Origin of the sequence: Pedobacter westerhofensis (genome assembly GCF_900182595.1) — a bacterium.
GTDB classification, from domain to species: Bacteria; Bacteroidota; Bacteroidia; order Sphingobacteriales; family Sphingobacteriaceae; genus Pedobacter; species Pedobacter westerhofensis.
Window position 1 is genome coordinate 173,015 of record NZ_FXTN01000009.1, and the last position, 57,671, is coordinate 230,685.

A 57,671-nucleotide genomic window follows, 5' to 3' on the forward strand; every position below is an offset into this window, starting at 1 on the left:
TTTCTGCCTATGATGCGATTATCACGGGTGTACGTTTGTATAACATCAGCGACCAGATATCTGCCATGCAGCCAAAGTTGATGGAATATGTGAAAAATGGTGGCACGATGCTGGTTCAGTACAATGTAAACGGAACACTGAAATTTAATGATATTGGCCCGTATCCATTCAGGCTGACACGCGACAGGGTAACGGATGAAGATGCGAAAGTGAGCTTCCTTGCACCAAATGATGCTGCACTGAATTTCCCCAATAAGATTACGGCGAAAGATTTTGATGGCTGGATACAGGAACGCGGTTTATACTTTGCCGGTGATATCGATAGTCACTATGTGCCTGTACTGGGTATGAATGATATTGGAGAGCCGAGTGGTAACGGATCTTTGCTGGTTGCGCCTTTTGGCAAAGGGAAATTTGTATATACCTCACTGGCTTTCTTCAGGGAACTGCCTGCGGGCGTGCCGGGAGCATACCGCCTGTTTGTCAACCTGATTTCTAAAAACTAATTTATGCAGGACCAGCAGCAGCATAATGAAAACGAAGGGCAGGATTTACCCCCATTTGTAAAGACCTGGAAACAGTTTTACCTGCTGCTGATCGGCTGGCTGATATTTCTGATTGTAGCTTTTTACATTTTTACAAGGCTTACGCAATGAGTGGCTTAGACTGGGGCGTTTTAATTTTTACACTGGTGGTTATTGTGTCCTACGGGATGTACAAAAGCCGCGGTGCGCAAAATATACAGGGTTATCTGCTGGCCAGCCAGTCTTCGCCCTGGTATAGCGTGTGCCTGTCGGTAATGGCTACGCAGGCCAGTGCAATTACTTTTCTTGCGGCTCCCGGACTGGCTTTTTCTTCGGGAATGAGTTTTGTACAGTTCTATTTCGGACTGCCGCTGGCCATGATCGTTTTGTGTATCACCTTTGTGCCTATCTTTCACCGCCTTAAGGTTTACACCGCCTATGAGTATCTGGAACAGCGATTTGATTTAAATACGCGGGCACTCACTGCCTTTTTATTCCTGATCCAGAGAGGGCTGTCTACAGGTATTACTATTTATGCGCCGTCCATCATTTTATCCACCATCCTGGATATCAATACTGCCTATACTACTTTGTGTATCGGCGGGATCGTTGTTGCCTATACCGTTTACGGAGGCAGCAAAGCAGTTTCCTATACACAGATGCTGCAGATGAGCATTATCTTCCTGGGATTGTTTGCCGCGGGGATTATGGTGGTTCACCTGTTGCCGGCTGATATCGGTTTTGGCAGGGCGATCAGTATTGCCGGGAAAATGGGCAGGACCAACGCGATCGATCTGAAGTTCGACTGGAACAATCAGTATAATGTATGGAGCGGGTTGATCGGTGGGTTTTTTCTGCAGCTGTCCTATTTTGGTACAGACCAGAGCCAGGTTGGCCGGTATCTGACAGGTGCTTCGGTAAGCCAGAGCAGGTTGGGATTGCTGATGAACGGACTGGTGAAAATACCGATGCAGTTCCTGATCCTCCTTATTGGCGTATTGGTTTTTACTTTTTACCAATATAACCGCCCGCCTGTTTTCTTTAACAGCTTTGAGTTAAACAAACTTGAAAAAAGCAGTTATCAACCGCAGCTTGGTGTGCTCAAGGCAGAATACGAGAAAACCTTTCAGGCAAAACAGCTGGCAGTCAACAAGCTCAGTAAGGCACTGGAGAGTGACAACCAGCATGTGATAGACCAGCAACGCACAGTCCTGCAACAGGCCGATGAACATACAAAAGCGGTACGTAAACAGGTTACTGACCTGATGCTGAAAAATGATAAGGGTGCTGATATCAATGATAACAATTATGTTTTTCTCAGCTTTGTGACCCGCTATTTGCCAAAAGGGCTGATTGGCTTGCTGATCGCGATTATTTTTCTGGCATCGATGGGCTCTACGGCCAGCGCGCTGAACTCACTGGCATCAACCAGTGTAATTGATATTTATAAAAGATTAATCAATAAGGAAGCCGGTGATGAAAAATACCTGGCTGCTTCCCGATGGTCTACTGTGCTGTGGGGAGCCGTTTGTATTGCAATGGCCCTGTATGCCAGTAAAATCGGTAACCTGCTCGAAGCGGTGAACATTCTGGGTTCCTATATCTATGGAACAATCCTGGGAGTATTTCTGGTAGCTTTTTATATCAGGCATGTAAATGGCAAAGCTGTTTTTTATGCAGCTGTGATTACTGAGGTGATTGTTTGTATCTGCGGATGGCAAAAGGTCGTTGCGTATTTGTGGCTCAATCTGATCGGCTGCCTGCTGGTGGTACTGATTGCAATGCTGCTGCAGCTGGTATTCAAAAACCCTAAAAAAACCTTTTCTCAGATTTGATGTTTATGGTTTATACAAAACATAAACCTATGAAAGCATTAAATCTATTTGGAATATTAGCAATTGGAGCCTGTACATTTCAGGCTTGCCATAGTCCTGAAACCCGTGGTGGCCAGGGTGATTCTTCCATGAGTGATTCAGGTAAAACCGATACAGCAGGTGGCGCAGTACCAATGGGCTCGGGGCCTGCCGGTGACAGTTCTAAAACGGATAACATGGCGGGCAAAACCGGTGATGTAACCAACCAGTCTAAAGTTGATGATGATGAGGCTACGTTTATGAAAAAAGCCGCAATTGGTGGAATGATGGAGGTTGATGCAGGTAAAGTTGCAATGAAATCAACCAATCCAAAAGTAAAAGCATTTGCTGCTCAAATGGTGGCAGACCATTCTAAAGCCAATGCAGAATTGAAAGCTTTGGCAATGAAAAAGGAGATTATCCTGCCCGCTGAATATCCGTCAGAAGAAAAAGCACATATGGATATGATGAAGAAAATGACGGGTGCTGATTTTGACAAGCATTATATTGATATGATGGTTACTGACCATGATAAAACAATTGCCTTGTTTAAAACCGGTGCAATGGCACAGGATAAAGAGGTAAAAGATTTTGCGAATAAAACTATCCCTGTAATTACAGGTCATTTTGAAAAAGCAAAAGCTATTCAGGCTGGGATGAAATAGATCCGGGCAGCCTGAAATTTTATGATAAGCGGGGAGGTCATCATTTGGCCTCCCCGCTTGTTTTAGATTCAGATCTCGAATGCATAAGAATAAGGCTGAAAGCAAATAACTATTATGAGCATGATTTGATCGACAACCTTTTAACATAATTTAGTGGACATATCAGAACTTTCGTTCGCGTATTGTATCTCATATTTTTGGATGCCGAAATCATAGATAGGCTTTGGAATGAACACATATTTAGTTATTTTTGATTTATATCTTATTAGATTGCGTTTATGCATACAGTCGATCTTATTTCCAGAAGGATAAATACACTCGTTAAACTTGCTGAGAGGGAAAATGGAGTTTTTATAACTGATCTCAGGAAAGAATATCGTGCAGATCTTCAAAATTTTATTGTGGGCGAAACTTTAGGCGTAAGTGACGGAAAAGTAATTATAGGTAAAAATACTTATAAAAGATGGTTACAAAAGATCAAAACCAGTGGTTTTGATTATGATGTAAAGTTTATCTAAATGGCAATTGAAGATCAATTTAGAAAAATAAACGCGCTTCAAAAACAAATCCTCAAACTGGAACCAGCTCCTGTAAAATGGAACCAGGATTATCTGGAAAAAGTAAAAGTTGATTTTACGTATGCATCCAATAAGCTTGAAGGTAATAAGATATCACACGGACAGACAATACAAATATTAAAGGATTTCGTTAGCCCAAAGGATACTTCAATTTCTGATTATCTCGATATCCTCAATCATAAAAAGGTCCTTGATTTGGTTTTCGAAAACTATCAATCAGAACGTATTACTGAAAGTAACATCAGGAAACTCCACAAAGAGTTGATGAAAAATCCTGCGCAATGGGCAGATGATACATATTGCGACCCAGGCAAATACAAAATTTTTGAAAACCGTACATACAGATCTGACGGTAAAGAACATCTATATGCAGAGCCAGAGAAAGTCCAACCGGCTATGGAATTATTAATTAAGGAAACAAATGAAGCTTTAAATTCTAATTCTACTGATATTGAATTTAACCCCTTATCCATAGCTACTCGTTTCCACTTCGTATTTCTTAATCATATACATCCATTTGGTGACGGAAATGGCAGAATAGCACGTATTTTTATGAATCTTATTTTATTACAGAAAGGGCTTCCCCCTATTTTTATAAAAGAAGTTGACAAAAGAGATTACCTGGACTGTTTTACAAAGGAAGAAAAACAGCCCGGAGCAATGCTTGAATTTATGGCAGCACGATTAATTGAGAGTCTAAAATCAAAGAGAAAGTATCTCCTTGCAAGTTTGAATAAATAGAAATACCATTCTTAGCAAAAATAACTATGGAAGGATAATTATTACATCAATAAAAGCCTGTTTGATTTTCTAGCAAACGTAAGTGCTAAATAATTATCATGCATAGGAAAATGCCATTTTCTATACATGACGATGATCTCATATGTAGAAAATGGCACTTTCCTATACATGAGACCAGCATCATGTATAGAATTTATGAGATTATGAAACAGCAAAAAATGGCCTCCAAGATAATCTCAGAGGCCTGTGTGGAGCTGAGGAGGGTTTAAATGAACCCTTTGTGCGGCTTTTAATGCTGGTTAGGGCGGTTAATGAGGAAAATTAATTGGAAATTGGGGAATTGGGTTTTGAAGTGGTATGAGAGGCAAGAGGGCAGCCATCGAACACCTAATCAAGAGATTTGTTACTTCAACCGGAGCCTCCCCTCAGAGGTAAAAGACAGCTTACGGCTATGGCGGTTGACCAGTTATGTAGTGAGAGAAATCCAGCTAGGCTGAAGAGGGCAAGAATGAAATTAGCTACGCTCATAACATACATGCTCAAAAAAACTAATGTTTATTGGCTTATAACGACCTGACCAAAGTTTTGGAATCGATGGTATTTGTCAAACGACAATTATCATCATAATCTTTCGCCGGGTTCAGGCCAAAAGCACTCAAAAGTTCTTCTCGGACTACTTTATTAGCTGGATTACGTAGGTCAAAATGAGTGCTGTAATTAGGATTTTTACTGTAGTCAAACTTTCCTTTATTGGCAATGGCGTTTTTAATTTCTAATAAACCAAAATATTTAGGGTAAAAACCAATGCTATAGAAACCATAAGGGTTGGAAACTTCTCTTGAGTAACTATTCTCTGCGACGAATGGATTTTCTGCAACGAAATATTTGTTAAATGTGGTGATAGAAAGTTCCTGATGAATAAGGCCCCATTGTAAAAATGATGTATGTTTTTGCATATTGATATGTCGGCCATATGATATTGGAAAATCCAATTCTTCTGGCTTTAATTCCTTGTGTCCTATCACTTCAAATTGCCCGTAAAGCAACAAGTTATCCATCATATAATCGGATGGTAAAGAACCTGCGTGCTCTAAAATTGTTAGATCGATATTTTTAGTTTCAGACAAATAAGCATAAACCTTGACCAGTACTGGTTTGGTCATTATCAGATTCAAGCCGTGGTCACCAGATAGGATGCTCTTTTTTTTAATCTGGTCTATACTGGCCAGTACCCGTCCAAAGCCATATTGGGTTCTACTAACTTTAAAGACAAGGAAATCACCAGATTTAAACTTAGAGAGTTTGCGTTGGGCTTCCTTAAATTGATTAATTTCGACTAAATGCTTTGGTGGAGCGCTATTGACAAAGTCTGTTGCAATAATGCTTATTTCTAATGTTGCAGCATCTTTTACAAATTTCTTTTCCCAGCGAGTATCGTAAAAAGTGGTTTGGGTATTGTAATTGCCAATAGAAACACGTCCAAGATAATCTATGCCACAATATACACCAGTCGGTTGACGCGACTCCAATACTGAAAGGGTGAGTTTCTTTTCTTTCCCTTTACCCGTTTTAGGTAGTAGTATTGTTCTGCCACGAGTTAACTCATTGTACTGCTTTTCCTGATATTGCTCTTTAGTAGAGAGAATATGCCTTTTAATCACTTCTCCTTCAAAATAAAGAGTGCTATCCGGGCGATAGGTATCTCCCTTGAAAATCGTTCTTTCCCAATGTGGCTCTATCGGGTTTAAGCCAAAATATAGGCGTTGTTCATTTGTTAATTCAAATTTCATTAGCGCTATTTTACGCAGTTTAAGTTCTAAATAATTATCAATTATAATAAATGGCGCTTTTCCAGATATGAGCTTTGACCACTTACGCTACATAGGATCTTCATATAATATAAATGTAGATCCGTGTTCTATAGCATTATCGTAATAATCCTTTTTGTCCCCATGTCCTATTCTATCGGGACTAACCTTTCCCACTCTGGAAAATTCGATATTGCTAAATCCAAGTTCTGCAATAACCTCTTCTGCTTGTATTGGGGCATATTCAGAATTTTTATCTTGTTTCAAATAAAATAAAAAGGCATGTTTTTCTCCGACTGGATACTTGTGCTTCGATTTTTCTGTTATGCATGCAGATCCTAAATATATGTGTATTTCAAAACTCATTTATAAATATATAAGATTTAGTCTAACTGACAAACTTAGCGATTAAAACAACATAACAAAAGGGCCTCAGTGGAGCCGAAGGGGTTCGAACCCTTATCCACTTCAGTGGCCCATTACCAGGATGGATGTCAGCAAATGCTGGCAAGATCCAAGCCTCAAACAAAAATATTTCAAATTATTTTTGACGATAATTAATTTCTTTAATACATTTGTTTATTAATAAAACATTATTGTAATCTATTAGGATAAATAATGTTTTAAAAATTTTATAGAGTCTTGCGGCTAGCAATCTCAGGCCGTGACGTAAGACAGCAGTTTACCCATTATCTATGTGTAGATGTACTATATTTGTACCTCGAGATAGATTTGGGGTCTGCTGTAATTCCGTGTTTACGTAAGGCCTGAGAAACTTTTGCTAGCCACGGTTGGCGGACCCCAAATTTATCATTCCAACCCCAGGACTCATTGTAGTGAAACCGACTAAAATGAGATATATGGAAATGCATACCACCACAGCAATCAACCACCAGACAAACCATTTTAAGAAATTCGTTAACCGTCTGGTAGAGAGATTTCAGCCACTGCAGCTTTTCTGCTTCGCCAAAACCAACCTTATTGCAGAGACGAATGGTTGTTTTACAGCAACTGAAAGCAGCTACAATTGTAATTACTGTTTACTGATGGTGACAGAGAAGGCTACACGCATTGATCATGAAGTACAGGAATTTTCAAATATCTACTATCATCACGGCACAATTTCGGTGATCAGCCACAGTCAGCAGACAGTATCGGAAGCACTCAGGGCCAACAGCAGGTTTTTTATCCGGATATACACTACTGGACAGCTGTTATACAGCCGTGACGGAATGAGCAATTTCGATTTTACCGACAGGTTTATTCCAACGCTGGCCGCAAAAAAAGCGCAAAAACATTTTGATCATCATATCCCCCTGGCAGAGGGCTTTCTGCACGGTGCGGCTGAATGTCTAGCCAGAAAGGACTTCAATGTCTCCACCTTTATGCTCCATCAGGTAGTAGAGCAATGCTCAATTGTTCTGCTCAGGGTACACCTGGCTTACCGTTCTGATATTCACAATTTACTTCGCATGTTGCGCTTATGCTGTTCGTTTTCAGACCGGCCGATCCAAACATTTTTATCAGGAAGCCCTGAAGATGAACGCTTATTCAACCTTTTACTCAAAAGCTATTGTGACTCCCGGTATGCAGGTGATTTTTCAGTCTGCGCAAATGATGCACAAATCCTTTTGGATCGTGTATCATTATTCTTAATGCTCACAAAGGAAATGTGTATTGCCAAAATTGAAGAATTAGCACATCAAGCATCAGTATATCAGGAACTAATGGGAGAAAATGAAGTTGCGCTTAAGAAAGTTTTGCATTAAGCTGACCAGCAATTACCCTTAACTTTTCTTCTGCGTTTTGCAATTGCTGCTGTAGTTCCTGTGCTGCTAAAGCAGTGCTTAATTTAAGCTCAGGAATCATATTTTTGTAGTAATTAATCCCATTTTGCAGCTGTGTTGTAAAATTTTCAAAGTACTTCTGTTTTTTCGTATTCAGATCATCCAGCTGTGCATTCAGGTCTTTTTTCAGATACTCAACATACAGGTTAAGCTCATTGATGAACAGGTTTGGCCGGCTGATCTTAAAGCTAATGGCTTCCTTTCCATAAATATGGTTAACCATTTCTCTGAGTGTATACGTTTTTGAAAAATAAGCCAGGTTTGGGCCGGGGCAAATGCTTACTGCTTTGTTTTCACGCGGTTTCAGCATCCCATTTTTGAGGTACGTTGAAGCACATAATCCTTCACACAGACAGATTTTCTCCGTAACTGCATCCAGTTTTTCTTTCAAAACATCAGGTTCTGTCTCGGTTAACATCAATTCTTTGATCTTTAGGTGCTGATATTCCCTTGAAGCTGTACAAATCGGCAATGCTGTAAATTCTGTATTGGTAGATAGCAACTTTTTTTTGCATGGGCTGCCCGGCCTGCCCTTTTCAATACGTTGTAGCCGCTGTTCTTCCATCGTACTTTGTTTAAAGTTATTGAACAGTACGCCTAATGGAGAAGAATTGCTGATGTAGTAATCTTCACTTGTTGCCCCAGCCAGTGCAGCCAGGGTATTGTTATCTACGTTGGTCACTTCAGGAACCAGCAGAAAGGGGCTTCCCCATCCGGCGGCATCCAGCTGGTAATAATTGATCAGGAAGCTATGTTCTTCGGCGGTGCCGATCCCACCCTGTGCGGTAATTTTTAAGCCCGGTTTTGTGGATACCCTGATGTCTTTGGCTTGCAGTGCAGAATGGTATATCCCATAAAGTTCATTGCTTAGTTCTGTCCTTTTCTGTTTAAACTCTTCGAGGATCGGGCCCAGTAAAAAACCTTCGGTAGCAAAAGCATGGCCGCCGCAGTTCAGTCCTGATTCTACCCTGAACTCGTTTACCCAAAGGCCTTTTTTAGCCAGCATCTTTGCCTGGATCAGGGCAGACCGGAAATCGCTCACTTTAAGGATGATCTTTTTCCTGATCAATCCTGCTTTATCAGGGAAGAAATCTTTGCAGGTTTCCATATAGGCATACAGCCTTGGGTTTAAACCTGCTGAAATAACTACAGAGGAGTATAGGGTACTGTTGGCAAAACCCCGCATGGCCGCTACGGCATCAGTAAAATCATTGCCCAGGTTTTCATGAGCGGCATTGTAATTCGCTTTGTCTACTTTAGACATAATATTTACATCGATCCCGCCTGCCGTCATCTGCCACCGCAATTCTTTCTGCAGCACGTCTTTTTCTTCGCCTTTTTCCATCTGCATCATATGTCTGTAGATCATCTTTGGACGTGAATGCTGCGGCAGCAATTCAAAATAGTTATGGATATCATTTCCCGGAGCAAAACTTTGCAGCCTGAGCAGCCTGAACTGCTCATTCACCAGCCTGTGCAACAGGTTGAGATAGGCCGTGATTCTCCTGGCCCTTCCATCTTCGTCCTCTTTGGCTATCGCAACGTATTCCAGCTGATTTTCTGCACAATGAAACTTGCGCATGCGCTCACAGAGCTCGTCGTCTGTGATAGAAACAACGGAGGATATGCCATATCTGGCTACTTTTAATGGAGTGTCTATCGAATAGCCTAATCCTAGAACGGGAATATGAAAAGTATGGGTCATGCGCTGTTGTTTTATCTGTAGGGTAGCAAAAGAGCACAGAAAAATTAAGGTAAAATATGACAGCGGTCATTATTTTCGATGACCAGTATTAATCCTTATCATGATGCGGATCATGAAAACAGATGCTCCCTGCAATGATATTTGTGGTAATCAAAACATATATATTATGGCAACTTTAGCACTAACACATCAACCAACCATCTCATTATGGGCAAAGTTTATCACTTTTGCTGATAGTCAGAAAGAAAACAGATTAGCATGGTTCCTTGTATCACTTATTTTGCACGCCACGATGCTTGTACCCATCACATTTATCCTGGTCTATTCTCTTGACGGACATGTGATTCCCTGTCTGGCAGTCAGCATGATTATCTTTTTTGCAAATATTGTAGCTAATATGAGCGGCGCCAACACCAGGTCTACCATCTTTCTCTTTGGCTTAAGCCTGTTAATTCATAGCGTAATACTGATCATCACCGTAGCCGGTATTTAGCTATATTTGTAAAAACACCCTATGGAAAATGCGAGGCTTTTACATTCAATTATTGAAACAGCAATAGATGGAATTATCACTATCGACAGCAAGGGGATAATGGAAAGCCTCAATCCTTCGGCGCTCAGGCTCTTTGGATACAATATTGACGAAGTTGTGGGTGAAAATATCTCGATGCTGATGCCCGAGCCGGATCATTCTGCTCATGATGAGTACATCGGTCATTATCACCGTACCCATGAAAAGCATATTATTGGCAAAGGAAGGGAAGTGAGGGGCCTGCGCAAAGATGGCTCTACCTTTCCCTTTCGCCTGGCCGTAAGCGAGGTGAAATATGAAGACCGGACGATCTTTACGGGTTTTATCCATGACCTTTCAAAGGAAAAGGAAGCAGAGGAGCGGCTGAGGGAATATGCTACTGAACTGGAGGGACTGGTAGAAGAACGCACAAAATCGCTCAAGAAAACAGTAACTGCCTTGAGGGAAGCCAAAGAAGAAGTAAGTTTATCCCTTGAAAAAGAGAAAGAACTGAACCAGATGAAAAGCCGTTTTGTGTCTATGGCTTCGCACGAGTTCCGCACACCGCTCAGTTCGGTGCAGCTTTCAGCTTCGCTGATTGAAAAGTATGCTCAGCCTTACGAGAACCCGCAGATTGCAAAACATGTACATAAAATAAAAAACGCCGTTGGCAACCTCACCACCATTCTGAATGATTTTCTGTCGCTCGAAAAATTGGAAGCCGGGAGAGTGGAACCCACCTTTCAGCAATTTGATCTGGTCAAACTTGCCGAGGAGATCACTGAAGAAATGCAGATGATTGCCAAGCAGGACCAGAATATTATCTATCAGCATACGGGACTGGAAAGCATGGTGATGCTGGACCAGAACTTACTGAAAAATTGTATGATCAACCTGATCAACAATGCGATCAAGTACTCCGGTGAAAATACCTTTATCGAATTTAATACGGAGATCAGCGACCAGCAGTGCATCGTGACGATCAAGGATAACGGGATCGGAATTCCTGATTCGGACCAGGTCCACCTGTTCCAGCCTTTTTTCAGGGCACACAATACAGGGAGCATTCCCGGAACGGGACTGGGACTTAATATCGTGCTGCGGTATGCCGGCCTGATGAATGGTGAAGTTCAGTTTGAAAGCAAAATTAACCAGGGAACCACTTTCGTTCTCTCTTTTAATAAATAGACCGTCATGAGTAAAATAAAGATACTGGTTATCGAAGATAATGATGATATCAGGGAAAGCATTGTGGAAATACTTGAACTCGCCGGATACGAAGTTACGGAGGCAGGTAATGGAAAGGAAGGCGTAGAAATGGCCAATGCAAATTTGCCTGATCTGATCTTGTGTGATATTATGATGCCGGAACTGGATGGCTACGGTGTGTTATACCTGCTGAACAAAAATCCGCTGACGTCGGCTACGCCCTTTATATTCCTCACAGCCAAAGCTGAGCGTATGGATATGCGCAAAGGGATGGAAATGGGCGCCGACGATTATCTGGTAAAGCCTTTTGATGATGTTGAACTGCTGAACGCGATTGAAAGCCGTCTGAGCAAAAAAGAGAAACAGGAGGTTTTCTACAGCAAATCGATGACGCAGCTCACGCATCTGGCTGCTGGGAATGCAGGCGTTAAAGAACTCGATAAGATGATCACGGAACGAAAGGTGCGGAGCATCAGGAAGAAACAGATCATTTATTATGAGGGCGACCAGGTGTCAGGAATCTACTTGGTGCTGACCGGTAAAGTAAAAACTATAAAACTGAGCGAGGACGGAAGAGAATTGCTCACCGGTATGTATGGGCCCGATGAATACTTTGGAATTCCGGCATTGCTGCTCAACGAACCTTATGCCGAAACAGCGGAAGCCCTGGAGGATACAACGATCTGCCAGTTGCCCAAAGATATGCTTGAAGAATTGCTGAACCGCTATCCTGATGTTGCAAGGCAATTTATCCATATCCTTTCCAATAACCTGCTGGACAAGGAAGAACAGTTACTGCAACTGGCCTATCATTCTGTGCGTAAACGCATGGCCGAAGTGCTGATCAGGCTTTGTAAGCTGGAAAAGCAGGAGGGACAGATCAGCCTGCGTATTTCAAGGGACAATCTTGCTGCAATGGCAGGTATGGCTACAGAAACCGTGAGCAGGATCCTGAGCGACTTTAAAGACGAGGGGATCATTGAAAGAAAAGGCAGCCAGATTGGTATTCTTGACTATCTGAAGCTGCAGCAGATGAAAAACTGACAAGGATCATATTTATGGCTGATTCATCTCATTCTGTAAAAGCGTTTATCCACCTAATTTTGGTTATTAACAAATCAATTTGGGATGAGAGTAGTAGCTTACAGCATAAAATCTTTTGAAAAAGAGCCACTGGCGATAGCCAACCACAAGAAGCATGAGATTACACTCATATCAAATTCACTGAGTTCAGGCACGGCAAGTTATGCTGAAGGCAAAGAGGCCGTGATTGTATTTACAGACGATGAGGTCAGTGCTGAAGTCATCAATAAACTGGCCGATCTGGGCGTCAAGTATATCGCTACCAGATCCAGCGTTACGCTGCACATCGATCAGGATGCTGCTGCCAGCCGCAATATTAAAATCGCAAACGTACCTGCATCGGCCCTGATGGCCATTACGGATGAAGAACTACCTCATGCTCTTGCCAGGGAAACAATACTGAACCTTGATAAATGGCAGGAAAACCGCTGTTTAGGCTCATCCTGTATTTGTTCAAGATCCTGCGACCAGGTAAAACCTAAATTTCCAGGCCATGAGTAATCCGCATCTGATCAACAGATACCACGTTCCTGCACCACGCTATACCAGCTATCCAACAGTTCCGTACTGGGACAAGCAGGGCTTTGAAGAAGAACGCTGGATTGCTGCGGTGCAAAGCGCATTTAAACACAGCAACGCCACAGATGGCATTAGCCTGTATATTCATTTACCTTTCTGCGAAAGCCTCTGTACTTACTGCGGCTGCAATACACGCATTACCAGAAATCACGGGGTAGAACTGCCTTACATTCAGGCGCTGCTTAAGGAATGGGCCATGTATCAGCAGATTTTTACAGACAAACCTGTGATCAGAGAGCTGCACCTGGGCGGTGGTACGCCTACATTTTTTACTCCTCAAAACCTGAAAATGCTGATCGAAGGCATCCTTGCACCGGCAAAGGTACATCCAGAAGCAGAGTTCAGTTTTGAAGCACATCCGGGGAACACGACAGAAGCGCACCTTCGCACCTTATATGACCTTGGTTTCAAGCGTTTAAGCCTGGGTATACAGGATTTTGATCCCAAGGTGCAGCTGGTGATCAACAGGATTCAAAGTGTGGGAGAAGTTGCTCAGGTCACTGATCTGGCGCGCCTGACGGGATACACCTCTGTGAATTATGATCTGATCTACGGCTTGCCATTACAGGATGCTGAAGGACTGGCCTCAACGATTAACGCTGTACTTGAACTTATACCAGACCGTATTGCTTTCTATAGTTACGCACATGTGCCATGGGTAAAGCCCGGACAGCGCAGATATACCGAAAAGGATCTCCCTGATGCAGCTGAAAAGCAAAAGCTCTATGAACTGGGGCGTGATATGCTGAAACAGGGTGGTTATCATGAGATTGGAATGGATCATTTTACCCTTGAACTGGATCCGCTGTATGCGGCAGAGCAGGACGGAAGCCTGCATCGCAACTTTATGGGATATACCCATCAGTACAGTGAACTGATGATTGGCCTGGGGGTATCTTCGATCAGCGACAGCTGGACGGCTTTTGCACAGAACGTAAAAAATGTTGAGGAGTATCTTGAATTGGTTACTGCCGGCCGGCTTCCCCTTTTTAAAGGACATATCCTCACGGCTGAAGATCTGGTGATCAGGAAACATATCCTGAATCTGATGTGCAAAGGCAAGACATCATGGGCACAGCCGCAGGAACAGCATTCTGCCTTTACAGAGGGCCTGGCGCGAATGAAAATTTTGGCTGAGGACGGACTGGTTGTAATGGATGGGCAGCAGCTGGAAGTTACTGTAACGGGCAAAAGATTTTTACGCAACATCTGTATGGCACTGGATGCCCGTTTATGGGCTAACCTGCCACAAACACAATTGTTCAGTATGGCCGGTTAGGATAGTCACATTTCTTTTTTTTACTGGCCCTCTCAACAAAGTAAAATAAGCCCTTAAAACAAAGCTTCCCCTTTCTGACTAAGCTATCTTTGAATATACTAAAAAATTAGCATTCATGATAGATCACGTAATCATAACAGTAAACAGTTTCGAGCGTTCAGTAGAATTTTATACCCGGGCTTTTGAGCCACTTGGAATCAAAATGAATATGGATTTTGAAGGGGAGAACGGGCATCCGGCACTTAAAGGCTTCGGTAATGGCAAAACTGTATTCTTCTGGCTCAAAGAAGGTAAGTCCAGTCCGGCCGGAGTGCATATTGGGTTGATTGCAGAAGGCCATAAGCAGGTTGATACCTTTTACGAAGCTGCAATGGAGGCGGGCGCCAAAACAATACATGCACCAAGGATTTTCACTGAATACTATCCGGGGTATTATGCTGCATGGGTAACTGATCCCGACGGGTATGAATTGGAGCTGGTACACAAAAGCTAAGCGGAACGAAATTAATTAACGGTCAGCTGCCGCTCTTTTTGCGTACTTTTAGATTTTAACGACCCATGGCTGGAAGAGAGCAAAACAGATATGCTGAGATTCTTTTATCGTGTATAGAGGAAAAATATTTTAAGGATGAGATTGCCTTGGAACACCATTCCTTTGCCAGAATCATATCTGGTGAAATGAAGGTGGTGCAAGCTGACCGCTCCTATCTCTTTGGGCCAGGTGATACGCTACTTTTCCCCGGTAACCAGTTGTCCACATTAATCAAAAATCCTAAAAATGGTCTGCCCTACAAGGCAATCGTCATTTTTTTCAGGACAGAAAGATTAAAAGAGTTTTATGCAGGCAATCCGCCTCATTTTACTCAGGTGAATAACGATCGGATAAAGACCTATGAAAAACATCCGATGCTGGAAAGTTTTTTCACTTCGCTGGTTCCTTACTTTGATTTGGAAAGCGAACTTCCCGAAAAAATTATCTCGGTAAAAATTGAGGAAGCTATCGCGATATTAAGAGCCCTTGATCCGAATATAGACAACGTACTCGCCGATTTTTCACAGGCCGAGAAGATCAATCTGGTTGAATTCATGGAACGGAACTATATGTTCAACATGAATATGGAAAAATTTGGACACCTGACAGGGCGCAGTCTCACCACCTTTAAACGTGATTTCAAAAAGGCCTTCAATACTACTCCTCAGAAATGGCTGGTCCAAAAAAGGTTGGAGCTTGCCCATCGCCAATTGTCTGATGAGGGAAGAAAGCCAATAGAGGTGTATCTTGAAACCGGCTTCGAGAACCTTTCACATTTTTCCTTTGCATTTAAAAAACATTTTGGGTATTCGCCTGCAGTACTAGGTTTTAAAGCATAGATTGTCAATGGTTTATCTGCAAACTGCAGTGACGCCGGCTGGAGCAGGACTCACATAGGGAATGTTTAATTCCAGGCCCCGGAGGATAAACCAAAGCCCCAGGCAAACCATAAAATAGGGTACAATCTTATTGATCTTCCTTCTCAGGATCTGGGTAGTAAAGCCCGCACTGATCCCTGCGATAAACATCAGGGGCAGTGTGCCCAGCCCGTACCAAAACATATAACCTGCAGCAGAACTTACGGTTCCGGTATTGAGTGCCCCGGCCATTGCGAGGTAGACAAAGCCACAGGGCAGAAAACCATTGATGATGCCAATGATCAGGTGGTTTGCCTGATGCTTAAGCGCATAGCCGAAGACTTTGTTAAAAGGTTTGATGAATATGGACTCTGGGTTGCCCACCGAAAATCTGAACAGTCTGGACGCAGCTGCGGTAAGAATCAGTAAACCGCTCAGGATACTTACGCCCTGTTGTAGACCGGCCAGCCAGATTTGTTTGCCGGCGAGGCCAATTAATATTCCCAGCAGGCAGTACGACATGATCCTGCCTGCCTGATAGCTGAGTTTATTGAAGATTAGATATCCCCAGCCGCTTTTCAGCGAAGGAACAGCAAATGCCAGCGGACCGCACATGCCTACGCAGTGTATACTGCCGAGAAGTCCGATCATAAAGGCAAGATTTTGATAACTCATCGCATTTGGATTAAATGATGCATGGCAATTGGTAGTATAATTACTTTATCCTAATTTTTGTGGAATCCTGCCGTACTACCCAGCGAAAATACTGCCGAGGCCCATCGAATGATTACAGTATGATTTCCTGTTCGTACAGATAACTTTTTTCGTTGCTGATCCACTCAATGATCAATCTCCATGAGCCTTTCTTTAGTTGGCTGGCGGGAATAATCACCTGGTTGTTCATATTACTTTCGAAAGTCACAGCTTTGTCCAGCGCCTTGTCTGATGTTCGCATCAGGCCGGCGGTTCCTTTTGCATGTTCTCTGAACCGGATAACAATCACATCCCGATTTGCCTGTACCTCTGGAGTGGCATGATCTGTTTTGGTCTGCTCTTTCCTATTGTATACTTTGTTGTAATTGATCCCTTTTTCATAATAATCCGTGTCCACCAGCGCATCTTTTTTGCTGTTGAACATGATCAGTACCATTGCTGCAATGAAGAGCATAAAGCTGGCCATGCCTAAGATGAGTTTTGTTCCCCAGTTCATAATTTAATCGTTAGGAGGTGCAATAAATGTGGTTTCAAAATGATCAACCTGTTTTCCGCCGGAGAGCAGCTTAAAGCCTATGGGTGATTTATACTGCCGGATGGATGACTGTGGCAGGATCACAAAAAATGTAATCTTTATACTCAGGCCAACAGCCAGATGATCTTCTTTCTGGATATACTGGATCTTTGCAGCCCGGTCATCCGGTACAATCTCGAATTTCAGCGGATGCGCAGTCTTGTTTACCAGTTCGGCATTGTACAGGTTGCTTACCGACTGCTCTTTGTCGCGCAGCTGATAGAGTGTTCCGCCCGCCCTGAGGATGGTAGTTTCTACATCACTTCTTTTGATCAGCAGGTAACTTAGTGTGCCCAGCAGCACGAAAAGTACCACCGCATATCCGTAGATCCTTTTGTTCAGTGTGAAAGACTTCTTTTGGAGGATCTCATCCTCAGATTTGAAACCGATCAGCCGGGCTGGCCGCCCGATTTTTTCCATTACCATATCACAGGCATCGATACAGGCAGTACAATTAACGCATTCCATCTGGGTGCCATTCCTGATATCGATGCCTGTAGGACAAACCTGAACACACAATCCGCAGTCAATACAATCGCCCTTCTGCTGTTCTTCTTCTTTAAACCTTTTCCCCCGGGGTTCCCCGCGATGGTAATCATAGGCAACAATGATGCTTTGGTTATCCAGTAGTACGCTTTGCAGACGTCCATAGGGACAAACTACGGTGCACACCAGTTCCCTCATCCGTGAAAATACCAGGTAGAAGACCACCGTAAACACACTGATGGAAATGAAACCCGATAAATGCGCTGATATGGGTTCCCTGATAATGCTCAGCAATGTAGGGCTGCCGATCAGGTAAGACAAAAAGATGTTGGCAATCAGGAAAGATATCAGCAGGTACAGGCCGTGTTTCAGGGTTTTTTTACTCAACTTTTCTGTTGTCAATGGCCCTTCATCCAGTTTTTTCCGCTGTGCCGGATTACCTTCTACCCAGCTTTCAATCCTTCGGAATACCATCTCCAGGAAAATCGTCTGAGGGCAGATCCATCCACAGAAAACCCTGCCAAAAACAACCGTAAACAGTACAATGAAGATCATGAAAGAGATCAGCGCCAGCATAAAAAGATAAAAATCCTGCGGCCAGAAGATCAGTCCAAAAAACACAAATTTGCGTTCCAGCACATTCAGCAGCACCAGCTGTTCGCCGTTGAGCCGGATGAAGGGCGCAGCGAACAGCAGGATGATAAAGAAATAACTGACGATGGCCCGGTAACGGAAAAGCCTGCCCTTAATAAGTTTAGGGTAAAGCCATTTCCTTTGCTTTCCATCGTCTGTAACCGTACTGATCTGGTCTCTGAATTGTGCCGGGCTTTGTGACATTTTATGTTTTGTTTATTCTTTGTTGCCCTGCGGTGCTTTTGGGCCGGCAGGTTTTGTTCCCTGTAAGGATAAGACGTAATTGGCGATGTCCGAAATCTGCTGGGCACTCATTGATTTCTCCCAGGCGATCATTCCTTTTTCCGGAACGCCATATTTGATGGTCTTAAATACGTCTTTTATTTTTCCGCCGTGCAGCCAGTATTCATCGGTCAGGTTTGGGCCAACCAATCCCTGGGCATGGTCGCCATGACATGGCGGGCAGCGGGTGGCAAACAAGGCCTGTCCGTTCTTCAGCACTGCTGCATCTTTACTGAGTACAATGTTGTTTTCATTTACTGCGCTGGCTGCATTTTCCGGACTGGCCAGGAAAGCAATCTTGTCATCTGCTGCCTTTTGTACCTCTGCTACATATTCTTCCTCCTGCGATTTGCCATAATGAAACACATGGTAGTTAAGCAGATAGCCGATCCCAAAGATGATTGTTCCATAAAACAAAGCCATAAACCAGGCGGGTGTAGGGTTGTTTAATTCGGAGATCCCATCAAATTGATGGTCCATCACCAGTTCAGCTTCATCTTCTATAGGTTTCAGCTGCATCAGTTTAGACCATATTGTTGGTTTATTTTTCTCCAGGGCCCTTCTGGCTTCTTCTTCCAGACGCCTTTGTTCCTTTTCTTCTGCTGTGGCAAAGGGAGTAGGGTTAATACTCTCTTTTACATAAAACCGGACAACCCTGAGCAGGAGGACAGAAACCCATAATACGATCAGTGCGGCGATCACCATCACGCTGATTACAATGTCTGCGGATGTAATACTGTCTGTCCAGCTGTGGTTAACTGCCTCTTTCATCGTCTTCGTCTTTTAATGGGAGTTCGCTCATATATTTAATTTCTTCTTTTTTCATGGTCAGCACAAATACGCCCACGAGGATAAAGAATATAAGGAAGATGGCTAACGAGCTGAGCAGATACCCCTGGTTTCCCTCAGCATTTTCTAAAAATTGCTTGAACATGTTTTGGTTGTATTGATGTTACTTTGCTTTGATATCTGTCCCGAGGCGCTGCAGGTAAGCTACAATGGCGATGATCTCCCTGTCACTTTTCACTTTGATATTGTTCTGCCTGAGGTCGTCGGCAATACTTTTTGCCTGTTTTTCCAGGGCTGCATTGGCCATCGCTTCGTAGCCGGTTTCGTAAGGCACACCCAGTGAACGCATTGCCGTGATTTTGGCCCTTGTTGTAGTTGTATCCAGTTGCTGATCGATCAGCCATTCATATGGAGGCATAATACTGCCCGGTGACATGGTCTGCGGATCAAAAAGGTGATCGTAATGCCAGGCGTTTCCGTATTTGCCGCCTTCACGCTGCAGGTCGGGCCCGGTACGTTTGGATCCCCACAGAAATGGGTGATCATACACGAATTCCCCGGCCTTGCTGTATTCACCATAGCGTTCCGTTTCCGAGCGGAAAGGGCGGATCATCTGAGAGTGACAGTTTACACAGCCTTCCCTGATATAAAGATCGCGCCCCTGCAGTTCCAGCGGACTGTAAGGCTTTACACTGGTGATGGTAGGGATATTGGATTTGATGGTAAAGGTAGGCATCATCTCCACCATCCCGCCGATCAGGATCACTACCAGTGAAAGCACCAGGAACAGCAGTGGTTTGCGTTCAAGGAAGCGGTGCCATTTTTTGTCGGTCCCCTGCGCAACGAATACCGATGGCAGAGGGCTTGCCTCAGCGGCTTCATTGGCTACGAGGCTGCCTGCGGCCATTGTTTTGATCAGGTTGTAACTCATCACGATAACGCCCGTAAGGTAAAGTGTGCCGCCCAGGGCACGCATCATATACATCGGCAGGATCTGTCTGAGGGTTTCCAGGAAATTCGGATATTTAAGTAAACCTTCCGGTGTAAATTCCTTCCACATCAGGCCTTGTGTAAATCCGGCAAAATAGAGCGGTACGGCATAAAATATAATTCCCAGCGTACCGATCCAGAAATGGAATGAAGCCAGTTTTACTGAATATAGCGTGGTATTGTAAATTCTTGGAATAATCCAGTACAGCACGGCAAAAGTTAAGAATCCGTTCCATCCCAGGGCGCCTACGTGCACGTGTGCCACTATCCAGTCGGTATAATGTGCAATAGCATTGATCTGTTTCAGGGCAAGCATTGGACCTTCAAAAGTTGCCATACCATAGCAGGTGATGCCTACCACCATAAACTTTAAGCGCGGATCTTCACGCACTTTATCCCATGCACCGCGCAGTGTAAGCAGGCCGTTGATCATCCCGCCCCAGCTTGGTGCAATTAGCATAACGGAGAACACTGTACTTAAAGATTGTACCCATGTAGGCAATGAGGTATAGAGCAGGTGATGCGGGCCGGCCCAGATATAGATGAAGATGAGCGACCAAAAGTGGAGTATACTTAGTTTATATGAATACACCGGGCGGTTGGCCATCTTTGGCAGGTAATAGTACATCATCCCCAGGTAGGGGGTAGTCAGGAAAAATGCTACGGCATTGTGCCCGTACCACCATTGTACCAGTGCGTCCTGTACGCCTGCATAAACATAATAGCTTTTAAAAAAGGATATCGGGAGCTCTACTGAATTTACGATATGCAATACAGCTACAGTAACGAAGGTGGCAATGTAGAACCAGATCGCGACATACATATGTTTTTCTCGCCTTTTAAATATTGTACCGAACATATTAATCCCAAAAACCACCCAGATCAGCGTAATACCGATGTCTATCGGCCATTCCATTTCTGCATATTCATGCGAGGTAGTCAGGCCCAGGGGAAGTGTGATGGCAGTGGCGACAATGATCAGCTGCCAGCCCCAAAAGTGTATAGCACTGAGGATATCGCTGAACATCCTGGCTTTCAGCAACCGCTGCAAAGAATAATATACCCCCATAAAGATGGCATTGCCTACAAATGCAAAGATCACTGCATTCGTATGGAGCGGCCTGATGCGCCCGAAGGTGGTGTACTGCGTACCTAAGTTCATTGCAGGCTTAAAGAGTTGCATAGCGGCCAGAAGCCCTACCGTCATCCCCACTATGCCCCATACAACGGTGGCAATAGCAAAGTTCCTGACGGTTTTGTTGTCATAGTAAAACTTTTCGGTCATGATAAAAAACGTGTGATGATTATGTGGGTAAAATTATGTCTTGCACAAGGGTTGGGGAGTGACCTCAGTTATGTTTGGATATGATCTTCATCACTTTGTTCCTTGCCGGGCTGCTTTGGCTCATCATCGAAGAGCATCCTAACGGAAGGTGTGTAGAGATCGTCATTTTGTCCCGATTTATTGGCCCAGAAAAATGCCGTCAGAAAGAGTACGGCAATCACAATACTGAGGCCGAGCAATAGATAGATAATGTTCATGATAAGTTGTTTTTGCCTGCGTAAAACCTTGCTGCGAGGGTAGTAAAAAGAATAATCGTTACTGTGCTGAGCGGCATAAGAATGGCCGCGATCAGTGGCGACAGGAGGCCCTGTACAGCAAAGAAAAGCCCGGCCATATTATACAGGATGGAGATCACAAAACTCATGCGGATGACCTTCACTGCATCTTTGGCCTGGCGGATAAACTGAGGGAGCTTCTCAAAGGCAGTGCCGTCCAGAATGCCGTCACAGCCTGGAGAGAAGTTATTGATGTCGTCTGTTACGGCTATGCCCAGGTTACTTTGGCGGAGGGCGCCGGCGTCGTTTAAACCATCGCCGAGCATCATTACCCTAGCCCCTTTATTCTGCAGGGCAAGGATGTAGTCCAGTTTGTCCTGCGGACTTTGTTTAAAATGCAGCTGCTGCATCCTGGAAAAGAAAGGCGTTAAAAGCTCCCTGTCATGGTCCTGATCTCCGGAGAGCAGGTGCAGGTCATTATCCTGGCCCAGTTTTAACGCCAGCTCTTTAAATCCCGGGCGCCATCGTTGTTCTGAAACGAAGTAACCGCAGTAATGATTGTCGGCCAGCACATGAACCACACTGCCTTTGTGGACAATGCTGATACCTAAAAATGCCGCACTGCCTATTTTTAGCTGATGCCCGTTTACAATACCGCTGATTCCCCGGCCTACCATTTCACGGTACTCGTCTACCGGATAAACTGCATCCAGGTTGAGCCATTTTACCAGCTCCCGGCTGAGCGGATGACCTGAATTCCTGGCAAGATCGCTTACCAGCTGTTTTTCTGGTGTACTGAGCGTGCCCGTAAATTGAAAGCCATTTGCTGCCGGATTGGTGATGGTACCCGTTTTGTCGAAGACGATGGTATCGATCCTGGCAAGTTCCTCAATCACGGCAGTACTTTTTAAGTAGAATTTATTTTTATCAAATACGCTCAGTACAGCTGCGAGGGTAAAAGGCGAGCTAAGTGCGAGGGCACAAGGGCAGGCGATGATCAGGACTGCCGTGAAAGAAGCCACCGCCCTGTTGATGTCAGTATTGATCCAGAACAGGCCGGCAGCAGTAGCAACCAGCAGCAGGCCAATGCTGAAATATTTGCTGACGGTATGGCTAAATGTCTGAATCGGATCTTTCTTCCCTACAAAGGTTTCATTGTTCCATAGTTTGGTGAGGTAACTTTGCGAAACGGCTTTAACTACTTCGAGCTCTATAGCACCCATGAGTTGCCGTCCTCCGGCATAGATCACCTCACCCAGCACTTTCTCTACAGGCTGAGATTCGCCCGTTACAAAACTAAAATCCAGCTTTGCCTCACCTTTGAGCAGGATTGCGTCGGCGGGTATAATCTCATTGCTGCGGATCAGGATGCGCTGGCCGGTTTTTAGTTCATTCAAGGGAACAGATTGTTCTTTACCCTCTTTTATACAGGTTACCGCCACCGGAAAATAGGAACGGTAGTCGCGCTCAAATGACAGATAGTGATAAGTACGGTGCTGCATCCATTTACCGATCAGGATAAAGAAAACCAGTGAACACAGCGTATCAATAAAGCCCGAACCGGTATGGCTTACGATCTCTGCGGCAGACCGCAGGAACATCACGGCAATTCCAAGGGCAAGCGGAAAATCCAGGTTCAGCACTCCATTCCTGAGATTTGTCCAGGCGGATATAAAATAATCCCGGGCGCTGTAAAGCATAACCGGTACTGCCAGGGCAAGGTTTATCCAGTTAAAAAACGTCTGGAAGTTTTTTTCGAAAGCGCTGAAGCCAAAATATTCGGGAAAACTGAGCATCATGACATTGGAAAAGCAGAAACCTGCAACTGCAATTTTGGTAACCAGATTGCGCTCTGAATGGTCTGACTGCTGCTTTTTTACCATATCCTGCAAACTGATCAGCGGTTCGTAACCAACAGATGTCAGCAGCTCTGCCGTGCCACGCAATGAAATCAACTGGTTTTTAAAGGTGATACTCACTTGTTTTTTCGGGAAATCAATACGTGAATTTGAAATACCGGGATTGATCTTGTAAAGGTTTTCCAGCAGCCAGATACATGAACTGCAATGGATAGCAGGGATAAAAAGGGTGATGACGGTGGTTTGGTCATCTGTATAATCAATCAGATCTGCAGCAATGCCCGGTTCATCAAGGTAGTCGAAATGCGTTTCGGTTTTCTTTTGTGTGGCACCAGGAACGGCATTGTATGTATAATAGTTTGTTAACCGGTGACTGGAAAGGATCAGGTACACACTTTTACAGCCGGCACAGCAGAATTGCTTGTCGCCTGAAGAAAATGGTGTATGTGGAAGGCTGTCGCCACAGTGATAACATTGCGTATCAACAGATAGAATTATCGTCTCTTTCATCCTGTAGTATTATCCCGCAAAAATGCTTGGTATAACGCAGGAGTAAAATGACAACAGAAACCTTAAAACATGATAGAGGTCACTATATATCTACGGTGTTTGATTAAAATTTCGTATTATTATATAATATTTATTGAATAATACTATTTTTGTTAACATGTATAAGTGTTATTTTTCTACTAAATAGCATCTTAATCCCAAGTGACCACTCTTCTATGATTACAAAAAACCGCATCAAATCCAACTGGACCGCGCTGACCGGCAGTCCTGAAACGCATACCCTTGAAGCACGAATTTTTCATGTCACCTGTATCTTTACCATCCTTCTTTTCAGCTGCAGTATTTTCTTCAATTATTTTATTGGCCTGTACAATCTGAGCATTTTACTTACTCCTTCGGTATTTGCAGCATGTGGGCTGTACTATCTGTCTAAATTTAAGTTTAAGCACAGTTTGGCCGTAATGGTATTCTGTATCCTTGGCAATATTGTATTCGTTATTTTTTTTCTGAATAACTCCGGGATCAATGGGCCCAGTCTGGTCATCTATCTCCTGTTTTTTTTCCTGGTAATGAGTATTGTACCAGCTAAACAGCGCTTTTTGTGGGTGGGGATCAATATCATTGTCGCGCTGCTGTTGATTGTTTATCAGTATAAGTTTCCTGAAAGCGTGCCCCTGAAACACAGTGATGAACTGAGAAGGTCGCTGGATTTTGCCTATGTTTATTTCTTTACCCTGCTTATCGTATATTTTATCATTACAAGTATTATTGACAGCCACAACAGGGAAAAGACCTTGGCCGAGAACCGTGCGGAGCTGCTTGAATTGTCTAACCAGTCAAAAAATAAACTGTTCTCTATCCTGGCGCATGACCTGAGATCACCATTAAATTCCATCCAGAATTTTTTGGAGATGTCCTTAGACGAGCATATCAACGAAAGCGAGAAAAAGATTATTCATTCCAGCCTGCTGCGCGAAACCAGGTATACCCGGCAGATGCTGATCAACCTGCTTTCCTGGAGCAAGACGCAAATGGATGGGGTATCGGTTAACCTGGTCAGGCTAGACCTGCAGGAAACTCTTGAATCTACAATATTGATGCAGGCAAGCCTGGCAGAAGAAAAGAATATTACGATTACCAATGAGATACCAGAGGGGATGCAGGTAATTGCAGATCATGACATGCTGGAGCTGGTGATCCGTAACCTGATCAACAATGCCATCAAGTTTACGCCATATGACGGAGAGATCAATATCTCCTCCGAAGCGCATGGTACAGAGTGCTGGATCAGTGTAAAGGATAACGGCGTTGGAATTGCTAAAACGAATGAGCAAAATATTTTTTCGCTGCAGTCGGCAAGCACTTACGGCACGAACAACGAGAAAGGGGTGGGACTGGGCCTCGTTCTATGTAAAGAATTTATATTGTTACAGCATGGTAAAATATGGCTGGAAAGTGAGCCTGATGTAGGTACCACCTTTTTTATTAGCCTGAAAATGGCGGTATAGATCTATTTGTGGATTGAATTTGAATTGAGCCGTTAATTATACACCTTTGCACCATCAAAGACAAGAATTTAAGTATGGAAGACCAAAATGAGCTGTCGCGCTTTGGAAAAGATTTTAAGGAAAGAGTTGAAAATGCGCTGAGCTGTCTCAAGGATGGTAAGGGTGTATTGGTGGTTGATGACGAAAGCAGGGAAAATGAGGGTGACCTGATCTTTCCCGCAGCTACAATGAGTGCTGAGGATATGGCCTTAATGATCAGGACCTGCAGCGGGATCGTTTGCCTTTGCCTGACACCAGACCGTGCAGACCTGCTTGAACTGCCACCAATGGTACATGTAAACACCAGTAAATATCATACTCCTTTTACTGTAACTATCGAAGCAAAAGAGGGCGTAACTACGGGGGTTTCTGCGGCCGACAGGATCCATACGATCAGGACTGCCGTTGCCGATAAAGCTAAACCCGAAGACCTTTCCAGGCCAGGGCATGTTTTTCCGTTACGTGCAAATGCTGATGGCGTTTTCGGCAGAAGGGGACATACAGAGGGCAGTATTGACCTGATGATCCTTGCTGGTTTAAAGCCTGTTGCGGTATTATGCGAGCTGACGAACGAAGACGGTACCATGGCACGTTTACCTGAGATTGCAGTTTTTGCCGAAGACCAGCGTACTACAGTTGTCTCTATTGAGGATATCTTCCAGTACAGATTATCTTTGCAGGATTAGTTCCCCAGCCTGGTGGCGGTGAAGCTTCAGATTGCGCTGGGTCATGACTGATGTATCCTGATATTGCTGACGATGATCATTGAGGCCTGATAAACAAAATTTTTAAATTACCTTCATCAGTTCTTCCATAAACAAAACGGCGGATCTTTTACGGTAAACGCCCTGCTGCCATAGAATGGAAGCCTGCCTGTACAGCTCTCTGCCTGAAATGGGAATGGCAATTAACCCATCCCAGTTGGTAATGGCTTTTTCATTGATAATCGTCACCCAGTTCCCGGCTTCTACCATGGAGAGCAGGGAGTGCACATCGTTCATCTCCAGTTTGATATTGGGAGAGACACGGTTTTTTTTGAATATTTCTGTAAGCATATCCCTGGAGTTGAATCCACTGCCCTGTAGTATAAGATCGGTTTTTGCAAGCTCTTTTAACGTGATCTTGTGAAGTTTGGCCATGGGATTATTTTTCGATACCACCATCATCACCCTTGAGGAAAACAGCGGCTGCATCTCCAGTCCGTCGCTGTCTGTCTGCTCATGAAAGGCAAGGATAATATCCAGGTCGGCCATTCTCAGCTTATTTTCCAGCTGGCCTGCTGCGCCTGATTCTACATGAACAGCAATGCCAGGATATTTTTGGGAAAAGGGAGTCAGGGCCGGAAGGATCAGTGAGCTGAAGGAGTATGTAACCCCAATGTTCAGCTGGCCATTCATCATATTGCCATATTCAAACAAAGCCTGTTTGGACTTTTTAATATCAAGGATAATTTTTTGGGCATGGATCAAAAAAATACTTCCTGCTTCAGTCAGGCGAACCTGTTTGCCAATCCTGTCGAATAAGGGCGTACCTAATTCGCCCTCCAGCTGTTTGATTTGCTGGGAGAGGGTGGATTGTGTAACAAAAGAGGCTGCCGCGGCATCAGTAAAGTGCAGCAGCTCTGCCGCTTTGATAAAATAATTAAGTTGTCTGACTTCCATAATCGATCGTTAAAACTAATCAAAATCATTAAATCTATCAATTTTATAAATAGATAGTGATTGCCGAAATTTGTTGCGTAATACAATACAACAAACCATGACTGTTTTTCGATCACTAAAATCACGTAATTTCAAGCTCTTTTTTTATGGACAATCTATATCCCTGATCGGGACATGGATGCAAAAGACGGCAGTGAGCTGGCTGGTTTATCAGATCACAGGTTCTGCCCTTTTACTTGGAGTAGTGGGTTTTGTGAGCCTGATCCCTTCGCTGGTTTTGTCTCCCTATGCGGGCAGTCTGGTAGACAGGCACGACCGTTACCGCATTATGGTGATTACACAAGTCATCTCTATGGTACAGGCGGGTGTTTTAGCCGGAATGCTTTTTCTGGGATACAACAACATCCTGATGATCATCGGCCTAAGCCTGGTGCAAGGCATTATCAATGCTTTTGATGTGACCTGCAGGCAGTCGCTCATGGTAGAGATGGTAGATGACAAGAATGACCTGCCCAATGCGATCGCCTTAAATTCTACAATGACCAATTTTGCCCGTATTGCGGGACCTGCAGTGGCTGGAATCATCCTCAGCACTTTTGGTACAGACGTATGTTTTATAGGTAACTTTTTAAGCTATATCCCTGTATTGATCTGTTTATTTATGATGAAATTACATACTCCTGTAATTGAAAAACCTGTAAAAAGCATTTGGGCCGAACTTCATGAGGGTTTTAAATATGTTTCGGGGGATAAAGAACTCAGCAGTGTGATTATGATGATTGGTATCAGCAGTCTCTTTGTGATGCCGTTTAATACACTGATGCCCATATTTGCAAAAGATCTCTTTCATGGTGACGCCAAAACATTTAGCTGGTTTGAGAGTGCTGCGGGACTGGGATCCATTGTAAGTGCCATTTACCTGGCAAATCTGAAACACAGTAACACGCTGATGAAACTGATTATGATTGCCGGCGGGATCCTTGGATTTAGCCTGATGCTGCTGTCATATTCGCCTCAGCTGCCAATTGCTTTGCTCTTTATGGTGCTGGCCGGGGTAGGAATGATGGGTCAGAGCTCAGCTATCAACACGTATATCCAGACCCACGCTGTTCCGGAAATGAGGGGCCGCGCAATCAGTTACTATATTATGGCTTACCAGGGACTGATCCCTGTGGGCAGCCTGCTGATCGGCTGGCTCGCCAATATGCTGGGACCAAGACCTGCGGTACTGATAGAAGGAATGATCGGTTTAACTGCCACTGCCTTGTTTGTATATTATAAAACAAGGGAAGTAGCGGTAAAAACGGCATAAATCACAGCGCTTGGTCTCTTGTAAAACCAGCGCTGTAAACGAGATTATACTTTCAGTCCGGCGAACATGCTGAACAGGATGATAAACAGTACAATCGAGGTGATCACAATATAAAGTCTGTCCTTCTCAATGATGAAGGATACCAGGGAAAAGAAGATGCGGACAATGGGGGTGGCGATCAGGATCACTACTCCCAGCTGTATGATCTCAGAGGCGCTTCCCTTTGCCAGCCCGCTCAGAATACCGGTTAGGCTGGTATATCCTGCCGGCTCCCCGTTAAAAGTGCTATAGTGCGGCAGCCCGGATCCCTGCTGGTACAAATACCAGATTCCACCAACAATAGCTACAGAGCCTGAAATCAGCACTCCTAATCTTAATACCTGGCCGATCAGTTGCTCCATGTCATAATCGGTCATTTTTTTATTTTCTTTAGTCGTCATCTTGCTTAGAATTTGTGGTTAAAACCATTATAAATCATATTTAGTGCGATCAGCGTAATGGCGATGCTAAAGATGAGTTTGAGTGAATTCACATTGATTTTCATCAATAATTTTGAACCGGTGAAAGCACCTGCCAGCACACCAATAATCACGGGAAATGCAATGCCCGGATCAATATAGCCTCTTTGCAGATAAACTACTGCACTTGCAGCAGCTGTTACACCTACCATAAAATTACTGGTGGTAGTGCTTACGCGAAAGGGAACTTTCATAGCAGTGTCCATTGCCAGCACTTTAAGTGCACCTGATCCAATGCCCAGCAAACCCGAAAGCATACCCGCGAGGGTCATGATTGAAAATCCGGCGCCTACATTGTTAAGTTTGTAATCTACAGGGCCATCCTTTGTAGGATAGCTGCCATTTAGTTTAAATTTGTAAGACCATTTACTGCCGGTTATGAGGGCTGCTTCGCTCTTCTTCCTCAGGGTCATGGCTGCAGAAAAAATAAGCATTACGCCAAACAGGATGGCAACAATATTAACAGGGGTATAGATTGCGAGGATAGCTCCGATTACCGCCCCGGCCGTGGTTGCAATTTCGAGGAACATCCCCAGGCGGACGTTGGTGATTCCCTCCTTGACATAGGCACTTGCAGAACCCGACGAGGTTGCTATTGATGCAACCAGGGCTGCTCCGATGGCATAGCGGATATCTACGTGAAAGTATAGTGTAAGCAATGGAATGATCACTACACCGCCGCCAAGGCCGGTAAGGGAGCCGGCAAGTCCTGCAAGATAGGCGCCAAGTAATAGGATCAGGGTAAAAGTGAAGATAGTCATGATATATTTAGTAATTGTGGTGTAAGATACTTTTTAAAAGTTGTTCTGCCGATTTCTGGTCTTGTTTTGCGATGGCAGCAGCCAGATCTTCGTGTGATTGCTGACTGCGGCTGAAATGCCCTATGTTTTCCTCTCTTTTTTCAAAGAAATCCTGCAGCACCAGGCTGAAATTTTCATAGAGATCTGAAAGTACTTTATTACCAGCGGCTTTAGCTATACTGATATGAAAACCCACATCAGCATCCATACATTTTTTTGGCTGGCTGGCTTCGATGGCTTTCTTTCGCTGTAGCAGCAGCTCCTGCATGTTTTCGATGTCAGCTGCTGTCCGGTTGGTACAGGCCAGGCGTACAATCTCATTTTCAAGCACTGCACGTACGGTATTTACTTCTTCAAAATCTGCCCTGCGCAAGCGCTGGGTAAGTGATTCATCTCTGATTTTTGAGGCTACAAAAGTGCCGGATCCCTGTTGTACTTTGAGGATCCCCGAAATGGCCAGGGTTTTTATAGCTTCTCTTATCGTAGAGCGGCCGACCTGGTAAATTTCCATAAGTTCTGGTTCGGCAGGAATTTTTTCGCCCTTTTTGAGTCGCCCGGAGGCAATATCTTTTTTAATGGCTGCAATAACCTTGTCTGAAAGTTTCATTATATATTGATTATTAAACATCAGATGTATGTGGTGTAAACGTCTGATGTTTTAAAGGTGCGTATTATTATTTAAACATCTGATGTTTGTTGGTGATTTGTGACAATGTGATGAGATGCCTGAAGCGCCGGATTTTTATCAGTTACCACTGGAATGTGTATCAATGTTTATTGATATCACTATATCTAAATGCTTAGATATTTTTTGGAATGCGTTCCAAGGATCGCTTTCTAATCTTTTTTTTTAAAAAATTCATGATAATTTCTTTTTTTAAGATATAATTTATACGTTTACAAAAACTTTAGGGGTGCCTTGTGCTGAGATATACCCTTTGAACCTGATGCAGTTAGTACTGCCGAAGGGAAAAGTGAGACAATTGCTATGTTGTCTTTTTTCTCTCCTGTTACAGGCAATTCCTATCGTTTAAAAATAATAAAAGATGGAAATTACTGTAAACAATCAAGCCTTTAAGCTCAATGCTTCTTCATCTGTATCGCAGCTGTTGTCTGCTGTTTTACATGTTCCGGGAAACGGTATTGCGATAGCCGTGAACCAGGCTATTGTCCCGAAATCCGATTGGCCCGCATATATGCTCAAACCCGGTGATCAGGTTGTGCTCATCAAAGCCACACAGGGGGGCTGACCAGTTTACAAAACCTATTATCCTTTATGCCCGGGGGCGGCTTTGCTGTAGATTTTACATCAGACTGACCAGCCGCAAGAGCATAGAAACGAATCAATCTGTCAAACTGCTTAAAAAAATCATCAATGAAAACAGAAAAAACTCCGAATGATGAGGTCATCAGCAGGACGCCCTTTCCGGCATCCCGAAAAATCTTTGTAAAAGGCGAGCTTCACCCGGTTGAAGTCGCGATGCGTGAAATCAGTCTTAGCGAAACAAAGATCCATAACGGATTTGGTTTAACTGAGGCAAATCCTCCGGTAACGGTTTATGACACGAGTGGCCCGTATACGGATCCCAATGCAGTGATTGATGTAAAAGCGGGCCTGCCAAGGATCAGGGAACAATGGATCGCGGGCAGGGGGGATGTGGAAAAACTTGATCAGATTTCGTCGGAATACGGAACAAAAAGACTGCATGATCCTTCGCTGGATCACCTGCGCTTTGCTTTTCAGCATCAGCCCTACCGGGCAAAGGCGGGCAGTAACGTCAGCCAGATGCATTATGCAAAAAAGGGGATCATTACGGCAGAGATGGAATACATCGCGATCAGGGAAAACCAGCGTATCGACCTGGTAAATGAACAACTGGGTGATCAGGCCTCAACGATGAACCATCAGCATCAGGGACATAGTTTCGGGGCGAACACTCCGCAGGGGTATATCACACCAGAATTTGTGCGCCAGGAAGTAGCTGCCGGCAGAGCTGTTATCCCTTCCAATATTAACCATCCGGAATCAGAGCCCATGATCATTGGCAGGAACTTCCTGGTCAAGATCAACGCCAATATTGGAAATTCAGCCGTAACATCAAGTATTGAGGAAGAAGTTGAAAAGGCAGTATGGGCTTGCCGCTGGGGTGCAGATACCATTATGGATTTATCTACCGGTAAAAACATCCATGAAACCCGGGAATGGATTATCCGTAATTCACCAGTGCCTATCGGTACGGTTCCGATCTATCAGGCGCTGGAAAAAGTGAATGGCAAAGCTGAAGACCTTACCTGGGAACTGTTCAGGGATACCCTGATTGAACAGGCAGAACAGGGGGTAGATTATTTTACGATCCATGCAGGGGTGCTGCTGCGTTATATTCCGCTCACGGCAAAAAGGGTTACGGGAATTGTTTCCCGTGGTGGATCGATCATGGCAAAATGGTGCCTTGCGCATCACCAGGAAAGTTTTCTGTATACTCATTTTGAAGAAATCTGTGAGATCATGAAGGCTTATGATGTAGCTTTTTCATTGGGCGACGGACTAAGGCCGGGATGTATTGCAGATGCTAACGACGAAGCGCAGTTTGCTGAGCTGGAAACACTTGGGGAGCTGACGAAGATTGCCTGGAAGCATGATGTACAGACGATCATTGAAGGGCCGGGACATGTGCCAATGCACCTGATCAAGGCTAATATGGAAAAACAGTTGGAACATTGTTCTGAAGCACCATTTTATACACTGGGGCCATTGACTACGGATATTGCCCCGGGCTATGATCACATCACTTCTGCCATTGGTGCTGCCATGATCGGCTGGTTTGGTACGGCGATGCTGTGTTACGTAACGCCAAAAGAACACCTGGGCTTACCGAATAAAAAAGATGTAAAGGATGGGGTGATTACGTATAAAATTGCAGCGCATGCGGCCGACCTGGCAAAAGGGCATCCCGGGGCACAGTACCGTGATAATGCTTTGAGCAAAGCCAGGTTTGAATTCAGATGGGAGGACCAGTTTAACCTTTCTCTTGATCCGGATACGGCGAAAGAATTTCATGATGAAACATTGCCGGCGGATGGCGCAAAAATCGCGCATTTCTGTTCGATGTGCGGCCCGAATTTTTGCTCGATGAAGATTACGCAGGATGTACGGGAGTATGCGGCTAAGCAGGGCGTTGATGATGAGGCCGCACTGGCAAAAGGAATGGAAGAGAAATCGCGCGAATTCGCCGCAAAAGGAAGCGAGATTTATTTGTAGTCATAGCCGGGGGGCTTGCTGCAAAACGAGCACAGAATACCTGGGGCGACGGGTTTTTACTGATAGCGCTTAGCCTTAGATTCCGGATGCAAACGATGATCAAGTGATAAAAAGGATGATCAATTGATAAAAAGATTGAAGTTTTGAAAGTATGGAACTGATTGTTGTAACACCACCAGATTATTTTGAAGGAGAAGCAGCGCTGATCAATCAGTTTTTTGCTGAGGGGCTGCGCCTGCTCCATATCAGGAAAACTGCGGATGATCCGGCGCAGTTCAGGCTGCTGATGAAGGACATAGATCCGGAATATCATCCTTTGATCTCCATTCATCAGCATCATGAACTTGCTGAAGAGTTTGATATTGCAAGGCTGCATTTTAAAGAGCAGCGGCGCAGGGAGTTATCATCTGCTGATATTGAACACCTGCTGGATGCCGGTTTTTATCTCAGTACTTCTGTACATGAATTGTCCGTCATCACTGAGCTCAGCAGTTTCGGCTATGTCTTCTACGGACCTGTGTTTGACAGTATCTCCAAGCCGGGTTATCATGCTGTGCAGGGAGATGGATTCGTGCTGCCCCGGATGCCTGCCAAGGTATTTGCTATCGGAGGCGTGGAAGCAAAGAAACTGGGGCAACTGAAAAAAATGAAGTTTGATGGCGCAGCGGTACTGGGAAGCTTTTGGCACCATGAGATTTCTCCCCTGGCAGCTTTAAAAGAACTGTTGAGTAAGATAGAAGAGCATCACAATGAACCCGCAAACGAAGAATAAACTGAGCAATAATGGCTGGAACATTATCAACCAAATGATATCATGATCATAGAAAAAATACAATATATCTCGCAGGCAGCGGAACAGGGTTCGCATTTGACGGCTATAGAAAAGGTGCTGTGGGATGGGGGAAAATGGATACAGCTGCGAGTGAAGGAAAAGCCTGAAGAGGAGGTGCTGGAACTTGCCGTAAAGGCCAGTGTACTCTGCCGCAACTACGGTGCAAAACTGATTATAAACGACTATCCGCAGGTGGCACTTGAAGTGGATGCCTATGGGCTGCATTTGGGGCTGGATGATATGCCTGTACCTGAAGCGAGGGCAATCCTGGGTTACTCCAAATGTATCGGCGGTACTGCCAATACTTTCAGCGATATACTCAGGAGAGTGGCGGAAGGCGTGGATTATATCGGGCTCGGCCCTTACAGGTTTACCACCACGAAAAAGAACCTGAGCCCGGTACTCGGACTGGCAGGTTACAGAATGATCCTGCAGCAGATGCGGGAGGCCGGAATCACTACGCCAGTCATTGCCATAGGAGGGATTGAATTGCCGGATATAGATCTGTTGTTATCTGCAGGTGTTCATGGTATTGCAGTCTCGGGATTATTAACAAGAAGTAACCACTTAAACGAAGAATTTTATGTTAACTATAGCAGATAAAGTATTTGGCTCCCGTTTACTCACAGGTACGGGGAAGTTTAATTCAGCGGTGCTGATGGAGGAGGCCTTGCTGGCCTCTGGTTCTGAATTGGTTACTGTAGCGCTAAAGCGGGTGGACCTGAAAAGCCAGGAGGATGATATCCTCAGTCACCTGAAATATCCGCATATCAGTTTACTGCCCAATACTTCGGGTGTGCGCAATGCGAAGGAAGCTGTCTTTGCGGCACAGCTGGCAAGGGAAGCGCTGGAAACCAACTGGTTGAAACTGGAGATCCACCCGGATCCTAAATACCTGATGCCTGACCCGATAGAAACGCTGAAAGCAACCGAAGAACTGGCGAAACTGGGATTTATCATCCTGCCTTATATCCACGCAGACCCTGTTTTATGCAAGCGCCTGGAAGATGCCGGCACAGCTGCAGTTATGCCACTCGGATCTCCTATTGGCAGCAATAAAGGGCTCAAAACAATTGATTTCCTGGAGATGATCATCAGCCAGAGCAATGTTCCGGTGATCGTTGATGCCGGGATCGGCGCGCCCTCTGATGCTGCCAAAGCAATGGAAATAGGAGCAGATGCCGTACTTGTTAATACTGCGATCGCGGTTTCCGGTGACCCTGTACGTATGGCTGAAGCCTTTAAGATCGCGGTAATTGCAGGAAGAATGGCCTACGAAGCAAAATTGGGTTCCCTTAGTTCACAGGCTGCTGCAAGCAGTCCCTTAACCTCCTTCCTGGATGAACTTTAGCCAGATTTTTGAAACTTATAGCTGGGAGGAGACCAGTAAAAGTATTTACGCGAAGAACGCTGGTGATGTTGAGGCAGCACTGGCAAAAAAAACACGGACACTGGAGGATTTTAAGGCACTCATCTCCCCGGCGGCTGCGCCATATCTGGAGCAGATGGCACAGCTGAGCAGGCAGCTGACGCTCAAAAGGTTTGGCAAGGTGATGCAATTATACGTACCACTGTATCTTTCCAATGAATGCAATAACATCTGTACATACTGTGGCTTTAGTTTTGACAACAAGGTGCGTCGTAAAACATTGTCCCCGATAGAGATCATGCAGGAGGTAGCGGTGATCAAAGATATGGGTTATGACCATGTGCTGCTGGTAACAGGAGAAGCCAATCAGACGGTGCATACGGATTACTTTAAAAAGGTACTGGAGCTGATCCGCCCTCATTTCTCGCATATCTCCATGGAAGTACAGCCGATGGATCAGGAGGATTATCAGGAGCTGATTCCTATGGGCCTGAATACTGTACTGGTTTACCAGGAGACTTACCACAGGGAAGATTACAAAAAGCACCACCCAAAGGGCAAAAAATCCAACTTTGAATACCGGCTTGAAACACCGGACAGGTTAGGAGCCGCAGGGATTCATAAAATGGGATTGGGTGTGCTGATCGGTCTGGAAGACTGGCGTACAGACTCTTTCTTTACTGCCTTACATCTGGGATACCTGGAAAAAAAATACTGGAAAAGCAAGTATAGCCTGTCCTTTCCGCGGCTGCGGCCCTTTAGCGGTGGACTGGAGCCGAAGGTTGAAATGAGCGACCGGGAGCTGGTACAGCTGATCTGCGCTTACAGGCTGCTGAACGGGGAAGTAGAGCTGTCCATTTCCACCCGGGAGTCTACCATATTTCGTGATCATATCGTTAATCTAGGAATTACTGCGATTAGTGCAGGTTCAAAAACAAATCCCGGGGGATACGCAGTAGAGCCGGAATCGCTGGAGCAGTTTGAGATTTCGGACGACCGGAGCCCTGCGGAAATTGCGGATATGCTGCGAAAACAGGGGTATGAACCGGTTTGGAAGGATTGGGACAGTAGCCTCGCCTAAGTTAATTGCGCCAGGACACAAACAATCTTTAACGGGTAACGTTAAACTCGTTAAAGATTGTTTGCAAGTATGCCTGTTAAATCCCTTTACCTTCTCTTTCTCCTTTATTTTGTTCCTTTTAATATATCAGCTCAATTTTCTGACAGCACGCATTATTCTGTGAATTATGCTACTACAGGATCTATCAATAAAACAAATGACGGTAATACGTATCTTCTGAACAACGCAGCAAAGTTTGGTATAAAAAAGAAAGCCTTTAACCTGAATTTCAGCAATACCTGGGTTTATGGAAAGCAGGACCGGCAACTGACAAACAATGACTTTTCTTCGGCGCTCGACTTTAATCTGTACAGCTCGCTGCCTCATTTCTTTTACTGGGGACTCGCCAATTATAATACCAGTAAATCACTGATGATCAATAATCAACTGCTTGCCGGTGCCGGCGTAGCCTACAGTATTTATGACAGGAAAAATGTTTATGTGAACATCAGTGACGGTGTCCTGTTTGACAGCAGTGACCTTATGCTTGCAGATGGCGTGCAGGATGTATATCAGACGTACAGGAACTCGCTCCGGCTGGTCTTTAAGGTTACCATTAAAGAGTTTATCGTGATTAATAATTCCACCTTTTTTCAACCCTCATTAAAAAAATGGGAGGATTACAATTTCAGGTCGGATTCCGGGCTTTCTTTTAAAGTAAGCAAGTGGTTGAGTTTAACTACGGCCTTAAATTATAACCGTGTTTCCAGAACGGACAGGGAAAACCTGTTGTTCACCTATGGGCTGTCTTTTGAAAAGTTTTTTTGAGGATTATTCGTGATATGTTTGAATGAATAGCTGTATTCGGATATGTTTGTAATCGTATTACCCATTATAAATGAAGCCAGCTTTTTCAAAAATAATTGTTTATTCCCTTTTACTGTTCTCCCTGCCGGGATGTAAGTCGCGAAAACCAATGGACAAAATTTATCAGTCTGATTTTTATAGCATATCAAAAACCAAGGTTACTCAGGGCGCATTTGAAGCGGTAGCCCTCTCCCCGACAGCACTGAGCTCAAATTACGAAAGCCCGGTAAACCAGGAGATCAGTCCTATTGTGTCTTTTAAATTTAGCCTGAATGGAAAGGATAATGAACTGCCTGTAGGCAAGAACCATCTCCTGACCATCCTGCCGGAAAAAGGTGCATTTGAATCTCCTGTGATCAGGTTCGGACAGCAGTATACAGACCCAAACATACCAGCTAAAGGAGTTTTCCTGCAACCGGATACCAAGTTCAGCATCCGGTTAGATCTTCGTAACGTGCTCTCAGCGTTTAAAGAAACCGGGTATTACACCACCTATGATGGTACAAAAATCTTTAAAACCGATTTCAAGGGAGTTTTTGTGGCAGGGAATATCAGCCCGCTGATCTGGGACTTTGATAACCTTGGCAATCATCAGGAACTGGAACTTCACGATGATGACGGCGATGGCATTTATACCATCACACTGGACATGAACAAGCCGCAAGAGAAAAAAACTACTGCTTCTTCCTGGCATTTATCAAAAGATATTTCTGCTTTCCCACAGTATAAATCGGGTATTCCTATGATGGATGCGCTTTATAATCTTGCGCTGGAAGAGGCGATAAATGCCATCGAACCCGACAGTACATTCAGAACCGGTAAGGAATGGGCAGGGGTATGGACACGTGATATCAGTTACAGCATCATCTTATCGATGGCGACCCTGCAGCCGAAAGTTTCTGAGCACAGCCTGCTGAAGAAGGTGAAGAATGACAGAATCACTCAGGATACAGGATCAGGGGGCTCCTGGCCGGTATCTTCTGACAGGATGATCTGGGCTGTTGCTGCCTGGGAGGTGTACAAAACCACAGGAGACCGTCAGTGGCTGGAGAAAGCCTACCGTGTAATAAAAAACTCTGTTGAGGACGATCTGAAGAATATTTATGACTCAAAAACCGGCCTGGTAAGAGGGGAATCTTCCTTCCTCGACTGGCGTGACCAGACTTATCCGAAATGGATGGAACCCGCCGATATCTATTCATCTGAAAATCTGGGCACAAATGCTGTGCATTATCAGGTGAATGAAGTATTGTCACAAATGGCGGTACTGATGAAAGATACGGAAGCTGCTGAAAAGTACGCAGCAATAGCGGAGCAGATTAAAACAGGCATCAACACCTGGTTATGGATGCCGGAAAAAGGATATTATGGCCAGTACCTGTATGGCAGACAATTTCCACTATTGTCGCCACGCGCCGAGGCTTTGGGAGAGGCACTCACTGTTTTGTTTGACATCGCTGATCCTGAACGCCAGAAATCTGTGGTCGCCCGCAGTCCTGTGACTAACTTTGGTATTCCCTGCATCTATCCGCAGATTCCGGACATCCCTCCATACCATAATGATGCAGTATGGCCTTTCGTACAGTCGTACTGGTCGCTCGCTGCAGCAAAAACGGGCAATGCAGAAGCGCTGGTTCAAAGTATGAGTGCTATTTACCGTCCTGCAGCATTATTCCTGACCAATAAGGAAAACTTTGTGTCATCCAATGGTGATTTCGCTGGCACCCAAATCAATTCGAGCAATATGCTCTGGAGCTTATCCGGGAACCTGGGTATGATCTATAAAGTGATATTTGGGATCGACGTCCGTGAAAATTCACTCGTATTTAAACCCTTTGTTCCTGAGATTTTACAGGGAGAACGCACATTGAATAATTTCAAATACCGTAATGCAGTACTTGATATCAGCTTGTCGGGATTTGGGAACCAGATCCGTTCGATTACCATGGATGGCAAAGAGCTGCCTCTTGCCACCGTCCCGGCCGATTTGTCAGGTTTACACCACGTGGTTATCATTTTAGCAAATAATACCCTTGCAAAGGGAGAAGTCGGTTTGGTTAAAGATGCTTTTTCTCCGGCCACTCCGGTGCTGAAAGTTCAGGGACAATTGATTTCCTGGGAGAAAATTGAAGGTGCAAACTATACAGTCATTTTCAATGGGAAAGAAATATCCAAAATTGCTGTTCCCAACTACACTGCCGAAAGAAATGGTGAATATCAGGTTATTGCCTATAATTCCACTGGAGAAAGATCCTTTGCGAGTGAACCGGTATTGATCTATCCTGCACAGAAAATAAATCATATCGACCTGTCGCTCGTTACTGAAAAATCTGACCTTCCTTATGAGGGATATTCCGGTAAAGGTTTTATTGAGATCAGTAAATCTAAAAACAAGCTGCTTACCATCATTGTAAATGTGCCGGAAACAGGAACTTATGCGCTCGATTTCAGGTATTCCAATGGAAACGGGCCTACCAATACGGATAACAAATGTGCGATCAGAACACTCCGGATTGATCATTCTTTTGCAGGGACCTTCGTATTTCCGCAACGCGGGAAGGATGAATGGTCTGACTGGGGTTTCAGCAATACTATTCAGCAGAAACTGACCAGGGGCAGTCATGAGCTGAGTTTATCCTTTGAAGACTGGAATGAAAATATGAATGGAGAGATCAATCAGGCGATGCTGGATCAGCTCAGGGTGATCAGGGTGGATTGATGCTAAAGGTCTAGCCCCCATGTGCAAGGCCCTGCTTATTTCGGATCTTTTAAAGGGCGGCGCAGAAAGAAGTACTCAGCCTGATTTGCCAGATACTCCTCAAATTCGGGAGAGGTCTTTATGTTTGCGGGGGTCTTTTTAAAGTTCTCCGGTGTAATAAACCTCCAGGTGACACCATTAGACTCCTGCAGTGAAAGGACTTCAATTGGATAATTCAGAATGTATTGGTTCAGGAATTCATGTTTGGCGGCTGTCCATTGCGGGGTGCTGCCGAGATTACGCGGCCAGGTATATAATTTATGGGCTTCGGTGATCTTTCCATTTTCATCAATGTAGGCAGACTGTTTCAGGATCAGGTCGCTCAGGTTTAAAACAGCGATATCGCCGGTAAAACTTTCATGGTTTTCTGCTATGATGATGGCTTTGGCAGTAAAAAATGGCACACTTGCATTTTCATCCTGTTCTTCTTTTAAAGAATCAATAAAAACATATTTGCCTTTTTTCAGTGATTGTACATGTTTCTGGGAGTATTCTTGACTGAAAGTAGACATATGAAGGGTGTTTTTGTAAAATTACTTAAATTATGATTGAAATCATTGCGGCATAAAAATATGCATAGCAAACATTACAAAATAATGTTTGCCAATTGCAAAACTTAGCACATTTATTGCTGCTACAGGGCTATAAATCATCAATAGCTGTTAAAAATGAATCATACTCCAAAAAAGATAGTCATTGTGGGCGGTGGATTTGCCGGTGTAAACCTGGCAAAAAACCTTTCTGATCACGAATCATTTGACGTTGTCTTAGTCGATAAAAACAATTATAATTTTTTCCCTCCCTTAATCTATCAGGTAGCTACAGGTTACCTTGAAACCTCCAATATCTCTTATCCTTTCCGTAAACTTTTCAGGGGCAAAAAGAATTTCACATTCAGACTAGGCGAATTGGAGGAGGTGGTACCGGCTCAAAAAAAACTGATCCTCTCTACCGGAGAGATCAGCTACGATTACCTGGTATTTGCAACCGGCTGCGTAACCAATTACTTTGGTATGGAGAGCGTAGAAAGAAACGCAATACCAATGAAAACCATTTCGGACGCCCTGCAGATGCGCAATACCCTGCTGGAAAGACTGGAACAGGCATCACGTGAAACTGATCCTGAATTAAGAAAGAAACTTTTGACTGTTGTTGTTGCAGGCGGCGGCCCTACCGGAGTAGAAATTTCCGGCATGTTTGCCGAAATGAAAAGGACCATCATCGCCAAGGATTATCCTGAACTGGCTGGAGCCAGTGGGGAGATTTACCTGGTGGACGGTCTAAAAGCACTGCTTACCCCAATGAGCGAGAAATCGCAGAAATATGCCTATGATACCTTAACTAAAAATGGGGTAAAAGTGCGGCTGAATGCGATGGTGAAGGACTTCAGCGATGATGTTGTACACTTTGCCAATGGCGATACGATTGTATCTAAAAACCTGATCTGGGCAGCAGGCGTAACGGCTATTGTTTTTAAAGGCATCCCTGAAGCTGCCTATGGCAGAGGAAAAAGAATGATCGTAGATGAGTTTAATAAGGTACAGGGGCTGGAAGATGTGTACGCTATCGGCGATACCTGTATCCAGACTACTGACCCGCATTTTCCGCAGGGACATCCGCAGGTGGCCCAGGTGGCGATTCAGCAAGGACAAAACCTTGGTAAAAATATGATCAAAGCATTGTCCAATGCAACCTTAAAACCATTCAGTTATTATGACAAGGGATCAATGGCCATCATCGGAAAAAATAAGGCGGTGGCCGATCTGCCTAAGCCTAAATTATTCTTCAGTGGTGTGCTTGCCCTGTTTATGTGGCTGTTCATTCACCTTTTATCACTGATCAATTACAGGAACAGAATCAGGACTTTGTATAACTGGGGCGTAGCCTACCTGACCAATGACCAGTCGCTGAGAATGATTGTGCGACCGGCCAGTAAGTTTGAACGCGAAGAGGTCAAACCGGAAAACGTTTAGCCCGAAATATATCCTGAAGGCCATCTGAAGAGGACCAGCAAATTATTACATTAACAAAGCAAAAGATTAGGATTAGCACTATCTCGCAATAGCGAATACGCCTATTTTTGCAGGATGGATGATTTCTTCGCTGCCCGACTCCAGATGGCCTTTTCTTTAGGCTTCCACATTGTTTTCTCCTGTATTGGTATGGTGATGCCGTTTTTTATGTCTACCGCCCACTACTTCTGGCTAAAGAAAAAAGAGACGGTTTACCTCGATGTGACCAAAGCCTGGAGCAAGGGGGTAGCGATATTTTTTGCTACCGGCGCTGTTTCCGGAACTGTCCTTTCTTTTGAGCTCGGATTGCTCTGGCCGCGGTTTATGGAACATGCCGGCCCGATTTTCGGAATGCCCTTTTCTCTTGAGGGTACCGCGTTTTTTATTGAAGCAATTGCACTTGGATTTTATTTATATGGCTGGAACCGCTTTCATCCCTGGTTTCACTGGCTGACAGGAATGGTAGTTGGAATTACCGGGCTTTTATCGGGCATTCTGGTCGTCGCGGCAAATTCATGGATGAACAGCCCTTCGGGTTTTGATTTTGTAAACGGCCAGTACCTGAACATTGATCCGATGAAGGCGATGTTTAATGCCGCCTGGTTCTCGCAGGCACTGCATATGTGCGTGGCTGCTTTTGTGTCTACAGGGTTTGCTGTAGCCGGCGTACATGCGCTGATGATACTGAAGGGTAAAAATGTAGCTTTCCACAACAAGGCGTTTCGTATTGCGGCGATTTTCGCTACGGTTGCCGCTTGTCTGCAGCCGCTTAGCGGTGATATTTCTGCCAAGGACGTAGCCAGGAGACAGCCTGCTAAACTCGCTGCAATGGAAGCACATTTCCACACAGAGAAGGGTGCTGCACTGGTGATAGGCGGTATTCCGGATACAGCTTCCAAAACAGTGAGCTACGCATTGAAAATCCCAAAACTCCTTAGCTTTATGGCTACCAATGATTTTAATGCCGAAGTGAAAGGACTGGACAGCATTCCTGAGAAAGACCATCCGCCGGTGATGGTCACCCATTTTGCCTTTCAGATCATGGTGGGCCTTGGTATGGCGATGCTGGCCCTGTCGGTTGTTTATTTTATCGCCCTGCTAAAGAAAAAAAGCTGGTCTGACAGCAAGTGGCTGCTGAAACTATTTGTGATTGCCACCCCGCTGGGCTATCTGGCGCTCGAAGCCGGATGGACGGTTACCGAGGTGGGAAGGCAGCCCTGGATTATTTATGGCGTAATGCGCACAGCGGATGCTGTAACCCCGATGCCGGGAATTGCCTATTCGTTTTATCTCTTTACCGCTGTTTATATCTCTCTGGCCGTTATTGTAAGCTTCCTGTTGTTCCGGCAGATTACAATGGTAGGCAAACTGTACGATTCATCCACCGATCATAAAACTCAATAGGCCATGGTATATGTAGTAATCATTTTTCTCTGGACAGCCATACTTTTATACGTGCTCCTAGGGGGCGCCGATTTTGGTGCCGGTATTATTGAATTGTTTACCTCACGTGCCAACATGCACCGTACCCGTAAAAATATGTATGAAGCGATCGGCCCGGTCTGGGAAGCAAACCACATGTGGCTGATTATTGTGATCGTGATCCTCTTTGTAGGTTTTCCCAGGATCTATACTACTGTTTCTATCTATCTTCATATCCCGCTGGTATGTATGCTGCTGGGAATTATCGCCAGGGGCACGGCGTTCGTTTTCAGAAACTACGATGCGGTAAAAGATGATATGCAGAAAGTTTACACCCGGATATTTATACTCTCCAGTGTACTTACCCCATTTTTCCTGGGCATTATTGCTGCCAGTGTGGTTTCCTCAAAAATTGACCTCCAGGCACATGATTTTGTATCTGCCTACATCTATAGCTGGCTCAACTGGTTTTCTGTTGCCGTAGGGATATTTACCGTTACGATCTGTGCTTACCTTGCCGCCGTATTTATCATAGGACAGGCAGATGACGAGTTCGACCGGAAGCGTTTTACCCGCAAGGCCACGTATCTGATCTTTGTGGTTATGGGTGCCGGTGCTTTGGTTTTTCTGGCAGCCTGGATTGACCGGATTCCTTTATTGTACTGGATCTTCAGTGATGTGCCCGGTATTATTGCCATCATTCTGGCCACGATCTCACTCATCATTATGTTCTACTTCCTGAACAAAAACAAGCCAGTGATGCTGCGGATACTGGCAGGCTTTCAGGTGACAATGATCCTGTTCGCAGCTACATACAGCCATTTTCCTGATATTGTACTACTAAAGGGCGGGCCAAATCTTTCACTGCTGGCTGATCAGGGAGAACAAAAAACGATGGAGGCACTGGGATATGCGCTGCTGACTGGCAGTGTTTTTATACTGCCGGCACTCGGATACCTGATCTACAGTTTTCAAAAGAAAACTGATACCATATCTGATCATTAATTTATTATATAAGCGCAATACTTTATGCAAGAATCTGATTTTTCAAGACTCAGTAATTTAACGGAAGGGGATTACCAGGCATTTTTATACGACTGCGATGGTACCCTGGCGGATAATATGCCTGCTCATGCAGCAACATACGTTGCTGTTGCCAAACAATATCAGGTAGAAATGGACCCTGCAATCATCGATGAACTTGCGGGCTGGCCTATCGCCAATGTGGTGGAAGAACTGAACCTGCGCTACAACGCCAGTATGGACCCTGAAGAATTCAGGTCGAGAAAAGCACAGCTGTTTGCCGATGAGTATATCAGTAAGGTACTGCCAATTCCCTATGTTGTAGAACACCTGAAAGCCAATGCCGGGAGGGTTCGTATTGCCGTAGTCTCGGGTGGAGACCGTATTGCGGTACAGCGGACTCTGGAAATCATTGGTGTAAGCGAATTTGTGGAAATACTGGTTTGTGCCGGCGAAACGCCGAAGGGCAAACCATTTGCAGATCCTTTCCTTAAAGCGGCAGAATTGCTGGGTGTTGATCCCGGAAAATGCCTGGTATTTGAAGACGGGATCCCCGGTGTAAAAGCTGCCGAAGCGGCCGGAATGCACTGGGTAAGAATCGATCAGTTTAAATTCGGATAATACATGAAAAGATCCGGGACAGCAGACATGCCTTTGCATTATGGCCATATACCAAAATGGCTGGCCGAGCGTATGTCCAGGCTCGGACTGGCAATAACTGAAGCCATCATTACAGAATATGGCACTGCCGAGGTCTTGCGCCGGTTAAGTGATCCTTTCTGGTTCCAAAGCCTTGGCGCAGTGATGGGCATGGACTGGCATTCTTCGGGCATCACCACTTCGGTAATGGGTGCATTGAAGAGTGCTGTTAATCCGCTGTCGAAAGAACTTGGAATTTATATTTGTGGCGGAAAAGGCAAATCCTCTAAAAATACTCCGCAGGAGCTGTTGTTATATAGCGACCGTAATGGCTTAAACGGTACCGAGCTTGTGCGCTGCAGTAAACTCAGTGCAAAGGTTGACAATACAGCAGTGCAGGATGGCTTTCAGCTATACATGCACAGCTTTGTGGTAAATACAGAAGGCTTATGGACTGTAGTGCAACAGGGAATGCAGGATGGGAGTTCTACCGCAAGGAGATACCACTGGCATTCTGGCGCGATGCAGTCTTTTATAGAAGAACCCCATACGGCAATCTGCGGACAGAACCAGGGAGCGATACTGAATATGGTGGCAAAGGAGGCTTTGCCATCACAACAGGGAATTTTATCAATGACCGCCGAAAATCCTTCAAGGATGATTGCAGAAGTGCAGCAACTTGTCATGCCCCGGCATCATGATGTGAGGGCAAAAGATGTAGATCTTAAGCGACTTGGAGCCATGTTATGGCTCACCCATGAAAAGCAGCCTGCAGATTTTGAAGAACTGCTGCTGTTACAGGGAATGGGCCCGCGGACATTACAATCGATGGCCCTGGTGAGCGAAATCATCTATGGTACGCCCTCGCGGTTTAAAGATCCTGCTCGTTTTTCTTTTGCCCACGGCGGTAAAGACGGGCATCCTTTCCCTGTACCGGTAAAAGTATATGATGAAACATTAAGCGTGCTTTCGAAAGCAATTGAGAAAGCAAAGATCGGTCAGGCAGAGAAGTTGCAGGCCATTCAAAAACTGGGAGAACTTTCCCGGCAGGCAGAAAAAGGTTTTACACCAAACGACAACTTTGACGAACTCATTGAAATAGAAAGGCGTGACTCCTGGAAGCATGGTGGTAAAACGATTTTTGGTGATGCAAAGCCGCCCAAAGGAGGTCAGCTCGATCTATTCTAGGCTTTATTTTTTATATTTAAAAAAATTAAACCATCCTGTATGCTGAGTTTTAAAACATCATACGGGATAAATAAAACGGCAAATGAATAAGATTTATTTAATGGCATTGCTTTTTCCTTTCGGGACTTGGGCACTGGCACAACAAAAGCAGCCTGTAGCAGCGGTATATACCACGGCTCAGGGCTCAGATCTCAAAATATCCAAAACTGGAAACCTGAGCTTCACTGATCTCAAACAACCGCTGGAAACCCAGGTATGTATCTTTGTAGATCCTTCGAAAACCTTTCAAACGCTGGTAGGGATTGGTGGTGCTATTACTGATGCTACTGCAGAAACATACGCGAAATTACCAAAAGCAGCACAGCAGGAGTTTCTGAAAGCATATTATGACCAGGCAAACGGAATAGGCTTTTCACTGGCCAGGACCAGTATCCACAGTACCGACTTTTCCAGCGACAGCTATACCTACATTAAGGAAAATGATGCAGAGCTGAAATCTTTTAATGTAAAACATGATGAGAAATACCGTATTCCTCTGATTAAACAGGCTATCCAGGCTGCGGGAGGAAAACTCACTATGTTTGTGAGCCCATGGAGCCCGCCGGCATTTATGAAAACGAATGGCAGCATGTTAAAAGGAGGAAAGCTTAAACCAGAATTCAGACAGAACTGGGCAAATTACTATGCTAAGTTTATCAAAACATATGAGGCAATGGGGATGCCTGTCTGGGGCCTCACGGTACAGAATGAGCCGATGGCAACGCAAACCTGGGAATCATGTGTTTTTACTGCCGAGGATGAACGTGATTTTATCAAAGAATATTTGGGCCCGACTTTGCAGAAAGAGGGCTTGTCTGATAAAAAACTGATTGCCTGGGACCATAACCGGGATCAGATGTATCAGCGTGCGAGCACGATCTTAAGTGATCCTGAGGCAGCTAAATATGTATGGGGCATAGGTTACCACTGGTATGAAACCTGGACCGGTAGCGGGATGTTGTTCGAAAATGAAAAACTGGTAAAACAAGCTTTCCCTGATAAGGAACTGATCTTTACAGAAGGTTGTGTGGAGAAGTTTAATATTGACAGCATTGGCAGCTGGGCACTGGGAGAGCGTTATGGCTATTCCATGATCAACGACTTTAACAGCGGCACAGCAGCCTGGACAGACTGGAATATGCTGCTCGATGAAAAAGGAGGCCCTAACCATGTGGGCAATTTCTGTTTCGCCCCAGTGCATGCAGACAGTAAAACGGGCAAACTGATTTATACAAACTCTTATTATTACATGGGACAATTCTCTAAGTTTATCCGTCCCGGAGCAAAAAGGATAGTGAGTTCTTCAAACCGCGATAAATTGCTGACCACGGCATTCATCAATCCAGATGGTAAAATGGCGGTGGTAGTGATGAATAAATCAAATGATAAACTGCCATACTATTTATGGATTGCCGGAAAAGCAGCTGAAAGTATCAGTCTGCCACACTCTATTTCCACCATTGTACTTGAGTAGCAAACCAAATTTTACAACGAATCACCTGCCGGCCCTTTCAAAATAGGGCCGGCATGTATTTTTTCTTTTAATTCCCTGTTTCCCCGGATCCATTATCAATGTTGGCACAGATTATGAATCAGGAATCTTTTATGTTATTTTCATGAAGCGCTGGCAACTGGGCTTAGGCCTGATTTATATGTTATTCCTGTCTGGTTGTGGTTTTTTATCAAGGATAAGGCAAACTCATCATCATGGTATTGAAAGTCATGATTTTGATCTGCCCGTGATCACTTATAACAGTGCAGACTCCAGCTCTAAAAAACTGATGATTTTTTTCTCAGGTGACGGGGGATGGCTGGACTTTGATGATCAGTTGGCTAGCGGCTTCGCTGCGGAAGGATTTGAAACGGTCGGGTTTAATTCAAGAACGTATTTCTGGACCGGGAGAACGCCCCAGCAAACGGCAGATGATGTCATGCAGCTGATCAGCAAATATTCTTCCCTGTATAAAACAAACAGGATATACCTTTGCGGCTATTCTTTTGGCGCTGATGTTGTTCCCTTCATTTATAACAGGTTAGTCCCTTCCATGAAAAATAAAGTGGTAGCGGTTACATTGCTGTCTCCTTTTGCTTCTACTGATTTTATGATCCATACTTCTGATCTGCTTAATATAAGCGGAGATGATAAACCCTACAAGGTCCGGCCGGAAGTTGAAGCAATAAAGATTCCTGTCTTCTGTTTTTATGGGGAAAGGGAACATCCGAGACCCCTGGATTCCATTCAGAAACGAAACTTCTCCCTCAGGCTGCTTCCGGGCGATCACCATTATGATTCCGCTGCCTATCCTGATATCCTTTCAGCAATGCAGGGCTTAAGGAGGAACCTGCTCTTCAGGCCGTACCGCTTACGAAAGTTATAGCCGGGCGCATCAAAGCTCCGGATTTGTTAGGGATAGAGTGGATAAAATCACATTGATAACGGATGTATGGCGTCCTGACTGAGGAAGTCCTAAATTTATAGGGAAGGTTTAACCTTATTTGCATAGCGGTTAGTTGTGATTTTTCTTTACAAAGTAATATTTGGGGCTGGCGCTTAAAAAAACGATTTGTCTTTTGTGCTAAACTCCCAATTACAAATACCTTTGCGGCATTATTATAAAAAGATAAATCACGATGAATAGTCATATCGCCAGGATACAGTCGGTAATAGAACCGTTAAGACAGGAAATTATTAATCACAAGGTATATTCAGTGATCAACAGCATAGATGATCTGAAAGTATTTATGCAATACCATGTATATGCAGTGTGGGATTTTATGTCATTGTTAAAATCCCTGCAGATTGGCCTGACCAGTACAAGTACACCCTGGTTTCCGGTTGGGAACGCAAATACACGCTATCTGATCAACGAAATCGTTACCGGTGAAGAATCTGATGTGGACGGGGCAGGAGTACGTAAGAGTCACTACGAGATGTACCTTGAAGCGATGGAGCAATGCGGCGCGGATATCAAACCTGTTCTCGAATTTACTGCGATCTTAAAAGAAAGCGGTTCATTCTTTAAGGCTTACACCGAAGCTGAAGTACCAAAGGAGGCGCGCGAATTTATGGACTTTACATTTGAGGTGATCAATGGAAAGCAATCCCATCTGCAGTCCGCCGCCTTTACTTTTGGCAGGGAAGACCTGATTCCAAATATGTTTATCTCTATTGTAAGGGACCTGAACCAGAAGTTCCCGGATCAGCTGTCGCTGATCAAATATTACCTGGACCGTCATATTGAAGTTGATGGTGATCATCACTCACACCTGGCGCTTGATATGACTACAGAATTATGTGGTGATAACGAGGCCTACTGGAAAGCCGCAGAAGAGGTTACTGTTGCATCCCTCAAGCACCGTATTAACTTATGGAACGGGGTTTACAATGAAATTGTGGGTGTAAAGGCATAAAATAAGAAATCCGGTTCTCATCAAAGAGAACCGGATTTCTTATTTATTCAGAGAGCAGCCTGATCTCATGATCGCCAATGGTGATCAATCGTTCTTTGTACAATGCTCCTGTAGTCTTTTTGAATGCTTTCTTGCTCACTTTCAATAAGTCATAGATATCATCCGGGGTACTTTTATCACCGATGGGAAGAACTCCCTGGTTTTCTTCGAGCATTTTAATCAGCACCTCTTTCATATCCAGGATATGGCCATAACCCATAGGCTGCAGGCTCAGGTCAATTTTACCTTCTACACGAACTTTCTTGATCCAGCCTTTTCTTACTTCGCCGGGGTTGAGCTGGTCAAACAATTCATTTGTATAGAGTAAACCAATATATTTATTGTCGATAATCGCATTGTATCCCAAATCACTGCGGTCTGCGATCAATAAGCTCACTTCATCGCCTTCTTCAAAATTAATATCATCCTCCTCAACATAGTTGGTTAATCTTGAAGACGCTACCATACGGTCGTTAGCATCATCCAGGAATACGTAAACCACATGTTTGTCGCCTTTGAACATCGGGCGCTTCTGTTCTTTCTCAGGTACATAAACATCCTTATCAATGCCAATGTCCATGAAAACACCATTTTCACCATCCTCTACAACTGTCAAATAGGCAAAGTCGCCCACACAAGCCAGGGGCTTTTGTGTTGTAGCATGTAATTTCCCGTCCTTATGCATGTATACAAAAACATTGATATTCTCGCCAACTTCCGCATCCTTAGGGACATGGTTGTAGGGCAACAGCGCTTCTTTATCGCCGTCTGACAGTATCAGGCCTGTTTCTGTCTTATTTATAATTCTGAGTTCGTTGTATTGTCCTATTTGTATCATTAATCTTTACCGTTATTCAATCTGCAAAGGTAGCATTATCAGAACAGTAACCGACAATCATAAATTATCCTTTTTCAGAATTCTTACCGGTTTGATTTACAATTATTAAATCGCAGGGCGATACGAAATCAAAATTTATTAAAATATGCGGTATCCAATCCTTACAGCGATTTGATTGGAATGGGAAAAGCTTTTGTCGTAATTCTCATATTTCAATCCAAGATCAAATCTGCTGCCCAGTTCTGTTGCGGCGCTGGCAGACCATACCGTATTTGAATTTCCGTTGACATCTATAGCGATACCAGCAGCCCCGGCCAGGTATAATTTTTCTGCAGGATATAACTTAAGTCCAAGTTTGAGCGGGATGAGGTTCTGGTCTGTGCTGTAATGAAATGTTACCGGGGGATAAGGGGGGCGAAAGTAAAAGTTACAGCTTCTGTTTTGTTGGTGATGCGTGTAAACCCGGCACTGAAGGTGAGGCCCAGGAGATCTGTCAGCTGGCGTTCAACCTGCAGGTCGGCGCCAATGACCAAACGCGGGTTATGGAATGTAATCCCTGGATTCAATGAGGCGGTTAAATTCCATATACCCCGGTCGGCGGCCTGATGGTCTGAAGATCCTGAAGTTTGTGCGCGTAACGTGGTAAGCTGTGCAAATAGCAGTAATGCAGTAAGTTTGAATATTTTTTTCATCTGAAGTATTTTGCAGATATGACCATCGTGATCAGGTTTACCCTCATCCATGATTTAAATATTTCTGCTAAACTCATTATATTTAAATTTTGAGAACATATTCTGATGCTTAATGTTAACCTCTTCAGATGAACAATTCAGATACCAGCCCTATTAAAACAGCATTTCAGCCAATTGTTAACCAGCAGTGTACTGTGCTTTTGCTGGGCACAATGCCGGGAGACCGGTCGTTGCGGCTCCAGCAATATTACGGACATGCGGGAAATCATTTCTGGAAACTGATATATACACTTTTTGGTCAGCCTCTGGAGCCCGATTATGAATCCCGGAAGTTGTTCTTACTGGAGCATCATATCGCCTTATGGGACGTACTGGAATCTTGCACCTGCGAGGGCAGTTTAGACAGTAATATCAAAAATGAAGTTGTAAATGACTTTGCGGCTTTTTATCATCAGTATCCAAATATCGGCCACGTCTTTTTTGACAGCAAAAAGGCTGAGGAATTTTACCTGCGTTATGTAAAAAAGAGTGAAGACAAGATCTATCATTTGCTGCCCTCTCCAAGCCGCGCGAATGCCTCCAAATCATTTGACCAAAAACTGGAAGCCTGGACGGAATTGTTGCTGTATACAAAAGAATAAATCGTATTAATCAATCACTTGTGTTGTTTATCTTTGCAGCATAAATGAACGATATCATCTCCAAAAATACACACAGGATATTCCTGAGCACATTTTTCTTTATGTCGGGTTTTAGTTTTGCCACCTGGGCATCAAGAATTCCGACGATCAAAATGGCATTTGGGTTTAATGATGCTGAATTGGGTTCTATTCTGCTGGCTATGCCCGTTGGATCACTCATCGGGCTGCCTATTTCGGGCTGGCTGGTATCACGTTACGACAGCCGTGTCCCGCTTACAGTTGGCTATGCATTAAATTCAGTGGCGATGGCTTTGATTGGCTTTACGCACAATACAGTAGCGCTGGTTGCGGCCGTGGTTTTATTTGCTTTTACGTCAAGGATATTCAATATATCGATGAACACGCAGGCGATTACCGTACAAAAGCTCTTTGAAAAAAAAATCAATGGTTCATTTCATGGTTTCTGGAGCACCGGGGGAATAGCCGGTGTGGCTTTTTCTACATTGCTGCTTGCACTGAATACATCTATTCAGGTACACTTTCTGATCGTTGCCTGTATTACCCTGTTAATGGCAGTTTACTCCTTCAGGTTTCTTTTAAAGGGCGACCGGTCGGCCAGTGGAAATAAACTTATCATTGGAAAGCCTGATCCCTATATTCTAAGCCTGGGAATTGTTGCTTTTCTTTCGGCTATCTGTGAGGGTGGTATGTTCGACTGGAGCGGTATCTACTTCCAGCAGGTATTGCACGTGAAAATTTTTACATACGGATACCTGATCTTTATGATGTTTATGGCGATGTCCAGATTTTTATCTGATCTGATCATCGGGAGAATTGGAATGGCTGCTACTTATCTGATGAGTGCTGCCTTTATCATCTCAGGTATATTTATGGCGATTGTGATTCCCCATTTCTGGATCGCAATGATCGGTTTTTCACTCGTTGGTTTCGGAACGGCCTCAGTAATTCCGATGTCCTATTCAATGGCAGGTAATTCCAGGAAATATTCTGCAGGTATGGCTATTTCTATCATTGCCACATATTATATTACTGGTACGTTTTTAGGCCCCCCGCTGATTGGTTACCTGGCACACGCCTTTGGTTTAAGAGTTGCATTTGTCGTATTTGCATTCTGTGGACTGATGCTTATTCCTGTATCACAGCGGGTATTTAAGTATAAGAAAATCGAAGAAGAAATTATTTAAAAAAAATCTGTCTGTTTATATAATAATTACAATTATCAGCGTTTATATATCCGAGAGCGTTAATTTAGATGGCGGGGATGTTGCGAAAGTGATATCCCCGCTTCTTTTTGTGATCAGCCGTTCCAGGGTTGCCGGCAGGTAAAACAATATTCCGATGCCTGCTGTTATTCCTCAAAACAAAAGGTATGTCAAACTTCACAGAAATTATTAAATCCGAAAAGCCCGTACTGGTAGACTTCTCTGCCGAGTGGTGCGGCCCCTGTAAAATGATGGCCCCTATCCTGCAGCAGTTAAAAGGAATGATGGGAGAGAGGGCAACAATACTAAAGGTTGATGTGGATAAAAATCCTGCAGTTTCCAGTCAGTACCAGATTCAGGGTGTTCCCACACTTATCCTGTTTAAAGGCGGTGAAGTGAAATGGAGACAGTCTGGCGTGATTCCAGCAAGTCAGTTGCAAGGTATTATTGAAAGGCACTTGTAAATTTAACTGAGGTAATTTCAGACATATGTTCTGTTAATATAAACTTCTGCGATTGTACCGCTCCCTTCAATTGATCGTAGCCTGAATTCGCCATTCAGGTCCTGCACCATCCGTTGCACCAGCGACAATCCGGATTTGTCATCACATGGATCTGTAGTTTCGATTCCCATGATAATCTGATCTACCGTCGCATCGCTCATACCCCTGCCGGAATCGGTTACCTTGATCTTGAGCAGGTTGTAAGTTGCTTCAGGACTAATCTCCAGATCAACTGTGATCAGCCCCATTTCTGCAGTGCAGTTTAGTGCACAGTTGATCAGGTTACCTGTGATCTGCAATACCTTGTTTTTTTCGAACGGAACAAACTTTGTGCGTTCACTCACATTAATTTCAAGATCTATACCTTTGGTTATTGCCTGCGGAACATATAACCTTTCCACTTTATCCTTAAAGATATGAAGGTTAAACTCGTCCTTTTTTAAGGGAGGGAGCTGAGTTTCAGAGAATATTTCGTTGGTAATCTGCAGTATGCCCTTGCTGCTGCTGTTGATGTGTGTTGCAGCCTCCAGAATATCGGTCATGGTATTTTCTGTTCCCTGATCAGCGATCAGGCCAGACAGGCCAATAATGCCCGAAAGTGGCCCCCTGATATCATGAGCAATTTTTTTCTGGATATCCATTAACTCTGTGAGGTTGTGTTTAAGCGTATCAATGGTCTTAAGCGTATTTAGCCGGTTCGAAACCTCATCAGCCACTATCTTCAGCAGTTCAATTTTTTCCGGGCTGAGCGACCTGAATTCAGTGTCTACTACACATAATGCTCCGATATGGTGACCATCTGAAGTCTTTAGCGGTAAGCCAAAGTAATATTTTAACTGAAGCGGCCCTGCTACATAAGGTTTATCTTTAAAACGCTCGTCGTCGGAGAGATCCGGGACTTCGAACTGTTCATTACCAGTAATGGTGTACTGACAAACTGAATCTTCACGCGGCATCTGATCAATATTGAGGCCGTGGTTGGCAATAGTCCATTGTGTAAAAGAATCAATAAGGTTAACAAGCGATATTTTAGTGCCGGCAATCTTTGCCGCCAGGGTGGCAAGAGCTTTGAACTGGCCGGCCAGATTAGAGTAGTCAACGTCGAGTTCGGCGAGGCTGAACACTCTTTCTATCTCGTTCTCAGGTAGGGGGAGAGGGTTTTTAGTCATAAATAATTGATGTGTAAGAAGCGCAACACTAAAATAAGGGTTCTACTTTAAAATTTTCTGTTCATTATCCAAAAATCCTGTTCATTTTTAGGACCGGATTAAATCGGTTTAATGCTGCGCAATACCCAATTATTATATAACTTTAAAAATCAAATATAAATTATGAAAAAATTATCATTGATACTCCTGATTTTTGCAGGCAGCCTGGCAGTAAAGGCCCAGTCCAAGGACGAAACGCTTGTCGCTGCGGCAGTAGAAAAACTGCGGACAGCGATGATCAGCGGCAATAAAGCTGATCTGGAAAGTGTGCTGTCTAATGACTTAACTTACGCACATTCCAGTGGGAAAATTCAAAGCAGGGAAGTTTTTGTTGAGGAAATCTCTACCAAGAAATCCAATTTTTTAACTATTGAACTGAGCAAACAGAGCATTAGCATTACAGGCGATGTGGCGATTGTTAGTCATCAGTTAAATGCAACTACCAATGATGGTGGCAAACCTGCGGCCCCGCATCTGAATATTGTTTTGGTATGGAAGAAAACCAAAGGTGAATGGAAACTGATTGCCAGGCGGGCGTTTCATGCACCTGTGGCGGAGTAAGAGAGGGATTGCAGAACTGATCAGTAGCTGCGGTTTAATCTGCTGATCAGTTCTGAACTTTGAAGCCGTCCATGTTCCAGGCGGTCTTCAAAAAATAATTTGGCATCATTGAAGTGGTGCTTATATCCATTCATATCACCGTAACCGATAATGGATGACCATTCCCGGACTGCTGAATGGAATTCCAGATCATCCGTACGGATCTGCTTATTGTAGATCGCAGCATTGATCGATTCTTCGAGCAGCTCTTCATTTCTAAAAAGATATTCTACTATGCCCAGCCTCAGCCTGAAAGGCGGCGTCTGACAGATCAGGTTATCATAGGGATTAATACCCAGCTGATACCAGGCATCGGCCATGCTCAGCAGGCTCAAATGTGAATTTGGTGTTCGTGGTATTCCACCGCCTGAAAGAGAAAACTCCTGCATTACCTGGTTGTCCAGCAGCAGAAACTGTTTGGTATCCGGGAAAAGGAACCTCTTTGCTTTCATAATGCGTTCACGAAAATCATGTTCATTTTCCGTGATCATCATTTTAAAAAGATCCGACTCTGACTGCGCATATGATTTGATCTGCTGACGCGCATAGGGGTTCATGATGGCCAGCCCGGCATAGATATGCGCTTTATAGCTGAAGATCCTGAGCATAGTCAGAATCTTTACATTGTCGATCCCGCCAAAGTAAGATGTATTTTCCCAGGGAAAAAATCCGGCACTTTTCCAGGCCGTGCCCATACTTTCAAAACCCATATGTGTTACGGCTTGCGTATCGGCTACAATCTTATCATGGGTATGATAATCGCTCATTTCTACCAGGTCAGATTCAAGTGCCGACAAAACATCTACCATACGCATGTATGCTTCTGCATCGCATCGGTAAGGAATAACAATTAAAGTCTGGTCTTTGGTATCAAAGCCCGGACCGTGCAGGGAATGGCAGGTAATGATATTTACATCTTTGGGCAGATTAGCTTCAAAGGCGGCTATTTCAGGATGCTTTACAGAAGTCTGTCCGGCTACAATGGCGCCATATTTTGTGGCCCCTCCGTATCTTTGTACAACTTCGCCTATTTTTTCGGCTTCTACGGCATAAAAAATAATGTCGGCTTTTCTGGATACGGCACTGCCGTCGATCATCAGCTCAATCCCCAGCGGAGAAAGTTCCTCTTCTAATTTTTCATAAAATTCAGGCAGATCTGAACCGCATACCTGGTATCCTGCTTTTGCAAAACGTTTTGCATAAAGTTTGCCCATATCTCCCAGGCCAATAATTCCTATAAGCATCGCATCATAATATCCAGCAAATTACCAAAATTATGCTGATAAAGGATGAATATTTGTCACATTTCTTGTTAGTTTTACGTAAGGTTAAAATCACAATGGATCAGCAGCGAAAAGAAGCAATAGAAAATATACGTGCGGCACGTGAGAACTCAAATATAGCTATCCGCGAGCACAGCGTGCATGGTGTTTCAAAATACTGGCTCGATGACATGATCGTCATCTCAGGCGAGGGTGGCCAGTATGTAGGGAAGAAGACGCTTGTAGCAGTTTTCACAGAAATGTTTGCCGCTAATCCGCCGGTATTTGAACGGATACCTTCCGAAATCCAGATCGGAGACAGTGGCGTCCTGGCCTGGGAAACAGGTACCTGGCACTACAAGACTGCGCAATTCAGGGGGAATTACTCAGCGATGTGGCGCAAGGTTAAGGGCGTGTGGCTTACACAGTCGGAATTATTTGTTTCGCTGGACTAGTACTGCAGGCTAAACTGAACTACTGGCTCATTATTAGGTTAAGCATCTCTTTCAGTTCTTCCAGTTCATGCTCCAGCCGAACCACTCTTTGCTCCAGGTCTGGATGGATAGGAGAAGCGACAGCAGCTTCATGAACATTTTCTTCCTGTTCTGCGGCCAGTCCAAATAAATGCTTAAAGCGAGCTTCTTTTTGTCCGGGTTTTTTATCCAGCTGTTTCACATAGGCCGGAGTTTCTGCAGCCAGTTTGTTTAAGATCTCCTGCACTTCTTCAATCGTCTCAAATTCATAAAGCCTGGCAGAATTGGTATTGATTTCGCCAGGAGT

59 protein-coding genes and 1 riboswitch (2 of these 60 running past the window's edge) are annotated in these 57,671 nt (G+C 44.3%); of the genes, 38 read left to right on the plus strand and 21 right to left on the minus strand.

From position 1 onward, the window contains the following. The 6 genes from FN831_RS17965 to FN831_RS17985 form a co-directional block, all read left to right on the plus strand. Nucleotides 1-506, plus strand: the 3' end of a protein-coding gene (locus FN831_RS17965) for a PIG-L family deacetylase (RefSeq protein ID WP_142529570.1). Its footprint begins 1,930 nt before the window's first position; only the last 506 of its 2,436 coding nucleotides appear in the window; its start codon lies beyond the left edge, outside the window; it ends in the stop codon at nt 504-506. Between the two features lie 3 nt (nt 507-509). Next, on the plus strand, nt 510-656 hold the full coding sequence (locus tag FN831_RS27755; RefSeq protein ID WP_185960527.1) for a hypothetical protein: 147 nt from the start codon (nt 510-512) through the stop codon (nt 654-656). Then, a complete protein-coding gene (locus tag FN831_RS17970; RefSeq protein WP_142529571.1) occupies nt 653-2,359 on the plus strand; it encodes a sodium:solute symporter in 1,707 nt (568 codons plus the stop codon). The genes FN831_RS27755 and FN831_RS17970 overlap by 4 nt, the downstream gene beginning before the upstream one ends. Before the next feature lie 29 nt (nt 2,360-2,388). Further along, nucleotides 2,389-3,042 (plus strand): DUF4142 domain-containing protein, encoded by a 654-nt coding sequence (locus tag FN831_RS17975; protein ID WP_185960528.1) that lies wholly within the window; start codon nt 2,389-2,391, stop codon nt 3,040-3,042. Nucleotides 3,043-3,320: 278 nt separating this feature from the next. Continuing rightward, a complete protein-coding gene (locus FN831_RS17980; protein ID WP_142529573.1) occupies nt 3,321-3,560 on the plus strand; it encodes a hypothetical protein in 240 nt (79 codons plus the stop codon). Beyond that, the gene (locus FN831_RS17985; RefSeq protein WP_142529574.1) at nt 3,561-4,361 is read left to right on the plus strand and encodes a Fic family protein; all 801 of its coding nucleotides are present in this window, start codon (nt 3,561-3,563) and stop codon (nt 4,359-4,361) included. It begins immediately after the preceding gene. Between the two features lie 563 nt (nt 4,362-4,924). Here FN831_RS17985 and FN831_RS17990 read toward each other — a convergent pair. Then, nucleotides 4,925-6,151, minus strand: a complete 1,227-nt coding sequence (locus FN831_RS17990) for an immunity 26/phosphotriesterase HocA family protein (RefSeq protein ID WP_142529575.1) — start codon at nt 6,149-6,151, stop codon at nt 4,925-4,927. 87 nt (nt 6,152-6,238) lie between these two features. Next, a complete protein-coding gene (locus FN831_RS17995) occupies nt 6,239-6,535 on the minus strand; it encodes a hypothetical protein (protein WP_142529576.1) in 297 nt (98 codons plus the stop codon). Between the two features lie 494 nt (nt 6,536-7,029). Between FN831_RS17995 and FN831_RS18000 the strand changes: the two genes are divergently transcribed. Beyond that, on the plus strand, nt 7,030-7,938 hold the full coding sequence (locus FN831_RS18000; protein ID WP_185960529.1) for a HEPN domain-containing protein: 909 nt from the start codon (nt 7,030-7,032) through the stop codon (nt 7,936-7,938). On the opposite strand, the gene FN831_RS18005 is transcribed toward FN831_RS18000, so the two are convergent. Beyond that, nucleotides 7,919-9,721 (minus strand): hypothetical protein, encoded by a 1,803-nt coding sequence (locus FN831_RS18005; RefSeq protein ID WP_142529578.1) that lies wholly within the window; start codon nt 9,719-9,721, stop codon nt 7,919-7,921. The genes FN831_RS18000 and FN831_RS18005 overlap by 20 nt on opposite strands. A gap of 166 nt (nt 9,722-9,887) precedes the next feature. Here FN831_RS18005 and FN831_RS18010 point away from each other — a divergent pair, with 166 nt between their 5' ends. The 7 genes from FN831_RS18010 to FN831_RS18040 all read left to right on the plus strand — a co-directional run bounded on the left by FN831_RS18010 (nt 9,888) and on the right by FN831_RS18040 (nt 15,753). Continuing rightward, nucleotides 9,888-10,214 carry a hypothetical protein gene (locus tag FN831_RS18010; RefSeq protein ID WP_142529579.1) on the plus strand — a complete coding sequence of 109 codons (327 nt, stop codon included), beginning with the start codon at nt 9,888-9,890 and terminating at the stop codon, nt 10,212-10,214. A 21-nt stretch (nt 10,215-10,235) separates the two neighbouring features. Beyond that, nucleotides 10,236-11,420 (plus strand): PAS domain-containing sensor histidine kinase, encoded by a 1,185-nt coding sequence (locus FN831_RS18015; RefSeq protein WP_142529580.1) that lies wholly within the window; start codon nt 10,236-10,238, stop codon nt 11,418-11,420. A 6-nt stretch (nt 11,421-11,426) separates the two neighbouring features. Further along, nucleotides 11,427-12,485, plus strand: a complete 1,059-nt coding sequence (locus tag FN831_RS18020) for a response regulator (RefSeq protein ID WP_142529581.1) — start codon at nt 11,427-11,429, stop codon at nt 12,483-12,485. Nucleotides 12,486-12,569: 84 nt separating this feature from the next. After that, nucleotides 12,570-13,025: a Rossmann-fold NAD(P)-binding domain-containing protein gene (locus FN831_RS18025; RefSeq protein WP_142529582.1), complete on the plus strand. Its 456-nt coding sequence runs from the start codon at nt 12,570-12,572 to the stop codon at nt 13,023-13,025. Beyond that, nucleotides 13,018-14,382, plus strand: a complete 1,365-nt coding sequence (gene hemN, locus FN831_RS18030; RefSeq protein WP_142529583.1) for an oxygen-independent coproporphyrinogen III oxidase — start codon at nt 13,018-13,020, stop codon at nt 14,380-14,382. The genes FN831_RS18025 and hemN overlap by 8 nt, the downstream gene beginning before the upstream one ends. A 115-nt stretch (nt 14,383-14,497) precedes the next feature. After that, nucleotides 14,498-14,875 carry a VOC family protein gene (locus FN831_RS18035; RefSeq protein WP_142529584.1) on the plus strand — a complete coding sequence of 126 codons (378 nt, stop codon included), beginning with the start codon at nt 14,498-14,500 and terminating at the stop codon, nt 14,873-14,875. 65 nt (nt 14,876-14,940) lie between these two features. Then, complete coding sequence (locus tag FN831_RS18040; RefSeq protein ID WP_142529585.1) at nt 14,941-15,753, plus strand: helix-turn-helix domain-containing protein; 813 nt, start codon at nt 14,941-14,943, stop codon at nt 15,751-15,753. A gap of 12 nt (nt 15,754-15,765) precedes the next feature. Here the strand turns inward: FN831_RS18040 and FN831_RS18045 are convergent, their stop codons facing one another. From FN831_RS18045 to FN831_RS18080, 8 genes are all read right to left on the minus strand, one after another. After that, complete coding sequence (locus FN831_RS18045; RefSeq protein ID WP_142529586.1) at nt 15,766-16,446, minus strand: sulfite exporter TauE/SafE family protein; 681 nt, start codon at nt 16,444-16,446, stop codon at nt 15,766-15,768. A gap of 112 nt (nt 16,447-16,558) precedes the next feature. Beyond that, nucleotides 16,559-16,981, minus strand: a complete 423-nt coding sequence (locus FN831_RS18050; protein ID WP_142529587.1) for a FixH family protein — start codon at nt 16,979-16,981, stop codon at nt 16,559-16,561. Nucleotides 16,982-16,984: 3 nt separating this feature from the next. Then, nucleotides 16,985-18,382 (minus strand): cytochrome c oxidase accessory protein CcoG, encoded by a 1,398-nt coding sequence (gene ccoG / locus FN831_RS18055; RefSeq protein WP_142529588.1) that lies wholly within the window; start codon nt 18,380-18,382, stop codon nt 16,985-16,987. 12 nt (nt 18,383-18,394) lie between these two features. After that, nucleotides 18,395-19,231, minus strand: coding sequence for a cbb3-type cytochrome c oxidase N-terminal domain-containing protein (locus FN831_RS18060; RefSeq protein WP_142529589.1), 837 nt, complete (start codon nt 19,229-19,231; stop codon nt 18,395-18,397). Beyond that, nucleotides 19,215-19,394, minus strand: a complete 180-nt coding sequence (locus FN831_RS18065; protein ID WP_142529590.1) for a hypothetical protein — start codon at nt 19,392-19,394, stop codon at nt 19,215-19,217. Before FN831_RS18065 ends, FN831_RS18060 begins: the two co-directional genes overlap by 17 nt. A gap of 18 nt (nt 19,395-19,412) precedes the next feature. Then, on the minus strand, nt 19,413-21,524 hold the full coding sequence (gene ccoN / locus FN831_RS18070; protein WP_142529591.1) for a cytochrome-c oxidase, cbb3-type subunit I: 2,112 nt from the start codon (nt 21,522-21,524) through the stop codon (nt 19,413-19,415). Nucleotides 21,525-21,592: 68 nt separating this feature from the next. Then, nucleotides 21,593-21,781 carry a cbb3-type cytochrome oxidase assembly protein CcoS gene (gene ccoS / locus FN831_RS18075; protein WP_142529592.1) on the minus strand — a complete coding sequence of 63 codons (189 nt, stop codon included), beginning with the start codon at nt 21,779-21,781 and terminating at the stop codon, nt 21,593-21,595. After that, the gene (locus FN831_RS18080) at nt 21,778-24,168 is read right to left on the minus strand and encodes a heavy metal translocating P-type ATPase (RefSeq protein ID WP_142529593.1); all 2,391 of its coding nucleotides are present in this window, start codon (nt 24,166-24,168) and stop codon (nt 21,778-21,780) included. The genes ccoS and FN831_RS18080 overlap by 4 nt, the downstream gene beginning before the upstream one ends. A 215-nt stretch (nt 24,169-24,383) precedes the next feature. On the opposite strand from FN831_RS18080, the gene FN831_RS18085 reads away from it, so the two are divergent. Together FN831_RS18085 and ribB are read left to right on the plus strand one after the other, a co-directional pair. Then, a complete protein-coding gene (locus tag FN831_RS18085; RefSeq protein ID WP_142529594.1) occupies nt 24,384-25,676 on the plus strand; it encodes a sensor histidine kinase in 1,293 nt (430 codons plus the stop codon). Between the two features lie 74 nt (nt 25,677-25,750). Further along, entirely contained in the window at nt 25,751-26,401 is a 651-nt protein-coding gene (gene ribB, locus FN831_RS18090; protein ID WP_142529595.1) for a 3,4-dihydroxy-2-butanone-4-phosphate synthase, read from the plus strand. A 102-nt stretch (nt 26,402-26,503) separates the two neighbouring features. Here the strand turns inward: ribB and FN831_RS18095 are convergent, their stop codons facing one another. Continuing rightward, nucleotides 26,504-27,376 (minus strand): LysR substrate-binding domain-containing protein, encoded by an 873-nt coding sequence (locus FN831_RS18095; RefSeq protein WP_142529596.1) that lies wholly within the window; start codon nt 27,374-27,376, stop codon nt 26,504-26,506. Nucleotides 27,377-27,473: 97 nt separating this feature from the next. On the opposite strand from FN831_RS18095, the gene FN831_RS18100 reads away from it, so the two are divergent. Then, nucleotides 27,474-28,688: an MFS transporter gene (locus FN831_RS18100; RefSeq protein ID WP_142529597.1), complete on the plus strand. Its 1,215-nt coding sequence runs from the start codon at nt 27,474-27,476 to the stop codon at nt 28,686-28,688. Nucleotides 28,689-28,732: 44 nt separating this feature from the next. Here the strand turns inward: FN831_RS18100 and FN831_RS18105 are convergent, their stop codons facing one another. The 3 genes from FN831_RS18105 to FN831_RS18115 are packed head-to-tail and all read right to left on the minus strand — an operon-like array spanning nt 28,733 to nt 30,613. Next, nucleotides 28,733-29,128, minus strand: a complete 396-nt coding sequence (locus FN831_RS18105; protein ID WP_142529598.1) for a DUF1634 domain-containing protein — start codon at nt 29,126-29,128, stop codon at nt 28,733-28,735. A 5-nt stretch (nt 29,129-29,133) separates the two neighbouring features. Continuing rightward, nucleotides 29,134-29,967: a sulfite exporter TauE/SafE family protein gene (locus tag FN831_RS18110; RefSeq protein WP_142529599.1), complete on the minus strand. Its 834-nt coding sequence runs from the start codon at nt 29,965-29,967 to the stop codon at nt 29,134-29,136. 7 nt (nt 29,968-29,974) lie between these two features. Then, nucleotides 29,975-30,613, minus strand: a complete 639-nt coding sequence (locus FN831_RS18115; protein ID WP_142529600.1) for a FadR/GntR family transcriptional regulator — start codon at nt 30,611-30,613, stop codon at nt 29,975-29,977. 293 nt (nt 30,614-30,906) lie between these two features. Further along, nucleotides 30,907-30,994, plus strand: a riboswitch (TPP riboswitch). 58 nt (nt 30,995-31,052) lie between these two features. Here FN831_RS18115 and thiS point away from each other — a divergent pair. The 8 genes from thiS to FN831_RS18155 all read left to right on the plus strand — a co-directional run bounded on the left by thiS (nt 31,053) and on the right by FN831_RS18155 (nt 40,112). Continuing rightward, a complete protein-coding gene (gene thiS, locus FN831_RS18120) occupies nt 31,053-31,256 on the plus strand; it encodes a sulfur carrier protein ThiS (protein WP_142529601.1) in 204 nt (67 codons plus the stop codon). A gap of 125 nt (nt 31,257-31,381) precedes the next feature. After that, entirely contained in the window at nt 31,382-33,265 is a 1,884-nt protein-coding gene (thiC, locus tag FN831_RS18125) for a phosphomethylpyrimidine synthase ThiC (RefSeq protein WP_142529602.1), read from the plus strand. Between the two features lie 151 nt (nt 33,266-33,416). Next, nucleotides 33,417-34,037, plus strand: coding sequence for a thiamine phosphate synthase (locus tag FN831_RS18130; protein ID WP_142529603.1), 621 nt, complete (start codon nt 33,417-33,419; stop codon nt 34,035-34,037). 42 nt (nt 34,038-34,079) lie between these two features. Next, entirely contained in the window at nt 34,080-34,700 is a 621-nt protein-coding gene (locus FN831_RS18135; RefSeq protein WP_142529604.1) for a thiamine phosphate synthase, read from the plus strand. Further along, nucleotides 34,681-35,448, plus strand: coding sequence for a thiazole synthase (locus FN831_RS18140; RefSeq protein ID WP_142529605.1), 768 nt, complete (start codon nt 34,681-34,683; stop codon nt 35,446-35,448). Before FN831_RS18135 ends, FN831_RS18140 begins: the two co-directional genes overlap by 20 nt. Further along, the gene (gene thiH / locus FN831_RS18145; RefSeq protein WP_142529606.1) at nt 35,438-36,547 is read left to right on the plus strand and encodes a 2-iminoacetate synthase ThiH; all 1,110 of its coding nucleotides are present in this window, start codon (nt 35,438-35,440) and stop codon (nt 36,545-36,547) included. Before FN831_RS18140 ends, thiH begins: the two co-directional genes overlap by 11 nt. 69 nt (nt 36,548-36,616) lie before the next feature. Continuing rightward, the gene (locus tag FN831_RS18150) at nt 36,617-37,354 is read left to right on the plus strand and encodes a DUF481 domain-containing protein (protein ID WP_185960530.1); all 738 of its coding nucleotides are present in this window, start codon (nt 36,617-36,619) and stop codon (nt 37,352-37,354) included. A gap of 70 nt (nt 37,355-37,424) precedes the next feature. Next, on the plus strand, nt 37,425-40,112 hold the full coding sequence (locus FN831_RS18155) for an alpha-L-rhamnosidase-related protein (RefSeq protein WP_142529607.1): 2,688 nt from the start codon (nt 37,425-37,427) through the stop codon (nt 40,110-40,112). Between the two features lie 35 nt (nt 40,113-40,147). Here FN831_RS18155 and FN831_RS18160 read toward each other — a convergent pair whose 3' ends face one another. After that, nucleotides 40,148-40,663 carry a hypothetical protein gene (locus FN831_RS18160; protein WP_142529608.1) on the minus strand — a complete coding sequence of 172 codons (516 nt, stop codon included), beginning with the start codon at nt 40,661-40,663 and terminating at the stop codon, nt 40,148-40,150. Nucleotides 40,664-40,819: 156 nt separating this feature from the next. Here FN831_RS18160 and FN831_RS18165 point away from each other — a divergent pair, with 156 nt between their 5' ends. The 8 genes from FN831_RS18165 (at nt 40,820) to FN831_RS18200 (ending at nt 49,885) form a co-directional block, all read left to right on the plus strand. Next, entirely contained in the window at nt 40,820-42,124 is a 1,305-nt protein-coding gene (locus FN831_RS18165; protein ID WP_142529609.1) for an NAD(P)/FAD-dependent oxidoreductase, read from the plus strand. A gap of 114 nt (nt 42,125-42,238) precedes the next feature. Then, a complete protein-coding gene (locus FN831_RS18170; RefSeq protein WP_142529610.1) occupies nt 42,239-43,567 on the plus strand; it encodes a cytochrome ubiquinol oxidase subunit I in 1,329 nt (442 codons plus the stop codon). Nucleotides 43,568-43,570: 3 nt separating this feature from the next. After that, the gene (locus tag FN831_RS18175) at nt 43,571-44,590 is read left to right on the plus strand and encodes a cytochrome d ubiquinol oxidase subunit II (RefSeq protein WP_142529611.1); all 1,020 of its coding nucleotides are present in this window, start codon (nt 43,571-43,573) and stop codon (nt 44,588-44,590) included. A gap of 24 nt (nt 44,591-44,614) precedes the next feature. Then, nucleotides 44,615-45,229: an HAD family hydrolase gene (locus tag FN831_RS18180; protein WP_142529612.1), complete on the plus strand. Its 615-nt coding sequence runs from the start codon at nt 44,615-44,617 to the stop codon at nt 45,227-45,229. 3 nt (nt 45,230-45,232) lie between these two features. Beyond that, nucleotides 45,233-46,435 (plus strand): DUF763 domain-containing protein, encoded by a 1,203-nt coding sequence (locus FN831_RS18185; RefSeq protein ID WP_142529613.1) that lies wholly within the window; start codon nt 45,233-45,235, stop codon nt 46,433-46,435. An 82-nt stretch (nt 46,436-46,517) separates the two neighbouring features. After that, on the plus strand, nt 46,518-47,948 hold the full coding sequence (locus tag FN831_RS18190) for a glycoside hydrolase family 30 protein (protein ID WP_142529614.1): 1,431 nt from the start codon (nt 46,518-46,520) through the stop codon (nt 47,946-47,948). Between the two features lie 142 nt (nt 47,949-48,090). Beyond that, entirely contained in the window at nt 48,091-48,852 is a 762-nt protein-coding gene (locus FN831_RS18195) for an AcvB/VirJ family lysyl-phosphatidylglycerol hydrolase (RefSeq protein ID WP_142529615.1), read from the plus strand. Between the two features lie 253 nt (nt 48,853-49,105). Further along, nucleotides 49,106-49,885, plus strand: coding sequence for a DUF3050 domain-containing protein (locus FN831_RS18200; RefSeq protein WP_142529616.1), 780 nt, complete (start codon nt 49,106-49,108; stop codon nt 49,883-49,885). Nucleotides 49,886-49,928: 43 nt separating this feature from the next. Here FN831_RS18200 and FN831_RS18205 read toward each other — a convergent pair whose 3' ends face one another. Together FN831_RS18205 and FN831_RS18210 are read right to left on the minus strand one after the other, a co-directional pair. Then, nucleotides 49,929-50,762 (minus strand): CvfB family protein, encoded by an 834-nt coding sequence (locus FN831_RS18205; RefSeq protein ID WP_142529617.1) that lies wholly within the window; start codon nt 50,760-50,762, stop codon nt 49,929-49,931. Between the two features lie 395 nt (nt 50,763-51,157). Beyond that, nucleotides 51,158-51,454, minus strand: coding sequence for a hypothetical protein (locus FN831_RS18210; RefSeq protein ID WP_142529618.1), 297 nt, complete (start codon nt 51,452-51,454; stop codon nt 51,158-51,160). 128 nt (nt 51,455-51,582) lie between these two features. On the opposite strand from FN831_RS18210, the gene FN831_RS18215 reads away from it, so the two are divergent. From FN831_RS18215 to trxA, 3 genes are all read left to right on the plus strand, one after another. Beyond that, the gene (locus FN831_RS18215) at nt 51,583-52,095 is read left to right on the plus strand and encodes a DNA-deoxyinosine glycosylase (protein ID WP_142529619.1); all 513 of its coding nucleotides are present in this window, start codon (nt 51,583-51,585) and stop codon (nt 52,093-52,095) included. A gap of 44 nt (nt 52,096-52,139) precedes the next feature. Then, nucleotides 52,140-53,300 (plus strand): MFS transporter, encoded by a 1,161-nt coding sequence (locus FN831_RS18220; RefSeq protein ID WP_142529620.1) that lies wholly within the window; start codon nt 52,140-52,142, stop codon nt 53,298-53,300. A 185-nt stretch (nt 53,301-53,485) separates the two neighbouring features. Next, complete coding sequence (gene trxA / locus FN831_RS18225; protein WP_142529621.1) at nt 53,486-53,782, plus strand: thioredoxin; 297 nt, start codon at nt 53,486-53,488, stop codon at nt 53,780-53,782. A 17-nt stretch (nt 53,783-53,799) separates the two neighbouring features. Here the strand turns inward: trxA and FN831_RS18230 are convergent, their stop codons facing one another. Then, nucleotides 53,800-54,990 (minus strand): GAF domain-containing sensor histidine kinase, encoded by a 1,191-nt coding sequence (locus FN831_RS18230; protein ID WP_142529622.1) that lies wholly within the window; start codon nt 54,988-54,990, stop codon nt 53,800-53,802. A 162-nt stretch (nt 54,991-55,152) separates the two neighbouring features. Between FN831_RS18230 and FN831_RS18235 the strand changes: the two genes are divergently transcribed. Then, on the plus strand, nt 55,153-55,590 hold the full coding sequence (locus FN831_RS18235) for a nuclear transport factor 2 family protein (protein WP_142529623.1): 438 nt from the start codon (nt 55,153-55,155) through the stop codon (nt 55,588-55,590). A 20-nt stretch (nt 55,591-55,610) separates the two neighbouring features. Here the strand turns inward: FN831_RS18235 and FN831_RS18240 are convergent, their stop codons facing one another. After that, nucleotides 55,611-56,873, minus strand: a complete 1,263-nt coding sequence (locus FN831_RS18240) for a prephenate dehydrogenase (protein ID WP_142529624.1) — start codon at nt 56,871-56,873, stop codon at nt 55,611-55,613. A 95-nt stretch (nt 56,874-56,968) separates the two neighbouring features. Between FN831_RS18240 and FN831_RS18245 the strand changes: the two genes are divergently transcribed. Further along, entirely contained in the window at nt 56,969-57,346 is a 378-nt protein-coding gene (locus FN831_RS18245) for a YybH family protein (RefSeq protein WP_185960531.1), read from the plus strand. A 19-nt stretch (nt 57,347-57,365) separates the two neighbouring features. On the opposite strand, the gene FN831_RS18250 is transcribed toward FN831_RS18245, so the two are convergent. Further along, a protein-coding gene (locus tag FN831_RS18250; RefSeq protein WP_142529626.1) for a YceH family protein crosses the window boundary here: on the minus strand, nt 57,366-57,671 show its 3' portion. Its footprint extends 339 nt past the window's final position; only the last 306 of its 645 coding nucleotides appear in the window; its start codon lies beyond the right edge, outside the window; it ends in the stop codon at nt 57,366-57,368.

Coding starts and splice junctions, on each gene's coding strand:
- FN831_RS18040 (WP_142529585.1), top strand. CDS start 14,941: ATGGCTGGAAGAGAGCAAAACAGATATGCTGAGATTCTTTTATCGTGT.
- FN831_RS18160 (WP_142529608.1), bottom strand. CDS start 40,663: ATGTCTACTTTCAGTCAAGAATACTCCCAGAAACATGTACAATCACTG.
- FN831_RS18230 (WP_142529622.1), bottom strand. CDS start 54,990: ATGACTAAAAACCCTCTCCCCCTACCTGAGAACGAGATAGAAAGAGTG.
- FN831_RS17975 (WP_185960528.1), top strand. CDS start 2,389: ATGAAAGCATTAAATCTATTTGGAATATTAGCAATTGGAGCCTGTACA.
- FN831_RS18205 (WP_142529617.1), bottom strand. CDS start 50,762: ATGATACAAATAGGACAATACAACGAACTCAGAATTATAAATAAGACA.
- FN831_RS18015 (WP_142529580.1), top strand. CDS start 10,236: ATGGAAAATGCGAGGCTTTTACATTCAATTATTGAAACAGCAATAGAT.
- FN831_RS18235 (WP_142529623.1), top strand. CDS start 55,153: ATGAAAAAATTATCATTGATACTCCTGATTTTTGCAGGCAGCCTGGCA.
- FN831_RS18000 (WP_185960529.1), top strand. CDS start 7,030: ATGGAAATGCATACCACCACAGCAATCAACCACCAGACAAACCATTTT.
- thiH (WP_142529606.1), top strand. CDS start 35,438: ATGAACTTTAGCCAGATTTTTGAAACTTATAGCTGGGAGGAGACCAGT.
- hemN (WP_142529583.1), top strand. CDS start 13,018: ATGAGTAATCCGCATCTGATCAACAGATACCACGTTCCTGCACCACGC.
- FN831_RS18105 (WP_142529598.1), bottom strand. CDS start 29,128: ATGACGACTAAAGAAAATAAAAAAATGACCGATTATGACATGGAGCAA.
- FN831_RS18150 (WP_185960530.1), top strand. CDS start 36,617: ATGCCTGTTAAATCCCTTTACCTTCTCTTTCTCCTTTATTTTGTTCCT.
- thiS (WP_142529601.1), top strand. CDS start 31,053: ATGGAAATTACTGTAAACAATCAAGCCTTTAAGCTCAATGCTTCTTCA.
- FN831_RS17990 (WP_142529575.1), bottom strand. CDS start 6,151: ATGAAATTTGAATTAACAAATGAACAACGCCTATATTTTGGCTTAAAC.
- FN831_RS17985 (WP_142529574.1), top strand. CDS start 3,561: ATGGCAATTGAAGATCAATTTAGAAAAATAAACGCGCTTCAAAAACAA.
- FN831_RS18195 (WP_142529615.1), top strand. CDS start 48,091: ATGAAGCGCTGGCAACTGGGCTTAGGCCTGATTTATATGTTATTCCTG.
- trxA (WP_142529621.1), top strand. CDS start 53,486: ATGTCAAACTTCACAGAAATTATTAAATCCGAAAAGCCCGTACTGGTA.
- FN831_RS18100 (WP_142529597.1), top strand. CDS start 27,474: ATGACTGTTTTTCGATCACTAAAATCACGTAATTTCAAGCTCTTTTTT.
- FN831_RS17970 (WP_142529571.1), top strand. CDS start 653: ATGAGTGGCTTAGACTGGGGCGTTTTAATTTTTACACTGGTGGTTATT.
- FN831_RS18180 (WP_142529612.1), top strand. CDS start 44,615: ATGCAAGAATCTGATTTTTCAAGACTCAGTAATTTAACGGAAGGGGAT.
- FN831_RS17980 (WP_142529573.1), top strand. CDS start 3,321: ATGCATACAGTCGATCTTATTTCCAGAAGGATAAATACACTCGTTAAA.
- FN831_RS18215 (WP_142529619.1), top strand. CDS start 51,583: ATGAACAATTCAGATACCAGCCCTATTAAAACAGCATTTCAGCCAATT.
- FN831_RS18210 (WP_142529618.1), bottom strand. CDS start 51,454: ATGAAAAAAATATTCAAACTTACTGCATTACTGCTATTTGCACAGCTT.
- FN831_RS18005 (WP_142529578.1), bottom strand. CDS start 9,721: ATGACCCATACTTTTCATATTCCCGTTCTAGGATTAGGCTATTCGATA.
- ccoS (WP_142529592.1), bottom strand. CDS start 21,781: ATGAACATTATCTATCTATTGCTCGGCCTCAGTATTGTGATTGCCGTA.
- FN831_RS17995 (WP_142529576.1), bottom strand. CDS start 6,535: ATGAGTTTTGAAATACACATATATTTAGGATCTGCATGCATAACAGAA.
- thiC (WP_142529602.1), top strand. CDS start 31,382: ATGAAAACAGAAAAAACTCCGAATGATGAGGTCATCAGCAGGACGCCC.
- FN831_RS18165 (WP_142529609.1), top strand. CDS start 40,820: ATGAATCATACTCCAAAAAAGATAGTCATTGTGGGCGGTGGATTTGCC.
- FN831_RS18245 (WP_185960531.1), top strand. CDS start 56,969: ATGGATCAGCAGCGAAAAGAAGCAATAGAAAATATACGTGCGGCACGT.
- ribB (WP_142529595.1), top strand. CDS start 25,751: ATGGAAGACCAAAATGAGCTGTCGCGCTTTGGAAAAGATTTTAAGGAA.
- FN831_RS18140 (WP_142529605.1), top strand. CDS start 34,681: ATGTTAACTATAGCAGATAAAGTATTTGGCTCCCGTTTACTCACAGGT.
- FN831_RS18220 (WP_142529620.1), top strand. CDS start 52,140: ATGAACGATATCATCTCCAAAAATACACACAGGATATTCCTGAGCACA.
- FN831_RS18135 (WP_142529604.1), top strand. CDS start 34,080: ATGATCATAGAAAAAATACAATATATCTCGCAGGCAGCGGAACAGGGT.
- FN831_RS18170 (WP_142529610.1), top strand. CDS start 42,239: ATGGATGATTTCTTCGCTGCCCGACTCCAGATGGCCTTTTCTTTAGGC.
- FN831_RS18020 (WP_142529581.1), top strand. CDS start 11,427: ATGAGTAAAATAAAGATACTGGTTATCGAAGATAATGATGATATCAGG.
- ccoN (WP_142529591.1), bottom strand. CDS start 21,524: ATGACCGAAAAGTTTTACTATGACAACAAAACCGTCAGGAACTTTGCT.
- FN831_RS18110 (WP_142529599.1), bottom strand. CDS start 29,967: ATGACTATCTTCACTTTTACCCTGATCCTATTACTTGGCGCCTATCTT.
- FN831_RS18200 (WP_142529616.1), top strand. CDS start 49,106: ATGAATAGTCATATCGCCAGGATACAGTCGGTAATAGAACCGTTAAGA.
- FN831_RS18175 (WP_142529611.1), top strand. CDS start 43,571: ATGGTATATGTAGTAATCATTTTTCTCTGGACAGCCATACTTTTATAC.
- FN831_RS18190 (WP_142529614.1), top strand. CDS start 46,518: ATGAATAAGATTTATTTAATGGCATTGCTTTTTCCTTTCGGGACTTGG.
- FN831_RS18115 (WP_142529600.1), bottom strand. CDS start 30,613: ATGAAACTTTCAGACAAGGTTATTGCAGCCATTAAAAAAGATATTGCC.
- FN831_RS18095 (WP_142529596.1), bottom strand. CDS start 27,376: ATGGAAGTCAGACAACTTAATTATTTTATCAAAGCGGCAGAGCTGCTG.
- ccoG (WP_142529588.1), bottom strand. CDS start 18,382: ATGTCACAAAGCCCGGCACAATTCAGAGACCAGATCAGTACGGTTACA.
- FN831_RS18080 (WP_142529593.1), bottom strand. CDS start 24,168: ATGAAAGAGACGATAATTCTATCTGTTGATACGCAATGTTATCACTGT.
- FN831_RS18185 (WP_142529613.1), top strand. CDS start 45,233: ATGAAAAGATCCGGGACAGCAGACATGCCTTTGCATTATGGCCATATA.
- FN831_RS18010 (WP_142529579.1), top strand. CDS start 9,888: ATGGCAACTTTAGCACTAACACATCAACCAACCATCTCATTATGGGCA.
- FN831_RS18025 (WP_142529582.1), top strand. CDS start 12,570: ATGAGAGTAGTAGCTTACAGCATAAAATCTTTTGAAAAAGAGCCACTG.
- FN831_RS18065 (WP_142529590.1), bottom strand. CDS start 19,394: ATGTTCAAGCAATTTTTAGAAAATGCTGAGGGAAACCAGGGGTATCTG.
- FN831_RS18045 (WP_142529586.1), bottom strand. CDS start 16,446: ATGAGTTATCAAAATCTTGCCTTTATGATCGGACTTCTCGGCAGTATA.
- FN831_RS18050 (WP_142529587.1), bottom strand. CDS start 16,981: ATGAACTGGGGAACAAAACTCATCTTAGGCATGGCCAGCTTTATGCTC.
- FN831_RS18130 (WP_142529603.1), top strand. CDS start 33,417: ATGGAACTGATTGTTGTAACACCACCAGATTATTTTGAAGGAGAAGCA.
- FN831_RS18035 (WP_142529584.1), top strand. CDS start 14,498: ATGATAGATCACGTAATCATAACAGTAAACAGTTTCGAGCGTTCAGTA.
- FN831_RS18155 (WP_142529607.1), top strand. CDS start 37,425: ATGAAGCCAGCTTTTTCAAAAATAATTGTTTATTCCCTTTTACTGTTC.
- FN831_RS18085 (WP_142529594.1), top strand. CDS start 24,384: ATGATTACAAAAAACCGCATCAAATCCAACTGGACCGCGCTGACCGGC.
- FN831_RS27755 (WP_185960527.1), top strand. CDS start 510: ATGCAGGACCAGCAGCAGCATAATGAAAACGAAGGGCAGGATTTACCC.
- FN831_RS18240 (WP_142529624.1), bottom strand. CDS start 56,873: ATGCTTATAGGAATTATTGGCCTGGGAGATATGGGCAAACTTTATGCA.
- FN831_RS18060 (WP_142529589.1), bottom strand. CDS start 19,231: ATGAAAGAGGCAGTTAACCACAGCTGGACAGACAGTATTACATCCGCA.